This window comes from Marinobacter sp. (assembly GCF_040882185.1).
Classification (GTDB): Bacteria; Pseudomonadota; Gammaproteobacteria; order Pseudomonadales; family Oleiphilaceae; genus Marinobacter.
This window is the reverse complement of sequence record NZ_JBBEBW010000005.1, coordinates 56623-114293: the sequence shown is the minus strand read 5'-3', so window position 1 is coordinate 114293 and position 57671 is coordinate 56623. Positions and strand designations below refer to the sequence as shown.

Below are 57671 nucleotides of genomic sequence, written 5' to 3'. Positions count from 1 at the left end.
TGGTAAACGTTCGGCAGACTGATCCAGAGCGATAACGTCTGCCAATTCCGGGCAGTGTTCGAGAATGGCGCAGGTTTTACCACCAGGCGCAGCGCAGGCGTCCAGAACCCGTTGGCCCGGAGCGAGATCGAGTAAAGTGGTGCAAAGCTGGGCGGCTTCATCCTGCACGCTAACGGCGCCGTCAGCAAAGCCGGGCAGTTTGTCAACACCACAGGGCGACGCCAGTTGGATCCCGTAGGGTGCATAGGGTGTCGCCTCGGCTTCAATGCCAGCGTCGGTAAGCCACTGCAGGTAATCGTCCCGGGTAATCTGACTGGCATTTACCCGAAGTGTCATCGGGGCCTGGGCATTGTTTGCCTCGAGAATAGCGGCCCAGGCCTCGGGCCAGTTGTGACGCAGTTTCTCAACCATCCATTCTGGATGGCTGTACTGAATGGTCGGTGTCACGGGCTCCGGCTCACCTTCCCTCTGGGCTGCGCGCAGCACCCCGTTCACCAGTCCGGTCAGGTGAGGTTTATCAAGAGCCCGGCAGGCTTCGACGGTTTCGTTCAGAATGGCATAGGTCGCCTGCTGACTGTGGCGCAGTTGGAACAGTGCCACCAGCATGAGGTGATGAACTACCCGGTCGGGTTTGCGAAGGGGTTTTTTCAGGCGTTGGTGGAGCTCTCCATCCAGCCGGTGAAACCAGCGGCAGGTGCCGTAGCAAAGGGCCTGGAGCTCTGGACGGTCAGTGGCAGGCAGACTGGCCAGTGCAGACGGCAGACATTGTGACAGCGATTGGCCATGCTCGACAGCGGCTATTACGTTGGCAGCTACGGCCCTTAAAGGAAGCGCGTCGACGACCATGGTCAATGGAGCCCCTGGCCGGGCAGCAACAAGGGTTTGCCCCCGTTGATAAGGTCAGCGGCGGACTGGGGTCGGCTACCGGCCAGCTGAAGGCGCTCTATCCGAAGCGTCCCGTCACCGCAGGCAATATCGATTCCGGTGGGTGCCCGGGCGAGCACGGTACCGGGTCTCTGACCGTCGGTGGCTGGCAACACCCTGGCCTGATGAATTCGGATTCGGTCCTGGTCCAGGTCGCTGTAACTGCCGGGGTACGGGTTGAAAGCCCTGATCTGGCGGTCAATCTCCAGGGCTGCCCAGGTCCAGTCTATGTGGCCATCGTGTTTGGTCAGCTTGTGGGCATAACAGGCCTGCTCATCATCCTGAGGCTCTGGTGTCAGTATGCCTGCTTCGAGTCGTTTCAGAGCCTCGACAATCGCCACGCCGCCCATCTCTGCCAAACGGTCATGAAGACTTCCGCCGGTATCGTTGGATTCGATGGAGGTGGTTGACTTGTAAAGCATATCGCCGGTATCGAGTCCCTCCGCCATCTGCATGATGGTTATACCGCTTTCGCTATCGCCCGCTGCAATTGCCCGCTGAATGGGCGCGGCCCCTCGCCATCTGGGCAGCAACGACGCGTGTATATTAAGGCAGCCACCGGGTGGAATATCCAGTACAGCGCGAGGCAGAATTAATCCGTACGCGGCGACCACGATTAATTCCGGATCCAGAGCCTTGAGTTCAGCCTGCGCCTCTTTCGCCTTCAAGCTTTCAGGTTGAAAAACCGGCAGCGACCACTCGATCGCAACTTGTTTGACAGGGCTGGGGATCAGTTTGCGGCCACGGCCTGAGGGCCGGTCTGGTTGGGAATACACCCCGACAATCTGATGACCGCTCGCGAGCAGCGCCCGGAGGGCCGTCGCGGCAAAGTCCGGTGTTCCGGCAAAAACTAGTCGCACGGGCTGAGTATCTCACTGGGAATGAAAAGACCGGGCAGCTGCCCGGTCCGGATATACGTGTGTACCGGAAACGCCAACGGGGAATCAGGCACGAATTTTGTGTTGCTTCTCCAGCTTTTTACGAATGCGGGTTCGTTTCAGTGGACTGAGATAATCCACAAACAGCTTGCCTTTCAGGTGGTCCATCTCATGCTGGATGCAAACCGCAAGCAGTCCCGTAACTTCCTGCTCAAAAGGTTCACCGTCACGTCCCAGGGCCTTGACCCTGACGTGATCAATGCGGGTGACGTCTTCATAGAAACCAGGCACCGAAAGACAGCCTTCCTGCATGTCCTGGTAGTCTCCGGCCAACACTTCCACTTCCGGATTAATCAACACCAGGGACTCGCTCCGGTCGTCCGAGAGGTCAATCACGATAATCTGTTGGTGGACATCGACCTGAGTCGCTGCCAAGCCTATGCCAGGGGCGTCGTACATGGTTTCAAACATGTCATCGATGAGCTTTCGAGTCTCATCGGTTAACTTTTCTACCGGCTTGGCCACGGTACGCAGCCTGGGATCCGGAAATTCAAGAATATCGAGTATCATGACGCTTCAGCTCTTCTGCTGGTTCCTGTGTGATCACTGAAATGGTGATCACTGAAATGCGACGGTGTACCGCGCATTTTTCTGTTCTGTGTCTATTATGGTCGGGACGACAGAACAAGATTCAAGTGAGTTAAGCTGCCTATAACCTCATTATCCCTTATCTTCGCCATTGAGTACAAACTGAGCAGTCATAGATAGAATTCACTGGAAGAACAAAAGATAACATCACAATTCGCCAGACTCTTCTATAGTAGTGTAATAATCGAGATTTGACGGCCCGGGTAAATACGCCTGACCGTCCGATACAGGCACGCGATCAAGGACTTAGACAATGAGGAAATTGCTGTACGCTCTGGCAGCCACCATGCTGCTGTCAACCTCTTGGGCCGCTTGGGCGCAGGATTCAGGCCCTGAACTCCGGTCTGATCATCCCGAGCGCTACACGGTCGTGAAGGGTGATACTTTGTGGGATATTTCATCCCGCTTCCTGAACAACCCCTGGTATTGGCCGGAAATCTGGCACGTCAACCCGCAGGTCAGCAACCCACACCTGATTTATCCCGGCGACAGACTGGCGCTGGTTTATATTGAGGGCAAGCCTCGGGTAACCAAGGTGGGCGCTTCTGATGGCGTGGTTAAACTGTCGCCCCAGGTGCGCTCCGAATCGATTGATACCCCGATTCCCGCTATCCCGCTGGACGCGATCAGCAGTTTTCTGACCGAAACCCGCATTATCAGCCCGGATGAACTTGAAGGCGCGCCTTATGTTCTGGAAGGTGAAGACGGACGGATTGTCACCGGCGCCGGCGACAAACTCTACGCACGGGGCGAACTGTCTGCCGACAAGGTCGGGGTATTCCGCCGGAGCAACAGCTACGTTGATCCGGTTACGGAAGAATTCCTGGGGCTTGAGGCTCGCTCCATTGCCGGTGGTGATATCGCCGCCCGAAACGGTGATGTGCTGACACTGCAGTTAAAGCGGTCAAGTGAAGAAGTAAGGATTGCCGACCGTCTGCTGGTGAGCGAAGACCGGGCTATCAATACCTCGTTCAATCCAAGTGCGCCGGATGAAGAAATCAGGGGTTTGATGATTTCAGTTGACGGCGGTGTCACCCAGATTGGCCAGTACGATGTGGTGGTCGTCAACAAAGGTACCCGTGAAGGCCTGGAAGTCGGCAACGTACTCGCGGTTTTCAAGAGCGGTAATCTGGTGCGTGATCCGGTCACCGACGAAACCATTGAATTGCCCTCCGAGCGGGCGGGTCTGCTGATGATTTTCCAGACTTATGAGAAACTCAGTTACGGGCTGGTGCTGAAGGCTACGCGTCCGCTGTCTGTCGGGGATCAGGTCAGGAATCCCTGAGTCTTGAAGATTATTAGCTGAATCAGGAGCGGAAGTCGGGTCACCGGCTTCCGTTTTTTTATGACATACTTGCTATAACCCGCCAGGATGGCGATCAGGATCAAGGACGGATCATGACTTCACCCCAGACTTCTGAGCTCTGCGTTTCCCCACTTTTTGACGCGCCGCAAGGCCGATGGCTTGCACTATCCTTGCTACCCGGCCTGGGTGCCAAGCGATGGCATGTGATCTGCGAACACCTTGATACCCCTGTTGAACTACTGGCGATGGAGCCAGCTACTCTCCGTTCTCTCGGGTTGCCATCAACGACCTGCGAGACAATTCTGGCCTGGCAGCAGCAGGATCTTCGCCATCAGCGCATTGCCAAGGCATCGGATATCTGGCAACGATGTCAGAGTGAGGGCATACAGTTGGTCACCCAGGGCTGCGAGGACTTTCCGGAAATGCTCCAGACCATCCATGATGCACCTTTCGTGCTGTACGTCAAAGGCGACAGTCGCCTCCTGAACTGCCGCCAGATAGGCATTGTCGGGAGTCGAAACGCAACCCGGAGCGGGTTGGATCATGCTCGTCAATTCGCTGCGGCGCTCAGCCAGCGTGGCTATCTGGTGACCAGTGGCATGGCGCTGGGCGTCGACGGAGAGGCCCACACCGGCGCTCTCGATGCTGGCTATGCCACGATTGCAGTGATCGGGACCGGGGTTGACGTGGTGTATCCGCGCCAGCATAGGGAGCTGGCTGCCAGAATTGTGGAAAATGGCGCGATCGTCTCGGACTTCCCGCCAGGAACGGCGCCAAAGGCGGCCCATTTTCCCCAACGTAACCGGCTGATCAGCGGTTTAAGCCAAGGCGTCCTGGTGGTGGAGGCGAGTCCCAGGAGCGGTTCGCTTATAACGGCGCGATTGGCCCTGGAGCAGGGACGGGAGGTTTTTGCCATTCCGAGTTCGATACACAATCCCCTTGCCCGAGGCTGCCACCACCTGATCCGGCAGGGGGCGAAACTGGTGGAGTCGGTGGCCGATATCGAGGAGGAGTTGACAGCGTGGTGGTCGGCCAACGAGACCATTGAAACCGTTCCGATTGAGCCGCGAGCATTAAAGCCGGGGGCCGCAAAACCAAGCTCCGCCTCCGGCAGGGACCTGCTGAGTGCACCGGCGTGTCCGGATCATCTGGGTGAGCGTGAAATCGCGGTTCTGAATGCTTTGGGTTATGATCCGGTTTCAACCGATGACCTGTGCGTAGCTACCGGCCTGCCAGCCAACGAACTGATGCAATCCCTGTTGATGCTCGAAATGGAGGGACTTGCAGATGCAGCACCCGGAGGCTTTCAAAGGGTTGTCTGATGTTCCGCTCTCCAATACCGTAACCGGATAATGATTGACAAACACCCGACTCTCTCTCAGTGGCACCTTCAGCAAACCCGCCTTATCCTCGCTGTCGGGGGCGTCATTGCCTATCCGACAGAAGCGGTGTGGGGGCTGGGCTGCGACCCCTGGAACAGCGGTGCTGTTAATCGGCTACTTGAGCTTAAAGACCGGCCAGCCCATAAAGGTCTGATATTGGTGGCCGCGTCTGTCGCACAAATTGAGTTTTTGTTGGCGCCGCTTGAGAACAGTCTCAGGGCGCGCGCTATAGAGTGCTGGCCCGGCCCGGTGACGTGTCTGTTGCCTGACCTGAATCGGCAGATACCGTCAAATGTGCGAGGCGACCATGACTCGGTGGCGGTTCGGGTAAGTGACCATTCTCTGGTGCAGCAGCTGTGTGAGACCGCCGGAAGGCCGCTCGTATCCACTTCCTGTAATCCGGCCGGGCGACAGCCCGCCCGTCACTCGTGGCAGGTGTACCGTTATTTCGGCGAGCAACTCGATAAGGTGATACCCGGTCGACTGGGAGGGCAGAAAAAGCCCAGTCAGATTCTGGATGTCGCAACGGGTCGCTGGCTTCGTTAGGAGAAACACCATGACATTACCCGAAACCGAGTTAGTCCGTGAATACTTACTGACCCTGCAGGACAGTATTTGCGAACGTCTAACTGCAGTTGACCAGAAAAACGCGTTCGAAGCAGAGTCCTGGACCCGACCAGAAGGGGGTGGCGGTATCAGTCGGGTGATCAGCGATGGTGCCGTGTTCGAAAAGGGTGGGGTTAACTTCTCCCATGTCATGGGGGCTACCATGCCACCCTCAGCTACCGCGCACAGACCTCAACTCGCAGGTGCACCCTGGCAGGCCATGGGCGTGTCGCTTGTCATGCACCCGAACAATCCCTACGTACCCACCTCCCATGCCAATGTCCGGTTTTTTATTGCGACGCCAGCCGACAGTGAGCCCGTCTGGTGGTTCGGCGGCGGTTACGATCTGACTCCCTATTACGGCTTTGATGAGGACTGCAGGCACTGGCATTCGGTTGCAAGCCAGACCTGTGAGCCTTTTGGCGACGAGGTCTACAGAAACTACAAGCGTTGGTGTGATGAATATTTTTATCTCCGTCACCGGGCCGAACCTCGGGGGATCGGCGGGTTGTTCTTTGATGATCACAACAGTGGCGACTTTGAGGCAGATTTCGCCCTGATGCGTGCGGTGGGTGACAGTTTTATCGAAGCCTATGAGCCCATCGTCCGGCGCCGAAAAGACATCCCCTTCGGCGACCGGGAGCGGGATTTTCAGCTCTACCGCCGGGGCCGGTATGTAGAATTCAACCTGGTCTACGACCGCGGTACATTGTTTGGGTTGCAGTCTGGCGGCCGCACGGAGTCTATCCTGATGTCATTACCGCCGCTGGTGCGCTGGGACTACAATCGCACCGCCGAGCCGGGCAGTGAGGAAGCAAGGTTAACCGAGCATTTTCTGACCGGACGGGACTGGCTGGAGACCGAAAATGAGCGATGATCTTTATGCCGTGGTGGGCAACCCTGTCAGCCACAGCAAATCTCCCCGCATCCACAGCCTGTTTGCAGCCCAGACTGGAGAACCGGTGGAATACACGGCGATCCAGGCACCATTGGATGGCTTTGCGGAGACCGTCACCGGGTTTTTTGAACGTGGCGGCCGTGGTCTTAATGTAACGGTGCCTTTCAAAGAGCAAGCCTGGGCTATGTCCGATAGACGTACCTGGCGCGCTGAAAAGGCAGGCGCCTCGAATACTTTGTTTATCGATAAAGATGGCCAGCTTAACGCCGATAACACAGACGGCGCAGGATTGGTGGCGGACCTGGTGAAAAATCATGGCGTGACGCTGGCGGGTAAGCGGATTCTGATTCTGGGTGCCGGTGGCGCAGTCCGGGGTGTTTTGGGCCCGCTGCTGGCGGAACAACCCGAGACCCTGGTGATTGCCAACAGAACCCCGGCCAAGGCCCGGGTTCTGGCGGGCCTGTTTGCCGATGACGCCGGTGATACGCAGTTGCGCGGCTGTGGTTTTGATGAACCCGCAGAGGTGTTTGATCTGATCATTAATGGCACCAGTGCCAGCTTGCAGGGGGAGTTGCCACCTCTGGCGCCGGCAGTTATCGGGCCGGCTACGCTGGTTTACGACATGATGTACAGCCCGGATACGACAACATTCAACCGCTGGGCTCTGAGTAATGGCGCCAAGGCTGCCATGGACGGGCTGGGTATGTTGATTGAACAGGCGGCAGAAGCGTTTGCAATATGGCGTGGTGTACGGCCCGATACCGCTCCGGTTATTGAAGCCCTGAGAGACAGGGTGGGCTGAGACCAACCCCCTGGTGCCGAGCGACAGCCCGGAGAACCGGGTCCGTGACCGCCGGGTTGAAATTGCCATCCGGGACCCGACGTGTCAGGACAGCATTCCAACCCGTGACCTACAAGTCGAAATTCTGCCTTCAGCCGCCGCTTATGCCAAAGGGTGAGGTTTCCATAGGGAATACGTATAAACAAACCGGCTTGAGGTCGGTATACTGTCGCCCCTCTGAATGACATGCGGAATGAGAGCAGAGCTATGAGTGGACCGGAAAAACCAAAAGTACTCGATGAAGAATGGAGTGATGAGCGGGTAAAAAGTTTCCTGTTCCTGAGCCCTTACGATGCTCGTGTTAACCCGGACTTTCATGTGCTGATTAAGGCCTATCAGGCGATGCGCGCTGAGGACTTTGAGCGTTTTGTCGGCTTTTTTGCGGAAGCCGGGCGGGACCTTAACGCCGTCAGTGAAGACGGTCAGACGATTCTGGATCACGTCTCTGAACATCGCCGCAGTGTCGATTATGTGAAAACACTCCAAGCGGCCGGAGCAGTGACTGCTGCCGAAGCCGGGAAGTAAAACTCCCCGGCCCGGCAGTGATCGTCGATTCAGTGAACCTCGACTTCGATGGCACGAGGCTGAGCGGGTTCCACTTTCTTCAGCGACAGTGACAAGATTCCCTCAACTATTATTGAGGTAGTCATCCTTGAGGCGAACATAATTTGCCGCCGTGTAAGTGAAAAAGCTGCGCTCCTGATCCGTCAGGGCCCGGGCTTTTTTGCAGGGGCTGCCTACGTACAGGTGGCCGGACTCCAAGGTTTTACCCGGGGGCACCAGGCAGCCCGCGGCCACGATAACTTCGTCCTCGACGATGGCGCCGTCCATAATAATACAACCCATACCAACCAATACGCGGCTTCCTATCGTACAACCGTGCAACAAGGCTTTATGGCCAACGGTGACGTCGTCACCCAGTGTTAACGGCCAACCGCCGGCATTGAAATCGCTGGCATGGGTGATGTGGAGAACAGAGCCGTCCTGAAGGCTGCAACGGTGACCAATCCGGATGCGATGCATGTCGCCACGAATCACTGTCATCGGCCATACCGAGCAATCGTCGCCCAGAGCGACGTCACCAATGACAACTGCGCTGGGGTCCACCCAGGTGCGGGCGCCAAATTTTGGCGTGTTACCCTTGTGAGTACGAATAGTCGTCATTACATATACTCTTATTGATTTATTCAGGGTTTAATTTCTAAATTACCTGACAATCCGAACACTGAGAAGGGCCTTTATGAACAATCCACTGCTGACTGACGAGCTTCTACCGCGCTTCGATCATATTCGGACTGAGCACATGGGTCCCGCTATTGATCAGATTCTGAGCGATAACCGGATGCAAATCCAGAATCTGGCGAGCCAGGCCGAGCCCACCTGGGAGACATTGGCACTGCCAATGCAAGGCCTGGAAGATCGACTGAACAACGCCTGGTCGGTGGTTTCACATCTGAACGGTGTGATGAACAGTGATGAATTGCGCAAAGTCTATAAAAACTGTCTGGAAAAACTGACCGAGTATGGCACCGAGTTGAGCCAGAATTCGGAACTCTGCGAGGCCTACAAGAAACTTGCCGCCAGAGACGATTTCAGCCAGCTTAGCGAAGCTCAGCAAAAAGCGATCAATAACACCCTGCGAAACTTCCACCTCGGCGGTGTGGATTTACCAGCTGACAAGAAAACCCGGTATGCAGAACTCAAGCGGGAATTGGCGGAGTTCTCCAACACCTTCAGTGACAATGTCCTGGATGCCACCCAGAACTGGTCCAAGTTAATTACCGATGCCAACGAGCTGGCCGGCGTGCCGGAGTCCGCGTTGGAAGGGGCCCAGCAAACGGCGAAAGCCCGGGATCTGGAGGGCTACCTGATCACCCTGGATTTCCCCAGCTTTTTTCCGGTCATGACCTATTGTGATAATCGTGAATTGCGTCGCGAAGTCTATGAAGCCTTTGTCACCCGCGCCTCCGACATGGGGCCGGACGCTGGCACCTGGGATAACACCCAGGTCATGGCTGAAATACTCAAACGTCGGCATGCCCTGGCTCAGTTACTGGGTTTTGAGAATTACGCCGAGCGCTCCTTGGTCACTAAGATGGCCCGCAGTGTCGACGAAGTGCTGGGCTTCCTGCACACGCTGGCGGAAAAATCCAAGCCGGTAGCTGAGCAGGACATTGCTGACCTGAAAGCCTTTGCCCTCGAAAGTCATGGCGTCGAGGACCTTGAAGCCTGGGATATTGGCTATTACAGCGAGAAGTTACGCCAACAGCGCTATGACGTTTCGCCAGAAGCCCTACGTCCCTGGTTCCCGGTCGACAAAGTTGTTCCTGGCTTGTTTGCGGTTGCCGAGAAGCTCTTCAATATTCAGATAGAGGCCAAGTCTGACGTGGCGACCTGGCATCCGGATGCCACCGCCTATTGTATCAGCCGGGACGGTGAGCCGGTCGCCTGGTTTTATTTCGACCTGTTCGCCCGTCAAGGTAAGCGTGGCGGCGCCTGGATGGCAGATTGCCGGGTACGCTGGCGCAACCTCAGGGGCCATCTACAATTGCCGGTCGCCTTCCTGACCTGCAATTTTACCACGCCGGTGGGTGACAAACCGTCGTTGCTGACTCACGACGAAGTCACCACGTTATTCCACGAATTTGGTCATGGTCTGCATCATATGCTGACCCAGGTGGACGTCGCCGATGTTTCGGGCATCAATGGCGTGGCCTGGGATGCGGTTGAACTGCCCAGTCAGTTCCTCGAAAACTGGTGCTGGAATCCGGAATCACTGGGCCTGATTGCACGACATTATGAAACTGGCGAGCCGCTGCCCGAGGATTTGCTGCAGAAAATGCTGGCCGCCAAGAACTTCCAGGCTGGCATGCAGATGGTGAGACAGCTTGAATTCTCGTTGTTCGATTTTCGCCTGCACGCAGAATTCTCCGACGCGTCACCTACCAATCCGCTGGAGATGCATCGTAAGGTTCGGGAAGGCATCGCGGTGGTGCAGTCGCCAGAATTTAACCGTTTCCCCAACAGTTTCTCCCATATCTTTGCCGGCGGTTACGCTGCAGGCTATTACAGCTATAAATGGGCGGAAGTGCTGGCGGCGGATGCTTTTTCACTGTTTGAAGAGCGTGGCATCTTTGATCCCGAGACTGGCAGGGCCTTTCTGGAAAACATTCTGGAGAAAGGGGGTTCCCAGGAGCCAATGGAGTTATTCAAGGCGTTCCGGGGCCGTGAACCCGAAGTCGATGCGCTGTTGCGTCAGACCGGCATTACCCCGGAACCGGCAGCAGCCTGAACCGGTTGATCGTGAGCACTAAGGCTTCGGTGCTCACGAACTATTTTGGAGATTCAGCTATGGCCAGTCCCAAGCGTTTTATTGCCGGCGCCATCTGTCCCCGTTGTGCGGAAATGGACAAGATCATGATGTTTACCACGGAAGAGGGCCAGTTCCGGGAGTGCGTGGCATGCGGGTTTAGCGACCAGCAGGCAGATCTGGAAGCGACTTCCGAGCTTCAGACCCGGGTCAACACGCGCAAGAACGTCGACGACCACACCGTCAAACAGGTGGTGTTTTTCAAGGCCGGAGCAAACGATGAGGATGACGGGAGCCAGACCGGGCACTAGCCGGGTATTGTGTCTGGACCCTGGGTTGCGGAGGATCGCATTACCGGTTTTGATCATCCAGCCAGGCAAATCGGGGCACCTGCTCACCGGCTACCTCGACGGTCTCGGTGAACATGGTGAGAGGGCGGACCCATAGGCTGAAATCGCCGTACAGACAGCGATAGACCACCATTTGTTGGTCCGTTTCACTATGTCGTGCGACCCCGATAACCTCGTAATGCTGACCTTTGTAGTGCTGATAGCGCCCAGGTTTGATAGCTGTAGTCATCTCACCATCCCTTCAGAAATTAGCAATCGCCTCGAAACAGAAAGCCTCAGTTTTTCAACTTGTAACGCCCTGGCCCGAGGAAAATAACCGCCAATGCGGTAAACAAAAAGAAACCCTGTAGCTCGAGTGCCCAGCCGCCACTTCGACCTAACGCCAACAACTCGTTGCCATGGGCCAGAGCAATGGCCACCAACATGTTGAACACGATCAACAATGCGCCAATACGGGTCTGGTAGCCAAGGATAACCATCAGTGGGCCAACCAGCTCACCAACAAAAACACCGTAGGCAAAAACAGGCGGGATGCCATAACCGGCAAGCATACTCTCAATACCACCGACGCCGTTGAACAGTTTGGCAACGCCGTGAAACAGCATCAGCCCGCCAAGGGTGAGGCGAATAATCAGTTTTCCCAGATCAGCATTTTCTAGCATGGGGTTTCCTTGCGGGTTTACCGATTAACAAAGCGATATTAAAGCCCGCGAACTGCTTTGTGTAAAGGAGCCAGCAGGGCAAGTAGTCGGTTCTGAGCCCCCGTGGTGATGCCATTCTGCTCCATGGCAAGGATCAGATTTTCGGTGAGGGCGTTGAACTGGGTCTCGGTGACCGCCATGGCGGAATGGGATTCGCGCATCTCCCGTCCGGTATACTCGCAGGGTCCGCCGCTCAGATCACAAATCTGGTCGGACAGTTGCTTGTGGAAATGGGCCACGTCGATGCCTTTGAACTGGAAGGCTATTCGCTCGTCCTCGACGATCAGGTAAAGCAGATCTTCGACAATGGACTCAATGCCTGTGCGCTCTCCCAGCGCCGAGTACAGGCTCGCGTCCGGCTCAGACGTTGGTGGATGCTGGCATGCTGTTAATCCGCCGATCAGCAGCAGCAAGGTAACACCGATGGTTTTCCTGAAACGCTCGTATTTCATCAAAAGCTCCCCTGCAATGAAAGGTAGGCACCCTGCTGGTCTTCCAGCCCGGCAATATCACCGAGATTTACCCAGGCTGCAGTAATAGCAAGACGGCGATCCGGTACCCAGGCTATGAACACATCCCACCAGTCGTCTTCCTTTGCAAAGCCCAGGTTATCCGGTTTTTGCCGGTACTCCGCGCCGACCAGCCAGTGTCGGTCGATGAATATTCCCAGGCTGGACTCGACTTGGGCTTCATAGCGATCGTTCCGGTCTCCGCCAAAACCGAGCAGCCCGCCCTGGTTGGCCCTGGTGCCGCGAACCGTAATGTTGGCCAGCAGGTTACGGTCGAATAAAGCCGCAAAAAACAGCTTGCTGCCTGACAGATACACGTCAGTTCCCGAGTCATCCCGCGCGCCTATTGCTTCGGGAATGGTAAATGTCCGATTGCGCTTGTGCTGGAGGCCGGCAGACCATTGCCCGTACCGACTGTAAAGCACATCCCCCCCAAGCCTGGCTTTCAGGCCGAAGATGTCCTGACTCAATTCATCCTCGCCCAGGGCTGCGCCCAGGGTATCCAGGTCCAGGGTCTGGCGTCCGGCACTGACCTCCAGCCGGTTCCGCCAATTCACAGTGGCCCCGGTAAAGCTGACCGTGAAATCGTCAACTTCTGCCCGTGACAGCGCCAGTGTGCCGCCCCACTCCTGGTCGCTGGCATAGCCACTGAGCATCGCCCAGGGCACCAGGCCGCCGCCCGCGCTGCCCTCGATAGTAGTGACCCCTCCGGTTGCCCAGATTCGACTTCCAGGGGAAGCGGTTGCCACGGGTGTACCCAGGAACGTCAGGATAAGAGTGGCACCTAGTATTCGGTTAAGCAGCGTCATTTCAGTAACTCCGGCGACAGATCGGATGCTGGCGCCAGGTCTGGAACGCGAGCCGTAAATTCTCCTGCCCATTGGGCAATGGCACCTGCAGCCATGGGCCGCCCCAGGAAAAAGCCCTGGGCCAGATCACAACCCCAGGTCTGTAACAGGTGCCAGCTCTCGGCATTTTCAATACCTTCGGCGACGACGCTTAACCCCAGACCATGGGCCAGCTCAATCGTTGATTTCACGATCAGCTGATCCTGGGGTTGGGTGTCCAGATTCAGCACAAAGGATTTGTCGATTTTGAGCTCATGCACCGGGAGCTGTCGCAGTTGGGTCAGGGACGAGTACCCCGTACCAAAGTCATCAACCGATAGCTTGACCCCCAGGGCCTTCAGTTTCTCCAGTGTCTGTATGGCGATGTCGGCGTCGTGCATGAGAACGCTTTCCGTAATCTCAAAGGTCAGTTGGTCCATACGGCCCCGCCAGTGACCGAACACGGACAGCACTTCTCCAGGCAGGTTCCGGTCACTCAGGTCAAGGGCTGACAGGTTAATGGCCACGCCAATGTCCAGGCCCGCCTGGTGCCATTGTTGAGCATCCTCGGCGATGCGTTTCAGGATGAAGTGCGTCAGCTCGTGAATCTGCCCGGAACGTTCCGCCAAACCGATAAACTCTTCCGGATTGATAAAGCCCAGGTCCGGATGCTTCCAGCGTGTCAATGCCTCAACTTGCGTGAATCTGACTGGGCCAAACCGTATTTTTGGCTGGTAGCTCATGAACAGTTCGCCGTTCTGGCGTGCGCCTGCCAGGTCACGAATCAGCCGCAGCTCGCGCAAGTGGAATTCGTCACCACCGGGCTCGTAGAAGGCGATCCGATTGTCTGTTTTGCGGGCGCGATCAAGGGTCAGCCCGAGTCGACGACGCACCTCGTCCAGCGTACCCGCATCTCCAGGTAAGCTCAGGACTGCAATATGAATCTGCAGGTTGATGGGGGTGTCCCTGATAACCACCGGGAGTTCGGCGTGGCTCCGGAGCCGGTTCAGCTGCTTCCGTAGCTGGGCGTCATCCTCGCCCTGAAGTAAAACCATAAATTCGTTGCCACCGGTGCGGCCAAACAGGCATTCGGGCGGAAGTTGCCCTCGCAATCGCAGGCCGGTAGCCAGGATGGCCTGGTCACCAATGCCAAAACCCAGGGTTTCATTCAGTGCTTTAAAGTCGGTGAGAGAAAAGCCGATCAGATAGCCGTGCTGGCGCTGCTGAAACCCTTGCAACAGAGACTGCTCGACGGCTTTACGATTCGGCAGGCCGGTCAGGTCATCGTGTAAGGCGTGGTGCTGAATGCGATGCTCGCGCTCGCGAATCCGGAACCGCATTTCTGTCAGGGCGTTGCCCAGGGTTTTGAGTTCGCCGGTGGTTTTCAGATCGGGAGGTTCCGCAGCCTGGTTATTGCCGATGGCCGCAGCGAAGCGGGCCAGTTGGAGAACGGGCTGCCCCAGCGTGCGGGCAGTGATCAGCACCAGAAGACCTGCAATTGCCAGTGCTGCACAGACCAGCAGGGCCATATCAAAGGCGAGTTGATAGTAGGTTTCAAGGGCGGTTGCACGGTCGCTCAGTAGCAGTGCTGTGATCGTGGCGTCTGGCGTTTCCGCGAGCGTCAGTGCTTTCACGAAGTATCGCCTGCTCTCCACCAGGTCAGTGTCCTGTATCGCGTCGAACTGGGCGAGAAAACCGGTCTCCATGGCTTCGCCGGGCAGGCTGCTGGCGAGGATCATTGCGCGGTTTCCCTCTCTGCGCTTGAACACCACATCGGTGCCGGTCAAACCACCGATGAAGTCAGCGAATTCACTGTCGAGGGGAAACCCCGCTGCTAGCCAGGCACGAAGCCCAGGGCCCTGAATAGGAACGATCAGTATCTGAAAGGCACGTTCCTGCCAACTGATGATCTCGGAGGCGAAGCCGCGCTCCCGGGCGGCGGACAGCACCATCCGAAAGGGCATCTGAGAGCCATTTTCGAGGCCTTGGAGGTTGGCGATCAAGTCACCGTCATTGTCAGCCAGCATCGCGAGATTGGTGCCGGCACGCAGGGTGTGATTTGCCAGTGCACTGGTGATGGTCGGGGTGTCACGGCTGGCAATGGCAGACTTGAAGCCGAAGTCTTCAACAATGACCCGGAGGTTTGAGATCAACAGCTCGTTTCGACGGTCAATCACTTCCTTGGCAATATCGCCAGCGACATCGAGTTGCCTGGTGGCCCGGGTCTTCTCTTCCTCAAACAGATACACCAACATGACGCCCGCAATGCTGACACTGGTGACCACCACCACCGTTAGCATGGCGAGCATCAGGCGACCGCGAAAGCCGGGTTTGGCGAAGGACAGGTTCATCAAAGTTCACGAAAGCGCTTTTGCAGGCTTTCCAGGCCATTCTGTGCGGGCGCTGCCTCGGGCATGACATCCAGTGTCAGGATTTGCTGGATGGGCAGCGGGCCCGGCAGTGTCATATGTAACGCTACGGTGTTGTCTTTCAGCCGTGGATGCCAGAACTTAAGGTGAAGTTCGCCATCAGGGCCAAGAGTCTGTACGTCAAACTGGCTGATGCCGCCTGCTCCGGAGCGTGCGATCCGGCCAGTGTCCGCAACGACTATGAATCCTTTCATCTGGTCATGAATGTTACACCCGAGTTCAACGATGCCCGCTGTCTCGAAAGCAATGGGTGCCTCGGGTTGGTCAGCGTACAGCTCTATATTGAAAGGTTTGGGAGCGGAAAATGAAAACACATGATGCTGGGTGTTGTCCTGATTGGGAAAATACACCGGTGAGCCTTTAGCGATGGTTAGAATATTGGGCTGGAAAGCCCGATGTTTCTGTACCATTTCGGCCGCTTTCGGAACCGGTTCACTGCCGTCATCAACCAGAACGATGACGCCCGGGAGCGGGTTGCCGGAGCGGTCGATAAACGTAAGGGTCGCTGAGGTAGCCAGCGCCGGAAGGGGTCCAAGTATGGCCGCTGAGGCCAAAAATCCAAGTGAGGTTCGCCTCAGAAAATTACGTATAAACATCAATCAACCCGTAAATCAAGACTGGCGTTACCAGAATATTAAGGAGCCAATCTTCTTATAATACTTCGCCTTCTCTAAAAGGCACCTTTAGTGAGGTAACGAAATGTCACGGCGGCAGGAGAGTTCAGTTTCTGGGGCCCAACATGAAATGAATGTGGTTCCTGATCAGCAGGTTTTCCCAGTAATCCCTCATCCAGTCCCACGCTGCGTGTTTTACCTGATGTACGAAGGGATCAAGATTCAGCTCGTAGTAGTCGGGGGATCCGGCGATCTGCAGCATGGTGATCGTAATCGACTGGTCCAGCTCGTTTGCAAAAGGCTCTCCGATCAACTGATGGGCCAGAAGGTTGGCCTGAGTGGTCTCGATGTCTACGAGCTGACTGCTCCGGATAGAGCGGTTGTTCTCATACATTTCTTCCATCAAGCGGTGACAGAGATAGGCTTTGATCAACAATCCGTCCAACCCGTCGTATTGTGCTAACAGCACGGATGGCTGAGTAAAGTATCGGGTAGCCGCTTTGATGAACGGGAAAAACAGGGCACTTTTTCCAGCTTGCCTGGCACACGCATCCACGCACTCGATCAGGCGGGGAGCCATTTCGATGTACTCAATGGCAAACTGGAACAGACAGGTTGCAGGTTGGTAGCCTTCCACGATGATGCTGTCAGGCAAGCAGGCTGCTCGGGTCCGCATATGCCGTAAGAACCGCCCGGAACGAGCCTCTTGCCGGCGAGCCTGGTTGATAATGTTCAATACGGCCGCTGGTGTCATGTCAGGAATTGCCAATGTGTGCACTGAATAGGGTCGCAAGGCGCCTCCCGCTATCCTAAGCAATCTATAGTCATAAGGCTGCAACGGTCTGGCTACCCCGCACTGCCTGCCATTTCTGATCAGTGTAGTTGAGATTTTGGGCGCTGCTTGAGCAACGCGAACTATATGAACCAGGTGTCATGCTTCCAGTGCTTGATGAAGAGCCAGCCCATGCTTGCTGCACGGCCAAGCATCAGAGCTATAAGGGCGAACCAGAGGCCATGATTGCCCCAGGGCGTGGTTAGCCACCATACCGGCAGAAATATGAGCAAAGCGGAGAACAGCATGGTGTTCTGCATTTCGCGGGTTCGGGTGGCACCGATAAATATGCCATCCAGCAGGAAGCCCCATACTGCGGCCATGGGTAACACCCAGAGCCAGGGCAAATAAAGCCTGGCGGCTGCGTTTACCTCCTCGATGCTGGTGAGCATCCCTATCAGCGTGTGGCCCGCCACCACGAATAGAATCGTGAACACGCAGGTGCCCCAGAGTGACCAGCGTAGAGCGGTGCGGCACACCGCGCGGAACTGGCTGCGGTTTTGCTGACCTATAGCCTCTCCTACCAAGGCTTCGGCGGCGTTGGCAAAGCCATCCAGACCGTTGGAAATGATGAGTAAAAAGGTGATCAATACGGCGTTGGCGGCCAGTATGACATCGCCTTGTTGCGCGCCTTTGGCGGTGAAAAACGCCAGCACCAATAACAAAGCGATGGTACGCACCATGATATAGCGATTAATGTTCAGGATACGCCAGTAATCTGACAGTTGACCGAACAGCGCCGGGCTGAGTTTCATGCCTTCGGGCATACGGTTCGCCACCAACCAGAATCCGAGGCCAGCAGCAGAATACTCGGCAATCACCGTCGCCACTGCCACCCCTTGGGCATTCCAGCCCAGAAAGGTGACAAACAACACGTCGAGAATAATATTCAGGCCGTTAGCAAGGATAAGCATCAACATAGGGCCGCGGGGGAATTGCGTGCCGATTAACCACCCCACCAACGTGTACTGACACAGGACTGCCGGAGCGCTCCAGATTCGGATGCTGGCGTAACCGCTGGCCAGGCGGGAAACCTCTTCACTGGGATTCATTAAATGCAATCCAATGGCAATCAGGGGCCGGTGAAACAGGATCAAAAGCAGTCCAATCACTATTGCGAGCAGGATTGAACGCACCAAAAGCGCTATCTGACCAAAAGAATCACCCCGACCAAAAGCCTGAGCTGCCAATCCGGTGGTCCCCATACGCATGAAACCGAAGGTCCAGTAGAGAATGCTGAACAGGTTCGCTCCCACCGCGACGGCACCGAGATATTCCGGGCTTTCGAGATGCCCCAGCACGGCGGTATCTACCAGCCCAAGCAGTGGGACAGTAAGGTTTGTCAGCATCAGGGGCCATGCCAGCGCCCATAGTCGACGATCGGTTTGAGGCAGAAGGCCAGTACTGTCAGGACGGCGAATTGTGGTAATTTCAAGCTCCTCTCAGGCTTATCCAAAAGTCTATATATTCTTTTTTGTTATAGATAATTGTTTTTAAAGACACTTAAATTTTAATCAATGTTTTGAGACTTTGCCCTGCCCGCGTCTATACTGCACGCCTACTAACGGTGAAAGACTTCAGTTTTTGATTTGGCGGCGTGTGGGAGAGCACCCTCCAAAACCCGAATTCGTGAAGCAATACTTCCTGCAGCAGAAGCAGATAGTATTACGCAGAACATACGGACAAGTGACCCGAATTTCAGCTGGCCATCTCTGGGCAGTCGGATAGCGGATCGTTGTCATCAAAGAACAATACTCTGTGGAGACACGTTATGCGTGTGCACGCAAAGCGGGCAGGCGCCCTTTTGGGCGCGAGTCTGGTATCCGGCCAAGCAATGGCGGACTGGACGTTAAATATGGCGCCGGGCGTAACCGGCACCAGCAATGAGATCTATGGTCTTCACATGACCATCCTGTGGATTTGTGTCGTGATCGGCATTGCCGTCTTCGGGGTTATGTTCTGGTCGATTTTTGCGCATCGTAAGTCAAAAGGCTACAAGCCTGCTCACTTTCATGAGAACACCGTTGTCGAGGTGCTCTGGACGATCATTCCTTTCGTGATCCTGGTTGTCATGGCGATTCCTGCCACCGCCACCCTTGTTGATATGTACGATTCGGCGGAAGCGGATATCGACATCAAGATTACGGGATATCAGTGGCGCTGGAAGTACGATTATATCGACGACGAATTCGGATTTTTCTCGAATACCACCACCCCGCAGGATCAAATATACAATCGTCTTGACAAGGGTGAAAATTACTTGCTTGAAGTCGACAATCCGATGGTGATTCCGGTTGGCAAGAAAGTCCGGTTTCTGGTAACAGCCAGCGATGTTATCCATTCCTGGTGGGTGCCGGCGTTTGGTGTCAAGAAAGATGCAATCCCGGGCTTTATAAACGAAACCTGGACGCGGGTTGATGAGCCGGGCATCTATCGTGGCCAGTGCACAGAACTTTGCGGCCGCCTGCACGGCTTCATGCCAGTGGTCGTCAAGGCTGTTCCCCAGGACGAGTACGACGAATGGAAGGCTGAGCAAATTGCGAGTGCCGAACGTGAACGTGAGCTGACCGAGAAGGATTGGACGCTTGAAGAGCTGATTGAACGTGGCGAAAGTGTTTACGCGTCAAATTGTGCGGCTTGTCACCAGGCTGATGGTAGTGGTGCGCCACCGGCGTTCCCGGCGCTCAAGGGCAGTGCAATTGCGATTGAAGATATGGAAGCGCATTTGGATGTTGTTGTTAATGGCGTATCTGGCACCTCTATGCAGGCCTTTGGGGAACAGCTCAGCGAAGTTGACCTGGCTGCCGTCATTACCTACGAGAGAAACGCCTGGGGTAACGATACGGGTGAGATGGCTACACCAAAAGATGTATTTGATTACAAGAATCAGGAGTAATCCGAGGGGAAGCCAGGGCTGAATGAGTCCTGGCCGAACGTCAGTTTCTCCAGACATAAATAAACATCGCCGGCAACTGAAATCAGGCGGCTACGGGGGTTTTTCATGAGTGCGGTCATCGATACCCACGCCCAGGATCATCATCACGGTCCCGCTAAGGGCTTTTCAAGATGGTTGTTAACGACCAACCATAAAGATATCGGGTCAATGTACCTGATCTTCAGTTTCGCCATGTTTTTGCTTGGCGGTTCGATGGCCATGGTTATCCGGGCAGAGCTTTTCCAGCCCGGCCTACAGATTGTGGAGCCTGAATTCTTTAACCAGATGACCACAATGCACGGCCTGATCATGGTGTTCGGTGCAGTCATGCCAGCGTTTGTGGGCCTGGCGAACTGGATGATTCCATTGATGATTGGTGCGCCCGACATGGCGTTGCCACGAATGAACAACTGGAGTTTCTGGCTGCTGCCCTGCGCTTTCCTGATCCTGGTCTCTACCCTGTTCATGGAAGGCGGCGCCCCTAACTTTGGCTGGACCTTCTATGCGCCACTGTCTACCACCTATGGACCGCCAAGCACGACGTTCTTCATTTTTGCTGTTCACATCATGGGTGTGTCTTCAATTATGGGTGCGATCAACGTAATCGCCACGATCCTAAACCTGCGTGCACCCGGCATGACGCTGATGAAAATGCCGTTGTTCGTCTGGACCTGGTTGATTACTGCCTTCCTGTTGATCGCTGTCATGCCGGTTCTGGCGGGTGTGGTGACCATGATGCTGATGGATATCAACTTCGGTACCAGCTTCTTCAATGCGGCAGGTGGTGGTGATCCAGTGCTGTTCCAGCACGTGTTCTGGTTCTTCGGGCATCCCGAGGTTTACATCATGATTCTGCCTGCATTCGGGGCGGTCTCGGAGATCATTCCGGCCTTCTCCCGCAAGCGACTCTTTGGTTATGCCTCCATGGTCTATGCGGTGGGCGCTATCGCACTGCTGTCGTTCGTTGTATGGGCTCACCACATGTTTACGGTCGGCATCCCCATCGCGGGCCAGCTGTTCTTCATGTATGCCACCATGCTGATTGCCGTACCAACCGGTGTGAAAGTGTTTAACTGGGTCGCTACCATGTTCCGGGGCTCGCTCAGCTTCGAAGCGCCGATGTTGTTCTCAGTCGCCTTTGTCATACTGTTCACCATTGGCGGCTTCTCCGGTCTCATGCTGGCCATTGCGCCAGCCGACTTCCAGTATCACGATACCTATTTCGTGGTTGCTCACTTCCACTATGTACTGGTACCGGGTGCGATCTTCGGTATCTTCGCCTCAGCTTACTACTGGCTGCCGAAGTGGACTGGCCATATGTATGACGAAACCCTGGCCCAGACCCATTTCTGGCTGTCGTTTGTAGGTATGAACCTGGCCTTCTTCCCTATGCACTTCCTGGGGCTGGCAGGCATGCCACGTCGAATTCCGGACTACGCGCTGCAGTTTGCAGACTTCAACATGGTTTCCAGCATTGGTGCATTCATGTTCGGCGCCTCCCAGTTGTTGTTCCTGTTCATCGTGGTCAAGTGCGCTCGAGGAGGCGAGAAAGCCTCAGCGAAGCCGTGGGATGGTTCTGAAGGTCTTGAGTGGACGGTTCCGTCACCGGCGCCCTATCACACCTTTTCAACGCCACCTGAGGTCAAATAGACCGGTGCCACAGCGCTATACAAACAATAACGGATAAGCCGTCGGAGACTGTCATGACGACACATCAGACTTATTATGTACCAGAGCAGAGCAAGTGGCCGATCATCGCCACAGTGGGACTTGGGGTCACGATGTACGGCGTGGCTTCAATCATGGTCAATGGTTCCCAGGGGGAGTCCACGACCGGTGCCTGGATCACCTTCGGCATTGGTGGTCTGATCATGACCTATATGCTCTTTGGCTGGTTCGGCAGCGTTATCAAGGAAAGCCGTGATGGCCTTTACAGTCCCCAAATGGACCGGTCTTTCCGTTGGGGTATGAGTTGGTTCATTTTTTCCGAAGTGATGTTTTTTGCTGCCTTTTTCGGCGCCTTGTTCTATGCGCGCACGTTTGCGATTCCCTGGTTGGGCGGAGAGGGTGATCGTGGCAGCAGCAACATGCTTTGGGAGGGCTTCCAGGCGACATGGCCGCTATTGAATAATCCGGACCCGGAGGCGTTCCCGGCTCCGAAGAGTATTATTAACCCCTGGCATCTGCCTTTGGTTAACACCATTCTTCTGGTGACTTCATCTTTCACTGTGACAGTTGCTCACCATGCCCTGAAGCAGGGTAACCGGAAAAAGCTAAAGGCCTGGTTGATTGCTACCATTGTATTGGCATTGGTATTCGTAGGGTTTCAGGCCGAAGAGTATGTTCAGGCCTACACCGAACTGGATTTGACTCTGAAGTCAGGTATTTACGGTAGTACATTCTTTATGCTGACCGGCTTCCACGGTGCTCACGTAATAATGGGCACCCTGATGCTGATCATCATGTTGGTCCGTATACAGAAAGGGCATTTTACTGCAGAAAAACACTTTGGTTTTGAAGCGGTTAGCTGGTATTGGCATTTCGTAGATGTGGTCTGGCTCGGGCTGTTTGTATTCGTCTACATTCTTTGAAGAAACTGCCTTATGGTGTGGGGTTCAGCGTAAGATCTCCATGCCATAGGGCGACCAGAATGAGTATCAGCAGTAGTAGGCTCAGCCCTACACGCACCGCGAGTGAGTTGACGACACGGTGGGATTTACCATCGTCCTTGATCAGAAATACCAAACCGCTGAACAGACTGACGATCACCGCCAGCATCAATACGACAATCAAAATTTTCAGCATCAGCTAGTCTCCGTCTCAGGTGCGGGGTAATCCGTATCCGAGGTCTCTATACTAGAGTATGGTCAGCGAGAAACCAAAGAGTGTTCGTAAGTGGCATTTTGACTGGCGCCTCGGTATTTTTTCCGGTGTGTTTCTGCCGGTGCTGATCGCTTTGGGCCTTTGGCAGCTTGAGCGAGCCTCTGAAAAGCAGGTGTTACTCGATCAGTGGCAACAGCAGTCTGAAACGCTCTCCTGGTCTGATCATCTGGATCAGGGGTTGGAAGATGGTCAGCCGGTCGAGTTGGTGGGCCGCTATTCCGGGCAGCTTCACTGGCTGTTGGATAACCGCACCCGGGAGGGTGTTCCGGGTTACGAAGTCTTGAGTGTATTCTACCCGGACCAGGGCGCCCCGGTGGTCATCAACCGCGGCTGGATACCCGGGGAGCGCGTGCGGGGCCGCATGCCTGACTTCAGTACTCCAGAGGGGCTGGTTTCCTTGCGGGGCCGGATAAGCCCCTATCCGGAACCCCCGGTATTGGCGGATTTCCCACCTGAAACTTCATGGCCGCGACGAGTTCAGGCGCTGTCCCCAGAAGACGCCAGGCGCATTGACCAAGCGATGGCGAAGCATCTGGTAAGATTGGACGGGCGTCAGCAGCCGGGCGGGTTTGCGGCCGACTGGACGCCGGATCTGATGGGCCCGCAGACCCACTACGGTTACGCCGTGCAGTGGTTTTCATTGGCTATTGCTCTGACGGTATTAACATTGATTGCCAGTTACCGAAAAACAGAATCAGGAACCCAGTACCCCCATGGTTGAACAGACTGAATCACCGAGATCCCCCGAGCAGGTCCGGCGTGGCCGACGAATGGCTCTTCTTCTATTTGCCGTGGGCTTCGGGCCTATGCTTCTTGCGACCATCATGTATTACACCGGCTGGATGAATCCGACCGAGATCAGTAATAACGGCGTTTTGGTCCAGCCACCGTTAGCGGTTGCAGAGCTGCAGCTTAATGGTGCCGACGGTGAGCCACTCTCAGATCGATTCGGCCCAGAAGTCGAAAATGCTGAATGGTTAATGCTCGTCACAGCGGGGTCCTGTGCGAAAGAATGTGAGGAGCTGTTGTACCTTGCGCGTCAGGTCAATATCGCCTTGGGTAAAAGTGCGGACCGCCTTAGTCGCGCGGCTTACCTTGAGCAGATACCGGCTGATCTCGCCGCCCGCTGGGAGAAGGAGTACGCCACTATGGAACAGCTCGAACATCAGCCGGGCTCATCGCCAATCTGGCCTGAGGGCGTTGTGCCAAGTCAGACTCCGGAGATACTGCTGGTCGACCCATTCGGTAATATCATGATGCGATACAACTCAGATCATTCCGGCAAGCAGATGCTGAAGGATCTCAAACAACTGATGAAGCTGTCACAGATTGGCTGAAGCCTCCATAACCGAGGGTGGTGTGTTGAACAAAAATACCTTCTATGAAATTGATCGGTTCCAGAAGATGGGGCAGGCAGCGCTCGCTGCAACGTTGTTTGCCGTGGTTGTTGTCATGCTCGGAGCCTGGACCCGGTTGGTCGATGCAGGTCTGGGATGTCCGGATTGGCCTGGCTGTTACGGCTTTCTCAGCGTGCCTCAGAGTGAGGCCAGTATTGCCATTGCGGAGGCTCGTTTTCCCCATGCGCCGGTCGATGTCTCCAAGGGCTGGCCAGAGATGATTCACCGCTACGCTGCTGGAATACTCGGGCTGATCGTATTCGGGCTTGCGGGGTACGGTATCCGTCACCGGAAATCGGGTGTTCCTGTTCGACTGCCGATTTTCTTGGCATTTTTCATTCTGCTGCAGGGCGCTTTCGGAATGTGGACGGTGACCCTCAAACTATGGCCGCAGGTGGTCGCTCTGCACTTATTGGGTGGGTTTACGACGTTAAGCCTGCTGGCGTTACTCACCCTGCGGCTGCGAGGCCGAAAACCGACCATCGAGCCAGCCAGGGCCACCGCCCTTGCCCGTCTCCGCCCGTGGCTTTACGGCGGATTGATGTTGGTCATTCTCCAGATTGCATTGGGTGCCTGGACGGCGGCAAATTATGCCGCTGTTGCCTGCACCGATATACCGACCTGTCAGGGCGAGTGGTGGCCAAAGATGGATTTCCAGCATGGCTTTGATATAACTCAGTCAGTCGGGCCCAACTATCTAGGTGGGCAGCTCACCGCCGAGGGTCGGGTGGCCATCCAGGTGACGCATAGAATAGGCGCGTTAGTGGTTCTGGGTTATTTTACGGGCCTGCTTTTGGCATTCTGGCGCCGTACAAAAAACACCTCCATACAGGCAGCCGTCGGGCTGGTTGCCGTGGTATTGTGTGCACAGATTCTGCTTGGCCTCGCTAACGTGGTGCTTCACATTCCGTTATCTGTTGCGGTCGCCCACAATGCTATGGGGGCAGCCCTATTGATCAGCGTAATCAATTTGTTGTGGCGACTGCAGGGTTATCGGCGCCGTCATGGCGCACAAAGCATGAATGCCAACACGAAACATCAGGAGGCTACTGCATGAGTGAGCACGCCAAAGCCCTAAACCTTGAGGGTAACGGCACCCAGAAAATTTCCTGGAAGGATTTTCTTGAGCTGACCAAGCCCCGGGTTGTTGCATTGATGATGCTGACAACCGTTATTGGCATGTTGCTGGCAGCACCCGGCGTACCCCACTGGTCGGTACTTGTGTTCGGTAACATCGGCATTGCGCTGCTGGCCGGCGCAGCCGCAGTGATCAATCACGTCGTCGACCAGAAAATTGATACCGTCATGGCCCGGACCCGCAAACGACCGGTCGCTACGGGTAAGATCAGCCCGTTTGACGCATTGGTATTTGCTACCTCCCTGGCACTGGCTGGTATGCTGATTCTGGTGTGGCAAGTCAACGCGCTTACGGCCTGGCTGACCCTGGCTTCGCTGGTCGGCTATGCCGGTGTCTACACGCTCTACCTGAAACGCGCTACGCCGCAGAATATTGTGATCGGCGGGCTTGCAGGCGCGATGCCTCCATTACTGGGTTGGACTGCCGTCACCGGCCAGGTAGAAGGTCATGGGCTGCTGTTGGTACTTATTATTTTTGCCTGGACACCGCCACACTTCTGGGCACTGGCGATTCATCGCAAGGAAGAATACGCCAAGGCTGGCATCCCCATGTTGCCGGTGACTCATGGCAACCGGTACACCGAAATCCACATCGTGCTTTACACCTTGATGATGCTCGCCGTCAGCTTGCTGCCGTTCGTGACGGGCATGTCTGGCCCGATCTATCTGGTGGGTGCTCTGGTGTTGGGCCTGCGCTTTCTGCAATACGCGGTGCGCTTGCTCAGAGGCGATGACCGGATGGTGGCCTTGGCGACGTTTAAGTACTCCATTACCTATCTAATGGCACTTTTTGTGTTTTTACTGGTCGATCACTTTATCTATTTTTAAGCACTGGTTGTGGAGCGATTATGAGCAGCACGATTCGTCGTACCGTTGGGGTATTGGTCCTGGCGGTCGCCCTGATTTTCGGTTTTGTTGTCTCACGCCAAGTTATGCAGCCCTCCAGCAGCGAGCCTCAGCCAGCGCCGGACCTCAGTACGATGAACACGTTTGTGTACGACCAGAGTCAGCCGGTGGCGTCCTTCGAACTGACCAACGAACTCGGTGAGCCGGTAACTGAGGCCGACTTGAAAGGCCGCTGGACGTTCGCTTTTATTGGCTACACTAACTGTCCGGATATTTGCCCGGCCACTATGGCAATGCTGCGGCAGGCTGACAAATTGATGTCATCTGATTTGCCCCAGCCCGATTACCTGCTGATCAGCGGGGACCCCGAGCAAGATTCTCCAGAAAAACTGCAACAGTACCTCGATTTTTTTGGTCCTGATTTCCACGGTGTCACCGGAGAAATAGATGTTCTCAAGGGCCTTGCCAAAAGCCTGAATGCCGTTTTCGTACATCGGAAAACGGAAGGCGTGAATTATGTTGACCATAGTGGGCATCTGGCGTTGATCAACCCCGCTGGCCAGATGACAGCGGTTTTGCAGCCACCCCATACGCCGGAAACCGTGGCTGAAGCCTTCGAAAAAATCTATGACTGGGCCAAGGCACAGCACCCCAGAGCAGGCTGACGCGCTCGTCTTTGACCCTGACGATACTTTGACGGGCATTGAGGCACACGTTGCATGTCCGCTATAACCAGGGAGCTAGCGGTGTTACCGATCGACGCCATGTTGCCCCAGCTACTGGAGGTGTTAGCTACCCGCAATACGGTCTTGCTTCAGGCTCCACCGGGCGCCGGTAAAACCACCCGCGTTCCGCCAGCTCTCCTGGGGGCGGACTGGGTACAGGGTAAAGCGATATTGATGCTGGAGCCTCGCCGACTGGCAGCGCGGTCAGCGGCCAGGTTCATGGCGGCGCAACTGCGCGAGCAACCTGGTCAGCGAATCGGTTATCGAACCCGACTCGATAGCAAAATCTCTCCCCAGACCCGTATCGAAGTGGTAACCGAAGGCATCCTGACCCGGTTGATTCAGGATGATCCCGCCCTTGAGCGCTATGCAGCGATCCTGTTCGATGAGTTCCATGAACGCTCTTTGCAGGCTGACCTCGGCCTGGCGCTGGTGCGTGAATCCCAGCAAGCGTTGCGGGATGATCTCAGGGTTGTGGTGATGTCGGCAACGCTCGATACTGCGCCGCTCGCCCGTTTATTGAACGATGCGCCGGTACTGAGTAGCGAGGGCCGTGCTTTTCCGGTGGCTGTGCACTATGCCCCGGTCATGGGCCGTACCACACTGCAAGACCAGGTTGAGGCCGTTATTCTGCACGCGCTGAGCACCGAACCCGGGTCTCTGTTGGTGTTTCTGCCTGGTGCTGGTGAGATCAGGCGCACCGAACAGGCATTGCAAGGCAAGCTACCGGCAGGCACGCATATCGCCCCGCTCTACGGTAATTTGACCAGCGCCCAGCAGGATATGGCCATTGCGCCCGCATCCAGGGGTGAGCGCAAGATCGTCCTCGCCACCGCAATCGCCGAAACCAGTCTGACGATCGAAGGCATTCGGGTTGTCATCGATAGCGGCCAGCAACGGGGTGCGGTGTTCGATGCCAATAGCGGGATGACACGACTGATTACCCGGCGCGTCTCCCGGGCGGCGGCGGAACAACGTAAGGGCCGGGCAGGACGCATTGAGGCGGGCGCTTGCTACAGACTGTGGAGCGAGACAGAGCAATTCGGCTTGCGGGAGTTCACACCGCCTGCAATACAGCAAGCAGATCTGACTCCGATGGTGCTCGAACTGGCCCAATGGGGCGCTCGTTCACCGGAGGTGCTGGCCTGGATCGATCCGCCGCCGTCCGCGCACTGGCAGCAAGCGCTGGACCTGCTGAAGTGGCTGGACCTGCTCGACGATGACGGCGCCATAACCGATCTCGGTAAAGCGGCCCGCAACCTCGGATGTCACCCACGCCTTGCTCACATGATGCTGCGGGGCCGTGCTCTGGGTTGGCCGGTGTTATCGGCTCAGTTGACCGCCCTGCTCGAAGAGCGCGATTTGCTGGGCCAACGGGCTGGCGCCGATGTGCACGAGCGGATTCGGGTACTTCGAGGCGAAGAGCGAATACAGGGTCTTGATGCGGGGCGGCTTGCTGCTGTTCGGAAGGCAGCTCAGCGCTGGCTAAAACCTGGCGATATTGATTGCTTTGCTACCCCAAGTGCTGAAACCGTCGGACGTTTGTTGGCGCTCGCTTACCCGGATCGCATTGCGCGCCAGCGACCCGGGCACTCCGGTCGTTACTTGCTGAGTAATGGTCGCGGCGCGACTCTCCGTGCCGAGGACCCATTGGTGCGATACCAATGGTTGGCCTGTGCCGACCTCGATGGACAGGCCCGAGAGGCGCACATTTATCTGGCAGCGCCGTTGGAACCCTCGTGGCTGGAGGAGGACTTCAGCCAGCGTATGGAAACGCTGGATGAGGTGAGCTGGGACGAACGCCGGGGCACCGTTGTTGCTCGCCGCCAGCAATACCTCGGCAAACTGGTTCTGGCAGAACAAGCCCTACCGAGACCCGCTCCGGCTTTGATCCAGAGGGCCCTGCTGGACGCTGTCCGTACCAGAGGTCTGGACAGCTTGCCCTGGTCTGTGAAGGCTCGTCAGTGGTGTGCCAGGGTGTTGTTACTACGCAAACAGTTTGGCGACAGCTGGCCGGATGTTGGCGAAGCTCAATTATTGGCCACGTTGGCAGACTGGTTAGGGCCCTTTATGCCTGGCCTGGTCCGCTGGTCGGATTTACAGCAGTTGGATCTGTCGCCAGCTTTGAGCAATTTACTCAGTTATGACCAGCAGCAGTTGCTGAACCAACTTGCGCCGGAAGCTCTTGTGATCCCCGCGGGACAAAGTGTGTCACTGGACTACACGGCGGAAAATGGACCTGTGCTCGCTGCCAAACTGCAAGCGCTGTTCGGCTGGCAAGATACCCCGCGTATTGGAGGGGGCCGGGTTCCGGTGGTGATTCACCTACTCTCTCCCGCTCGTCGATCTCTGGCCATTACCAGTGACCTCCGTAGCTTCTGGCAAAACACCTATCCGGAAGTCCGAAAAGACATGCGAGGCCGCTATCCGAAACATCCCTGGCCAGAAAATCCGTTGGATGCGGAGGCGCGAAGTGGCACCAAGAAGCAGGGTTTTTAATAACACTTGCTTAACACTGAAACCGGCATAGAATGCTCGGCCTCTTTGGTCAGCTATTAACCAACCATGCGCCTTGTTTCGTTCAATATTTTTCGCACCCTCGGCTTGCCAAACACTCAGATACTCAAACCGGAACACTTTCTGCAGCACAAAGAGCTGCTGCAACAGGCTGACTGGGTGTTGTTTCCAGAGTATTGGCAACTCAATGCCCTGGTCCACGGTCTCAAATGCCGCGTGTTCCCGAGCATTTCCAGCTACCGGATCGGGCATGACAAGATCGAGATGACCCGAGCTTTCCAGACCGTGGCAGCGGTTCACACACCCTGGACGCTGATCCTTGCGAATGGCCCCGAAGAACGGGAACAGGTATGGCAAACCATGGCTTTGCCCTTTGTTGCCAAGCACCCCAAAGCCAGTATGGGGGAAGGAGTCTGGCTGATTGAAAACGCCGGGGACTGGCGTCGCTATCACGAAAGTGCCGCTGTTCTATACGTGCAGGAATATCTGCCTATTGATCGCGATATTCGAGTGGTTGTGGTGGGAGAGCATGTGGTTTCGGCTTACTGGCGCCACCAGGCTCCGCAGGGTTTCTATAACAATGTTGCGCGCGGGGGCTGGGTAAGTGCCGAAAAAGTGCCCGAAAGTGCCAGTGCGCTGGCCCTGCAGGTCGCTCGGGACCTGGATGTTAACCACGCGGGTTTCGATATTGCAATGGTGGGCGATTATCCGTATCTGCTGGAGTTTAATCGGCTGTTCGGAAATCAGGGTGTCGGGGTAAAGCAAGTGCAGGAAAGCATGCTGCAATACCTGCGCACGCAGCTCGAACCCAGGGACCCGGATGAGCCGGTCAGCCCGAGGCCGCTGTGGTCCATAGCGGGTTAACAGGCCATGGGGTGTAAGTCGCTTTCTTTTAGCCCGAAAGCACGTAAACGTGCTGCCACCAACTGGATATGAAACGCCGGGGCTTGCTGGTTAACGAGGCAGCGAATGTGGGTAGATATGCTAATATCCTCTGGGAACGGAAAGCCCTAAATTTCGCGCCAATGGGTATCCGTCCAGTTCCGGATGCCTTTATTTTTGGTCCGTTTTCCCCACGGGAGGAACCCCCTACCAATGAGCGATCAGACATCCATCAAGCTCTCTGACTACTACGACACCGCGACCTTCAGCCGCATCAAGGCGCTGGCAGATACCAAGGAAACTCCGTTTGTGGTTATCGATACGGCGACTATCAACCGCCAGTATGATGAACTGACCGAGGGTTTTCCCTATGCCAGCGTTTATTACGCAGTGAAGGCCAACCCGGCACCGGAAGTGCTCACTTTGTTGCGGGACAAAGGCGCCAACTTTGATATCGCATCGATTTACGAGCTGGAAAAGGTGATGTCTCACGGGGTAACTCCGGAGCGTATCAGCTACGGTAACACCATCAAGAAAAGCCGGGATATCCGCACTTTTTACGAAAAAGGCGTACGGCTGTATGCCACCGATTCTGAAGCCGACCTGCGGAACATTGCCAAGGCCGCGCCGGGCTCAAAAATTTATGTGCGAATCCTGACCGAAGGCACGCTCACGGCGGACTGGCCGCTGTCACGCAAGTTCGGTTGCCAGACCGACATGGCCATGGATTTGTTGATCCTTGCCCGTGATTTGGGTCTGGTCCCTTATGGGGTCTCCTTCCATGTCGGTTCTCAGCAGCGGGAAATCGGTGCTTGGGATTCAGCGTTGGGCAAGGTCAAGATCATTTTTGAGAGGTTGAAGGAAGAAGATGGCATTGAGTTAAAAATGATCAATATGGGCGGCGGCTTCCCAGCCAATTATATCAACCGCACCAACGAACTGAAGACTTACGCGGAAGAGATCGAGCGGTTTATCCGTGAAGATTTTGGCGATGATTTCCCGGAAATTATCATTGAACCCGGTCGCTCCCTTATTTCCAATGCGGGTGTGCTGGTCAGCGAGGTGGTACTTATTTCCCGTAAGTCCCGGACTGCCCTCCACCGCTGGGTATTTACCGATGTGGGTAAGTTTTCTGGTCTGATTGAAACCCTTGATGAGTCCATCAAGTTTCCAATTTACACTGAGAAAACCGGGGAACATGAAGACGTGGTGATTGCTGGGCCAACCTGCGACAGTGCCGATATCATGTATGAGCATTACAAGTATGGCCTGCCCCTGAACCTGGCCATTGGTGACCGCATGTACTGGCTCTCGACGGGGGCCTACACCACCACTTACAGTGCGATAGAGTTTAACGGTTTCCCGCCGTTGAAGGACTACTACATCTGAGCTGACTGCCGGCGAAGGTCCAGCGACCACGCGACCGGCAGCACCAACACGCCATAGATCAATATTGTCACCAATGCGAGGCGGGTATCCCCGGTTGCGTCGGCAACCACACCACCTACCATCGGTACCGCAAAGGATAGCGAATAGCCCACCAGGAAATTGCCTGCTGACAGACGGCCAGTATCGGCGCTGGCGACGAGCAAGGGTGGCAATGCCACCAGCAGGATGAGCATGATGCCCGCCGTAAAGCTCATGCAAACCGCAAAGGCAATACTGAGCCAACCGCTACTGAGAATCATGCCAGCCAGGGAAGTCAGGCTAACAATTGCCATCGTCAGGATCAGGTTTTTCCTCCCTACCCAGACTCGGGCCATCTTCAGCATTACCAGTGAGGCCGCCACCTGGGCCAGATTGAACCAGAACAGCGCGTCTGCCAGATTGGCGAGTTCGCTGCGTTGTTCAAGCAGGTTGGCCATGTAGGCATTGACGCCGAAAAACAGCGAACCGGAGCAACCCAGCAACAACCCCAGGCGTAACGTCAGCGGATTCTGCCATTCCGGCAGCCATGCGGGTCTGGCAGTGGGCCGGTTACGATCCCGAATCGGAAGATAGAGCAGCGCGGCCACAATCAGTGCCGGTAATGACCAGGCTATCAATGTGAGCCGCCAGCTATTATCAAACGCGGGCATAACCAGCGGCAGGGTTACGCCCGCGCCAATAAATTCCCCCATCAGCATGCCGTTCATGTAGATCGCCGACCCCATGGCCAGGTGCCGGGCTTCCAGCCAGCGTGGCAACAGCGCAGGCAAGGCGGGCTGCATCATGGCGATACCTAGTCCCATCACAGCGCTGGCCGCCATCAATACAAATGTGTCGGGTGCCAGGCCACGGCTGGCGGACCCCAGGGCAACGATGACCAGCGACAAGGCCAGTGTGTTGCGGGGGCCAACGCGGGAAATGGCCAGGGAGCCGGGCATGGAGCCAATCGCCAGCATCAGCACCGGTAATGTCGTCAGGGCACCCGTGAGAGCCTGAGTCAGCATCAATTCATCGGCAATGAATGGTGCGAGGGCCGGTGCAACCAGGAGGGGTATGCGAAGGTAAAGCCCGGCCAGCCACAATAACGCTGCTGCAAGCCAGAGATTGCTTGCAGCAGGCTGGCCGGGTCTCTGGTCAATCAAAGCGACGCAGACAGAGCCGTCGGTTTATTCATCGTCTACCAGGCTGTAGGCGCCGTCAGCGTCGTGGGTTTCCTGCCCGGTGACCGGCGGATTGAAAGCGCAAATCAGGCGCATGTCTTCGGTGCCACCGTGCAGCTGGTGTTTGTCATGCTTATCCAGCGCATAGAGAGTGCCGTCAGTAATCTGGTGAGTTTCGCCGGTTTCCAGATCAGTGATTGATCCATTACCGGAGACACAATAGACCGCCTCAAGATGATTCTTGTACCAGAATTCGTGTTCGGAACCTGCCGGGATAATGGTTTCGTGGAATGAGAAACCCATGCCTTCTTTTTTTAGCAGCAACCGGCGACTGACCCAAGGTGATTCCACCCCTTTGACTTCACGCTCGGTTCCGATGACGTCCTGGACTCTAACAATTTTCATGGTGATCCCCTTCATGAGTTGATTTCACAGTCTAGCAGTATAAACCCTTCTGTCATGCCGGGTTCAACCGCCATTCGTCGTACGCATCCAATGCAGACCCTATTGCAAGCGCCAGTTCCTGACGGGAATTGTCGTCCAGCTCTTTGTTTTTACGACATTTATCGAAGCATTTCTGGATGGTATGGCGACTGCCTCGGTTCAGGTGTTGGAGCCAGTGGCTTTCGGTCGGTACCAGGTCCAGAGGCTCTCTGCCGGCGTGATTGCGGTGGCTTATGTGCCACCAGTGATCAATGGCGCGGCCCAGAATGATGTAGCCGAACTGGCTGTCCTGTACCGGTCCGAAAGAAGCGGTTTGAAGGCCTTCCCGTAGGGGGCCCAGCTTCAGCGCGGACAGGGTGAGGCGATCACCGTAGAAGTAACTGCCAGCCGCACCGATTATGCCGCCGACCAGTGCGCCAGCACCCAAAGACGTGCCGAGGGTCACAGCATCGATACCGACCCCACCGAGAGCGCCAGCGCCAAAACCTGCAGTGGTGAGATAAGCCCGGCTGACACCCCAGACCCGGCGGCTTTTCTCACTGAACAGATCATGGTTGCTGTGCCAGGTTAATTCCGCTTCCTGACGCTTGATCTGGTTGTGCTGGTAAAGTCGTTCAATGGTCAGCCGCAGGGTTTGCTCCCGTTGGCGCTGGTGTTTGTACCAGCGCTCACGCAAATTGGCAGCGAGTTCGCCATCGGGTTGAACCGGTAAACCGCCAGCGGTAAACGTTCGTTGCTCCCGCCAGACCATCATGTCTTCCAGTGCTCGGGCGATCAGGCCTGCGGTTTGTTCACGACGTCGCAGGCGCTGGTCGCGAAGATGGCGAACGGCGCGCTCCAGGGGTTGCTCCCAGAGCGGTTCTAACTGGCCGAATGCTTTGAGCAGGCTCAGGTGTTGGTCAAAGGGTGCTCGCACCGCATCAAACCGGCGCACCACCTGGAAAAACTGACCCAGCGCCGCCTGCCAGGTGTCACTGTAATCATCCGGGCCGATGCTGTTGATCAACGCCAGGCTGGGCTGGCCGGTCCAGCGTAAAATGGTCATCTCAGCTTCGTTTTCTGCGCTGTAGGGCACTGAGCCGTCGACCACATAGATAATCCCCGCGCCGTCGATAACGGGCGTGAGCAGTTCGCATTCGTCGTTAAAGCGAGGTTCATTCCGGTACTGGGTTACAAAAGCGGCCACCGTTTCTGCCCGGTCGGAGGCTGCCAGACTATGGGCCTCTAGCCACTCCAGCACTTTCCTGGGCCGCTGAAAGCCCGGGGTGTCCACCAGGGTGTAGAGCGCTTCCCCATCGACAGTCAGAGGATAGGTCTGGCTTTGCCGGGTGGTGCCAGGTTCCAGAGCAATGGCGATGGCGTCATTCTGGGATAACGTCGCCACTACGCTGGATTTACCCTTATTCGGGTGGCCAACGACCGCAAAAACAGGGCCTGCTGTCATGTCACTTCTCCAGGAGTGAGACTGACGCTGAGTCGGTTATTGGCCAACCGTTCGATAAAACGCAGCCACTGGGCGACCTGATGTTCTGGCGGCTCGGCACCGGCCGCTGCTCCGATTGGTACTAACGCTATCCGCGCCGTTCTGGGCCAGTGTTGAAAAGCTTCGGACAGAAAATCCGCCAGCTCCCCGGTGGGTGGTTCCCAGGCGCGGGTCAGTATCAATACCGTTTCCGGCCCGCCAGTGCCTAATGACAAACGAGCCTGCTCAACGCTGGTGTGATCCTCCGCCAGCGCGGCAGCACCACCCGCAGCCAGCACCACGGGGCGGGCGCCGCTCAGCAGGGAGCAGGCCAAATTTTCGTCCCCGGCGCCAGCCCAGCGAATCGCCACCCTTGCATCGGGCAGCGGTTGTGTCTGAATCGACGTGTCCATCCTGGGCTGATCGGCGGCGTCAGAATGCGCGTTTCCAGTCTCAAGCGCGGGGGTCTCCATACGGTAAAGCAGCGTTGTGAGTCCCGGGTGGCGGGCCAGCAGGCGCCTTGCCCTCAGCTCCAGGTGTGTTATTGCCACTATCAGCAAAACGAGCCTTAGCAGGATGATGTAGAACAGCCACACCATCGCCACAAAGGGCCACCAGTCGCCCCAACGGGCTGGCGCTGTCGATCCCCCGGTATTTTCAATCTGGTAGAAGGGGGCAATCCGGTAGAAGCGGGAATCTGCAACCAGTTCCGGTGAAGGGACCGCTGCGGACCAGAGGCCCTGCCATGGTAATGCGAGGGTATGAACCAGGCGATGAAAGGTCTCCGGGGCCGTGCTTAACGTTGTACTCCAGCCAAACGCCAGATCCTGCACCACAACCAGGCCGAGTAACGTCAGTAAACCGCTCACGCCGAACGCGAGGCCGCCAGCGTGAGCGGCCCGGGCTGACAGCTGCGGTTGCAGTCGGCGGAGTATTGCTCCTGACGGCTCCGCCCGGCCGAACCGACGGGCGAGCACATCCGGCAGCTGGCCCCAGGGACGCCAGCCGAGCAAGGATTGCAGGCTGGTCAGGACAGCCAGGATGATCTGGAGTAGTACAAACCCGAGGATGACGGTGATATTGATCTGCCCACTGCCGTCATAGAACAGCAGCCCCAGCATGGTCAACACGCCCAGTAACGTGCCGACGGCGATAAAGGCAAACGTCACCCGACGCCAGACTCGCAAACGCATGTCTGGCCCACCCACGGCTTGCTTGCCGCTAAAACCACCGAGGTGCGCTAGCCAGGTGGCTGGCCCCGGGGGGCGTCCATCGGCCTGGCAGGACAATGCAAACTTGCGATCGCGACGATGCAGAAACGCGGCAGCCTGACTGTGATCCTTTTGTACCTGATCATCAAAATCCAGTAGCAGCGTCAGCGTTGCCTTGGGCATGAAGTGTCCTGTAAGTGGGTTCAGCCGGTGAGTGTAACCTGATCAGTCCTGGCCCTGCCAAGCCAATAATGCCAACAGATGCTAGGATAAGGCCTTCGTCCCGAATCAATCCAGACGCGCCTATGACCCACCACCTGATGAACCTGCGACATGTGCCCGATGATGAGGCGGATGAGATCCGCGCGCTATTCGAGGCTCATGAAGTGCAATACTACGAGACGCCCCCGAGTCGCTGGGGCATCAGTATGGGCGGCTTCTGGGTCCATGACGCTGATGAAGCGATGCGTGCCAAAACGTTGCTTGCAGAGTACCAGCGTGAACGCTTCGAGAACCAGCGGCTGACATTTGAGCAGGATCAGCAGGCGGGCCGGGTTCCCGGCCTGTGGCAACGTTTCCGGCAGCGTCCTGCGACCGTACTGGCTGTCTGTTTTGCGATTGTGGTGATTCTTTTGCTGACGGTGGCGCCGTTCGTCAGTCTTTGACTTTTTTCGATGAAGCTCCCAAATGACGGACGAGGAAGACAGTCGCCTCATCGACTGCATCTCCGCTGGTGAGAAAGCTGGTGATATGGCCCCGGAAACGCAGGATATAGAGTTCGTTTTCGACCCCATTGGCCTCCAGTAATGCTCTGAAATCGGTTGCCTGTTCAGTCGGCACCAGCGTGTCCATACCGCCGTGGAACAGGAAGAACGGCGGTGTTTGCTCCGTCACATGGGTGACGGGGGAGGCAGCCCGATAAACATCGGGCATGTCCGCCCGGGTGCCACCGAGAAACTGACGAAGCAGTTTTCCGGAACCGAAGGTTCTCAGGTCACTGGGCAGACCGCCTGCGACTATGGCTTCCAGCCTGGTTTCTGGTCCGCCATGGGGCTCATTGAGTTCGCCTCCCTCACCGGCCAATGTAGCCAGCAGGCTGACCAGATGGGCGCCGGAGGAAAAGCCGAACCCGCCAACGCGATCTGGGTCTATTTTGAGCTCAGCAGCATGGCCACGTAACCAGTGCATGGCGATCTGCAGGTCATGGAGTTGGGCCGGAAACTGAAACTCCGGGGCGAACCGGTAATCGATGTTCATCACGGCAATGCCGTGTGCCGTGAGGTGTTCAGCAATCCAGTTCATATCCTGCCGGGAGCGTCGCTCCCAGCCGCCGCCGTGCACCATGAGTACCGCCGGTCTGGTTTGTTCTCCATCGGGCAGATACAGGTCTGCTTTCAGTGTCTGGGGCCAGTCAGCAGGGGAAAACACGATATCTTTACGGACACTGTAATCCGTGTGTTCGAGGTCGATGGCCTGTTCTGGCGCATTGATGTGGTTGGCGCAGCCCGCCAGCAGCAGGCCCAGCCATACTGTCGAAATCAGTTGGCGCTTCTTATTTAGCAGTCCTGGCACGGCGGGGCTCCATTCAGTGATTAATCACGTAGCGAAGTACGATGATCGCGCCGGGGTGGATGCGGAAATTGTCAGAGATGATGATTGCGGTATGGCAATGAGATGTCAGCAGGCGCGTTTAAGCCGCGAAAAGGTTGCCGGAGCGACACCTATGAAGGCGGCGAGCTGAAAATCGGGCACCCGTCTGATCAGTTCCGGGTACTCGCGCACCAAAATCGCATAACGTTCAGTGGCCGAGAGTGTCTGCTTTTGAAATTCCCGCATGGTGGAGAGCTCGGCCAGTTCTTCAATCAGCGCCAACGCAAACCCAGCCCAGCGGTCTCCGCTACATGCTTGAATGCTGGCACGAAAAGCGCGGAAGTTAGCCACCCACAGCGTGCAGTGAGTAACGGATGTCAGGCAAAGGGTGTTCCTTACCGTGCGGGTGCGGCCAAACACCGGCCAGATTATGTCGCCTTCGGTAAAAAAGTGATGGATGGCTACTTTGCCAGCCACGGTTTCACGAAAAAGCCTGAGTACTCCGTGTTGGGTCAGATACACATTTAGCCATGGGCGCTGATGTTTTTCGAGTATGGTTTCAGGCCCGAGGGTGGTTTTTTGGAACAGACCCGCGACGGCGCTCAAAAACCGGTAGTCCGGATCGTCTTTGCTGTCGGGCAACCGGAGGCCAAATACCCGGCTCAGGCTGTTGAGCAACCCGTGGAATTCGCTAGCGGGTAGCGGCACTGACAGATCACTGTCAGATTGCCCCAGTAGACAAGGCGCTGAGGCCAAAGCCTGACGGGTCTTGGATTTTGGTTCAGCCATGGAGTCAGCACTCATGGGGATCCTGGGTTCTTTGCTTTGGAAAGGATTATTTCACGAGCCAGCCGCTGTGCAAAATGACCTGGATCATTTTGTCATAATGACATTACCAACCATTACGCCATTACTGCCAGGCACTGCTTACACGTAGCGATTTGTGCGACACTACCGTTATTCGTCAAACGCCGGAGTGGGAGCACCCGTTCTCAGGCAATACTCCGCATGACTTCAAGGGTTCTCATGGAACAGGAATGGTTATTGGCTTTCTTCTCTACACCCGAATTCGGCCTTCTTTCAGTTGGCTTGTTGCTGGTTGTTTTGGTCGTGGCTGTCATTGCGCTGCAAATGAGCCGGCGCCAGACGCTCCTCCAGCATGAGCTGAAGCAGCGCGTTGCAACGCTCTGGCAAGAGATGGATGAGCTGCGTGTGCAGCAGTTCAATGAATCCGAAATCCCGTCCGGCAACTCTGGCAGCCCATTGCCAGCAGAGCAGTTTCTGCTCGAAAAAGCGGCGTTGGAGAAGGTCTGGCCGTTGGTCTGGGGGCTGCACGACAAACTTGGCAGCTTTTTGCGTGCGGTCGAAAGCAATGAGCCGACCGGCGACACCCGGGTAAGTGCGCGTAACGCAGCCCTTGAAGCCCGGAAAACGGTCAATGGACTACGCCCCTTCCTGAATGCGGAAGTCGATGACCTGCTGACCCGGTTGATTGATACTGAAATCAAGGCGCACCTGGCGGCCTGTCAGTACATGGATATGCAACAAGGTGGTCTTTCTGTGGCTGGCGATGATGAGAGTTCCCGACACGCATCGCGGCAGAAATTCCGTCTGCTTCACGAAGGCGATGCCAAGGATTTACTGAATCATCTGGTCGAGGTTATGCGTCGTCGTATGGTGCGGTCGTAATCAGACCGCTTTTGATGGATTGTACGGCATTCCGGACACTGTCCGGTGCACAAGACAGATAAATCTGTTTCCCCCAAATCCTGCCAAAACAAGTGTTTCCTGCTGTATTGAACCCTGCGCCGTTATGGTTGTCCGGATTTCCGGATAAGCAGGGTATCGATGCCTGGGCGCTTTCCCGTAACACATTGTTTTACATGGAAGAGAAAGGTTGGCACAGGAAGCGCATAAGTATTCCTTCGGGCACCAGCCAGCTTCGCTTGATCTGTGCGTTGTAGTCGGCCAAGCCATCATTACCAACAAAAACAATGACTGAAGGAAGGAAGCCATGATGAAGATCCGAGCTCCGCTCGCGATTCTGGCAGGGACATGCGTTGTCCTTGGCCTGACCGCCTGCAACGACAGCAACAACAATGCCGATAAATCTCCTCTCAACGAGCGCCCCGATTTTGTCAGTGGTGACGTTCAGGTTACTGCTTACAATGGTATCAATAATGATCTCCTGACTGCGGGCCTGGGTGCCAGCGGTTTGGCGTCAGCCAGTGCTCCTGCTTTCGACGACGCCCTTAATCCCACCGTCGAAGAACTCCGTACCCTGGCGATTTACAGTAACTACCGAGCCCTGGTGGACACCTCGGATGGCGGTGGCTACGGTGACCTGTTTGGCCCCCAAGTGGATGCTCCTGATGCTGAAGGCAAAATATCGGGAGCTGAATACCTCGCCTTCATGACGGTGCCCGGAGCGGTGCCGGTGACTGTTATGGTGCAGGTTCCGGAAACTTTTGATCCTCAGAACGCCTGTATGGTGACGGCACCTTCCTCCGGCTCCCGTGGTATCTACGGTGCCATTGGTACGGCTGGAGAGTGGGGTCTGAAAAAAGGCTGTGCGGTGGTCTACACCGATAAAGGTTCCGGCACCGGTTCTCACAATCTGGCAGCCAATACCGCGCAAACCCTGACCGGCCAGCTGACGGCTGACGAGTCTGTGGCCAGTCAGTTCCGTGCCGATCTTGATGCGACAGAGCGCGAGAATTTCTACACCCAGTTCCATGACCGGTTTGCCTTCAAGCACGCCCATTCCAAGGCCAACCCGGAAGCCGACTGGGGGTTGCATGTGCTGCAATCCATTGAATTCGGGTTCTACATCCTGAATGAGCAATTTGGTGAAGAAAGTGACGATGGCCGCCGGGTAACGGTTACCCCTGAGAACACGCTGGTGATCGCTTCCAGTGTTTCCAACGGCGGGGGCGCGTCGGTACGGGCGGCGGAACAGGACACCAAAGGTCTGATTGATGGGGTGGCGGTATCCGAGCCCAACGTCAATCCGGTGGTGGATACCGGCTTTACGATTCGTCAGGGCAGCGGGCCGGTAATCACGAAGCATAGCCGCAGTCTGCTGGATTACACCACAGCGCTGGCGGTGTATCAGGGGTGTGCTAACCGGGCGCCAGAAATTCGCGATGTCGCCCCGTTGAACGCACTGAACGTCGTGACGACGAATGAGAATATTTGCACCTCACTGTCCGATAAAGGCTTGATCACAGGTGTGGATGTGGATGAGCGCGCGCAAGCGGCCCAGCGCATTCTGAATGAAGATTTCGGCATCCAGCCGGAGCAGAATCTGCTCGCGCCGAGCCATTTCGGCCTGGCAGTAGCCCAGAGCATATCCATGACTTACGCCAACGCCTACGGGCGGTTCGGGGTGGAAGATCGGCTTTGTGGGCTCAGCATGGCCGCAACGAACCCCAGCACGGGTGAGGTTGCAGTCCTGAGTGATGCGCAAGAAGCTGCGCTGTTCGGCGTCAGCAACGGTATACCTCCGACCGGCGGAGTTAATCTGGTTTTTGACGACGCAGGTCAGGGAGTACCGACCAACCTGCCAGTCAGCAGTTCGCCGAGTACCGGAATGGTGGATTACGGGCTCGACGCTCTGTTGTGTCTGCGGGCACTGGCGGATGGTCGGGACCCTGAAACCTTAGACCCTTTGACCGGCGAGGCTGCGGACAACGCCGCTCGTATTGCCGAGGGTATTGAAGCCATTCGCGCCACCGGCGATCTACAAGGCAAACCCGCGATCTTTGTGACCGGTCGCTCGGATGCCATCCTGCCCATCAACCATACATCCAGACCCTACTATGGCCTGAATCAGCGAGTCGAAGGCGCGAACAGCGAACTGCACTACTATGAAGTGCTTAACGCCCAGCACCTGGACTTATTGAATGGATTCCCAGGGTTCAATGAACTCTATATCCCGCTACACCGCTACTACTTCCAGGCGCTCGATCTGATGTACGATCACCTCAAAACTGGCGCTGAACTGCCCCCGAGTCAGGTGGTCAGAACGGTGCCCAGGGGTGCTGGCGCGCCAGCGCTGACGGAGACCAATGTGCCACCGGTTGCGGCGAATCCCGACAGTGGAGACCTGATTGTCTTCGAGAGTAACCAGTTGCGGATTCCCGACTAACGCTGTTTGACACCCAAACCTGCGTGATCATCTATACTGGCGTGACCAGATAGCCGGATCGCGCAGTCATACCCTATCAGATGGGAGACCATCACTGAGCGTGACCCATGAAACACGTGATACCAAACGGTAAACCGTTCATGACCCAACTTTTCACCCACAGGGACAAATCGGGTCTTACCCGGGACCTGATTGAAGCCCTGTTCCCCATGTTTGAGCAGGCCAGCGCCGGTGCCATTACGGTGGACAGGCAAGCTCGCATTACCTGGATCAATCACAGCTATGCTGCCCTGCTGGGCGTCAAAAATCCGGAATCTGTGGTTGGCAAGCCGGTTCAGCTCGTCATACCTCACACCCGGATGCCGGAAGTGGTGCAGTCTGGCAACCCGCTGTTGCTGGATATCATGGAACATGAAACCCAACAGCTGGTGGTAACCCGGCTACCTTATTTTGATGATGACGGTACTGTTATCGGAGCCGTTGCGTTCGTGTTATACGATGACCTCCAGCCTCTCACACCATTGGTCAGCAAGTATCGACGGCTGCACCAGGATTTGGTGGCAGCCCGTAAGGCCCTGGCGCGCCAGGTTCGCGGTACCCGCTACAGTCTTGGGGATTTCGTTGGCGCCAGTCCTGCCGCTCTGGAAGTCAAGCGCCGGGCGCGTCTGGCAGCCGGTCGTGATATGCCGGTGTTGCTGCTGGGGGAAACCGGCACCGGCAAGGAAGTGTTGGCGCAAGCGATTCATACGGTATCCGGCCGTGCCGACCGCCCCTTCGTGGGAGTGAATGTAGCGGCCGTGCCGGAGAATCTGCTGGAGGCTGAATTCTTCGGCGTAGCCCCGGGCGCCTATACCGGCGCGGATCGACGAGCCCGGGAAGGCAAATTTCAGCTGGCCAACGGAGGCACGCTGTTTCTTGATGAAGTCGGAGACATGCCACTCACCCTGCAAGCCAAATTACTCCGGGCTTTGCAGGAAGGCGAGATAGAACCGCTGGGGTCCAATAAGGTCCAGAAGGTAGACGTCAGGCTGATTGCGGCTACCAGTCGCAATCTCGAAGCCATGATAGCCGAGGGCAATTTCCGCTCTGATCTGTATTACCGGCTCAATGTGCTGGAAATTCCCATCCCTCCTTTGCGAGACCGGTTGCCGGACCTCGGTATTCTCTGTGAAGCGATTCTCGAAGACGTCTGTCAGGGGCTGGACTTGCGGGGAGAAATTACCGATACCGCGGTCTCGGCGCTGAGTAGTTATGATTGGCCTGGCAACGTGCGAGAGCTGCGTAACGTGCTGGAACGTGCCCTCACCATGGGGGAAGACTCTGGAATACTGGATGCCGATGCTATTTTCAAGGTGCTGCCCCGCAGCGGTAACCGGCCGACTTCTTCGTTGGTGCCGCAGCCGGTGCGGCCCCTGGCCAAAACCCTGGCCGACGCAGAGGCGCAGGCGATCGAGGAAGCACTGGTGGCAAGCCGGGGCAACCGGACCCGGGCAGCGAAGCTGTTGGGTATCTCCCGCTCTGTTCTCTATGAGAAGTTGGCGAAAATGTCCTAACTTCAGGACATTTGTCCGGTTATCAGTACAATCCCCTACGACTGATGGCTATATACGTCCGGATGTTCGGACTATTCATTGGACTCCGTGTCTTTGGAAAATCTCATCCAATTGATAAATATGCGAAAATTACGGTTGGCACAGTGTCTGCTATATCCAAGATGCAGGACGTCAGAACAACGCAGAAAACAAGGCTGGCGCTTTCACTGGACCCAAAGTTAATCTTGTCTGTCTCGTTTCCTGCGATATCTGACTACACTCTGATAAGGCCGGTCGGGAAAACTCCTGTGCGGCCGAATACAACAACAATGCTAGGAGACTTGCCAATGAAATTCTTCAAGGCCCTTACCGGTATCGCCGGTGCGATCGCCCTGACTACCGGATCGGCGTTCGCGGATGACCTGCGCTGGAAAATGCCGGTCGCCTTCGCCACCAATCTGCCCGGCCTGGGTTCCCCCGGCGCCTGGGTTGCCGAAAACCTCACCACCGCTTCCGATGGCAGCATCCAGGTTCGTGTCTATGAGCCCGGCAAGCTGGTTCCGCCTTTCGATATCCTGCAGTCGGTTTCCGATGGCAAGGTTGAAGCAGGTTACACCTGGATCGGATACGATCAGGGCAAGGTACCTGCGATTCCCCTGTTTGCGGCTGTTCCCTTTGGCATGAAGCCCTGGGCTTACACGGCCTGGTATTACTATGGTGGCGGCCATGAAATGCTGCAGGAAGTCTATGCCAACAAGGGCTTCGATGTGCACGCCCAGTTGTGCGGGATCATCGGGCCTGAAACAGCGGGCTGGTATTCGAAACCAATCGAAACACTGGAAGACTATAAAGGCCTGAAGATTCGCTTCGCGGGTCTGGGCGGCAAGGTTCTGGAAGAACTGGGAGCCTCCGTTACCATGATGCCAGGTGGTGAGCTTTACCAGGCGCTGGAGAAAGGCACCATTGACGCGACTGAATTCTCGATGCCTGCTATCGACCAACTCCTCGGCTTTGATCAGGTGGTCAAGTACAACCTGTTCCCCGGCTGGCACCAGCAGTTTACCGCCCAGTACATGCTGATCAACAAGGACGAGTGGAACAAAACCACGGACGCACAGAAAGCGCTGGTTGATGCTTCCTGTACCGCTGCAACCACTCTCGGCCTGGCCGAAGGTGAGTACAAGAACGGTGCCGTTCTGGCGGGCTTCCAGGAAAAGGGCGTCCAGGCTGATCAGATTCCCCGTGAGGTCCTGAAGGAGCTGAAAGCGGTCACTGATAAGGTGATGGAGCAAGAATCTGCAAAAGATGCTGACTTCAAGCGCGTCTATGAAAGCCAGAGCGAGTTCATGGAATCCTACAAAGTGTGGGATTCACGGGCCTATGTTCCGTCGGACCTGTAAGGCCAGGGGCCGACCCCGAGTCACCGGATAAATACCCGGTGGTCTCTAACCAAGTCAGGATGGCCCTTCGGGGCCATCCTTGTTTCGCAATCGGCATTCTGAGCGAGGAACTGCTGTATGACGGTGTCTGGTAAAGGCTCACCGCAGAGTGGGCGGGCATCGGTGTCCGACACCGACAATATTCTCCATCATCACACGGAGTTACCCACAACCTGGATCAGCCAGGGTGTGGACCGTGTGATTTCCGCGATCGGCAAGAGTGCATCCTGGCTCTGGGTTGTGATAACCGGGGTTATCATCTATGCCGTCGTTGGCCGCTATGCCTTTGACGTCGGCTCTGTGACGTTGGAAGAGGTTCAGTGGCACCTGGCTGGCGCGGGATGGTTGTTGGGGTTGGCCTACACCCTGGTGGTTGATGGCCACGTGAGAGTGGATGTCATCCATGAGCGCCTGTCGCTCCGGGGCCAGGGCTGGGTTGAACTGTTTGGTCTTGTGTTCCTGTTGCTACCGTTTCTCGGGCTGGCAGTCTGGGAAATGTTCCCCTACGCCTACAGCTCTTGGTTGCAGGGTGAAACCAGTCAGGCACCGGCCGGTCTTCCATACCGGTGGGCTCTGAAGTTCGTTCTGGCAGTGTCCTTTGTCCTGCTCGCTCTGGCCGCACTATCCCGCTTGCTGAAAGTAACCGCACTGCTTTTTGGCTTTCCGAAGCCCATCCGGATCGAGACCGGAAATAACAAGAAAGAGGATGCATCCTGATGGAGCTTGAAACGCTTTTTGTAATCGGCATGTTCCTGACATTCGGGGCGCTGCTGATGACCGGCTATCCGGTCGCCTGGGTGCTCGGTGGTACCGCTGTAATCTGGACCCTCGTTGGTGTAGTTGCCGTCGAAAACTTCGGCGCTAACCTGTGGTTCGACTACCAGTCTTCCATGGGGCTCGTCCCAGAGCGAATATGGGACATCGTTAACAGCGAAACCCTCGTTGCTCTGCCTATGTTCATCTTCATGGGCATCATGCTCGATCAGTCCGGCGTCGCCGAAAAACTGATGAACAGTATGGTGAAACTCTTCGGCGCGGTCCGTGGTGGATATGCGGTAACCGTGGTTGTTATTGGCGTATTGCTGGCAGCCACTACCGGTATTATCGGGGCGTCCGTGGTACTGCTGGGCATGCTCTCCCTGCCGGTGATGATGGAGAACAAGTACGACAAGGGCTTTGCGGTGGGTACGGCCTGTGCCACCGGTACCCTGGGGATCCTGATCCCGCCGTCGATCATGCTGGTGCTGATGGCAGACCGGCTGGCGGTGCCAGAGGCATCCGTGGGCGATCTGTTCATGGGCGCGTTCCTTCCCGGGCTGCTTCTGGGTGCCATGTACGTCGCCTATGTGATGATACGTCCCCTGATGCAGCCGCACATCGCGCCGGTGCCCGAGGGCACGGTGAAAGTAACCTGGAGCATTGTCTGGGAAGTGGCCAAGGCAGTGGTGCCTACGGCTGCGCTGATTCTTGGCGTGTTGGGTTCTATTTTTGCCGGTATCGCCACACCCACGGAAGCGTCCGGTGTGGGTGCCCTTGGCGCCTTGCTGCTGGCCCTGATGTCGGGGCGTCTGAGTGTGAAAGTGCTAAATTCCTCGGTGCAGCAGACAACGCGCACGGCGGCGTTTATTTTTGCCATTTTCCTGGGTGCAACCGCGTTTTCCGTCGTGCTACGGGGGCTTGGTGGCGACCAGGTCATTGAAGATGCATTGCTGGGGCTGCCCTTCGGGCCTTACGGCGTGGTATTGACCATTCTGTTCGCGGTATTCCTGCTGGGCTTCTTCCTGGATTGGGTTGAAATCACCCTTATTATTTTGCCGCTGGTGGCACCAGTGGTTCAAACGCTTGGCTTTGATCTGGTGTGGTTTACCATCCTCTTTGCCATGTGCCTGCAGACGTCGTTCCTGACGCCGCCAGTGGGGTTTGCACTGTTTTACATCAAGGGTGTGGCGCCGCCGGAAATCGACGTGATGGACATCTACAAGGGCGTCATACCCTTCATCATTATTCAACTGGTGGCTCTGGTAATCGTGTTCCTGGTGCCCGAAATTGCGACCTGGCTGCCCAGCGTGGCTTACGACTAAGGAGAAAATAAAATGCGTCTAGAAAACCGGATTGCCCTGATCACCGGGGCGGGGCGCGGAATCGGCCGAGCCATTGCCGAACAGTATGGTCGTGAGGGCGCCCGGGTTGCCGTGGCCGACCTCACCCTTGAGAGTGCCCAGGAAGCCGTTGAGGCTATCCAGCAGGCTGGCGGCACCGCTATGGCCCTGGCCATGGATGTCACTAACGAGAAAGCTGTTGAGGAGGGGGTGAAGGCCATTGTGGACGAATGGGGTCGTCTGGACATCGCGATAGCGAACGCAGGTATCCAGCATATTGATCCGGTCCACAACCTGGCCTACGCCGATTGGTGCAAGGTGCTCGATGTGCACCTCAACGGCGCTTTTCTGGTCACTCGTGCTGCGCTCAACGAGATGTACAAGACTGGTAGCGGCTGCATGCTGTATATGGGGTCGGTTCACTCGATGACCGCATCGCCGCTGAAATCGCCCTACGTCACCGCCAAGCATGGCTTGCTTGGTCTGTGCCGGGCGGTCGCGAAAGAAGGTGCGGAACACGGAGTCAGTAGCAACATCATTTGTCCCGGGTTTGTCCGAACCCCACTGGTGGAAAAGCAGATACCAGAACAGGCAAAAGAGCTCGGGATCTCGGAGGAAGAAGTGATTCGCGACGTGATGCTTAAGCATACGGTGGATGGCAAATTTACTACACTGGAAGATGTCGCCGAGGTGGCCGTGCACCTGGCCGCATTTCCTTCGGCGGCCCTGACCGGGCAGTCAATCGTGGTGAGCCACGGCTGGCACATGCAATAGGAGCAATTGATGGAAAACGCAGAGCAGGCCCCGGTGGTCTGGAATCCGACAGACGATATTCTTCGCAACAGCCAAATGGGGCAGTATCAGCGTTGGCTCGAAGCACAGGGTAAAGGCCCGTTTGCCGACTTTCACGCGCTCCATAAGTGGTCGATCACCGAACTCGAGTCATTCTGGCAAAGTATCTGGGACTACTGCGGGTTGCGTTGTGATACTCCCGCGGAGCGGGTGCTGGGCGAGCGTTCCATGCCGGGGGCCGAATGGTTCCCGGGAATGCGGCTGAATTTTGCTGGCAACCTGTTGCGTCTGGCAGAGGGCAATGGTGCAAACGTTGAAGCCATCGTCGCTCACTGTGAGACCCGGCCAGTGTTACGCCGCAGCTACGGTGAGTTAAAATCCGACGTGGGTGCCCTGGAAGCTTTTTTACGTGGCAACGGTATCAAACAAGGTGATCGGGTTGCGGGTGTGGTCACCAATGGTTATGAAGCCATGGTGGGCATGCTGGCGGCCACCAGCCTGGGTGCGATCTGGAGTTCGGCATCACCGGATTTTGGTATCGGCGCCATTCTTGACCGGTTCGGCCAGATCCAGCCAACCGCGTTAATTGTGGTCAATGGGTATGGTTATGGCGGCAAGGTTTTCGCCCGTCAGGCGGATTTTGAACAACTGGTGGCGGGCCTTGATAGTCTTCGTTGCGTGGTAAGCGTGCAGCAACTTCCGGATGAGCCTGCCCTGGCCGGCCCGCTGGTAACCCCCTGGGAGGCTGCGTTGGCGGAAGGCGCTGGCCAGGCGCCATCGTTTACCCCGCTGCCGCCGGACCAACCGGTGTACATCCTGTATTCCTCCGGCACTACGGGCAAACCCAAGTGCATCGTTCACGGCGCAGTGGGTTTGCTGGTCAACCATGCCAAAGAGATGATGCTCCACGGCGACGTGGGCCCCGGTGACCGGTTTCTCTATTTCACCACTTGTGGTTGGATGATGTGGAACTGGCAGGCCTCTGCCCTGCTGACCGGAGCTACCGTGGTCACTGTTGACGGTTCGCCGGGTTATCCGAGCCTCAACAGTTTGTGGGAGCGGGTTGCTGAGGAGAAAGTGACGCATTTTGGTACCAGCGCACGGTTTCTTGCAGGCTGCCGAAAAGCCGAACTGACCCCGGCGACCAGTCTCGATCTTGAGTCCCTTAGAGTGCTGTTCTCCACCGGTTCGCCCCTGTTGCCGGAAGATTATGACTGGGTTTATTCAGCCGGGGCACCGAACGTGCTGCTGGGTTCGATCGCCGGAGGTACGGATATCTGTGGCTGTTTTGTCGGCTGCACGCCGACGTTGCCGGTGCGTCGGGGAGAAATTCAGTGTCCGTTACTGGGTGTAGATGCGGTGGCCTTTGATGAAGAAGGCAAAGCCCTCGACGGTGGTCGTGGAGAGCTGGTCTGTCGGCAACCGCTGCCTTCCATGCCGGTCAGTTTCTGGGACGATCCTGACGGTGCACGTTTCCAGAGTGCGTATTTTGAGACCTTTCCCGGCGTCTGGGCCCACGGCGACTTTATTCGGTTTACTGAACATGGCGGCGCAGTGATCTATGGCCGGTCTGATGCCACCCTCAATCCTGGTGGTGTGCGTATTGGCACCGCGGAAATATACCGTCAGGTCGAGACCGAGGCCGCGATAAAAGACAGCCTGGTGGTCGGGCGGCAGATTGAGGGTGATGTTGAGGTCGTGTTATTGGTGGTGCCCGCCAGCGGGGACTCGCTCAGTGACGACGTCATCAAGAACCTGAAGGTCCGTATTCGGGAGGGTGCCAGCCCCCGCCATGTGCCGCGACACGTGTTGGTGGTCAAGGATATTCCCTATACCCGAAGTGGAAAAAAAGTCGAGCTGGCGGTTGCCAGACTGTTGAATGGCGCCGCCCGCAGTGACAACCGCGACGCCCTGGCTAACCCGGAAGCACTGGACGCTATTCAGGGTACGCTGCAGGCCGCCGGGTTGCTGGCAGCAAAGGAAGCCTGAGTCAGCCACGGCAGGCAGAGACGCGTAACATTCTCCGGACGACTAACCGCGCCCGGGGAATGCTGCGGTTCTTTCCATCATCTTTTGAAACTGGCATTTACAGGAAAAGAGTTAATATTTTTGTAGTGGGATTCGTAAAATTCCTGAGACTTTAGACTAATATCCTAATCAAGATGGGCCAAAAACTGGTATCTTTACTCTCTTCTCATAAGTTCGTAATCAGTCCGTGCTTAACTCTGATGTTCACAAGACGCCAGAGAATGTGCTGACCGTCCTGAACTCACACCTTGCCAGAGGACGAAAATGCCTACTTCTAATTCCAAGACCAAAATCATCTACACGCTGACGGACGAGGCGCCCGCACTTGCGACACGTTCCCTTCTGCCGATTCTGGAAACTTACGCCAAGCCCGCGGGCATAGAGTTCGGAACCAGTGACATCTCCCTGGCAGCCCGTATTCTGGCGACGTTCCCCGAGCACCTGGAAGAAGACCAGAAAGTGCCGGATGCCCTGGCCGAGCTGGGGGACTACACCAAGAGCCCGGAAGCCAACATCATCAAGCTGCCCAACATCAGCGCGTCCATTCCCCAGTTGCAGGCAGCGATCAAGGAGCTCCGGTCTCAGGGCTATAAGGTTCCGCAATACAAAGAGAACGCTCAGAGCGACGAAGAAAGAGACGCGAAGGCCCGTTATGCCAAGGTGCTCGGTAGTGCCGTTAACCCTGTACTGCGGGAAGGCAACTCTGACCGGCGCGCGCCCGCTGCCGTCAAAGCCTTTGCCCGTAAATACCCACATACCATGGGTGAGTGGAGCCCGGCGTCGCGCACTCATGTTGCCCACATGCGCGGTGGCGATTTTTACTCCAATGAACAGTCGTTGACCCTCGACAAGGCGACCAACGCGCGGATTGTGTTTGAGAATGCCAAAGGTGAGCAGACCATTCTGAAAGCCGAACTCCCGCTACTGGAAGGGGAAGTGCTCGATGGCATGTTCATGAGCTGTAAGGCGCTGCGCAAGTTCTTTGAAGATGCGCTGGATGACTGTCAGAACAGCGGTGTGATGTTTTCATTACACGTCAAAGCAACCATGATGAAAATCTCCCACCCGATTGTGTTCGGTCACGCGGTGAAGATTTTCTACAAGGAATTGTTCGACAAATATGGCGACCTGTTCGATGAGTTGGGCGTAAATGCCAACAACGGCTTGTCTAGCGTGCTTGAAAAGATCAAGACGTTGCCGGAGTCCAAGCAGGAAGAAATCCAGGAGGAGTTGCACGCCTGCTACGAGCACCGTCCTGAGCTAGCGATGGTGGATTCCGTCAAGGGCATCACCAACCTGCACGTACCGAGCGACGTCATCGTAGACGCATCCATGCCTGCCATGATCCGTAACTCCGGTAAAATGTGGGCCCGGGATGGCAAGCTGAAAGACACCAAGGCGGTGATGCCGGAGAGCACCTACGCCACGATCTATCAGGAAGTGATCAACTTCTGCAAGACCCACGGCGCTTTCGATCCGACCACCATGGGTACAGTGCCGAACGTAGGCCTGATGGCGCAGAAAGCGGAAGAGTATGGCTCCCACGACAAGACCTTCGAGATTCCTGAAGACGGCACAGTCCGGATTATTGACGAAGACGGCAACACTCTGACGGAACACAAGGTTGAAAAAGGCGACATCTGGCGTGCCTGCCAAACCAAGGACCTGCCGATCCGTGACTGGGTCAAGCTCGCAGTCAATCGCGCCCGCTCCTCTGGAACGCCAGCGCTGTTCTGGCTGGATGACGAGCGTCCCCATGATGCCGAACTGATCAAGAAAGTTGAGATGTATCTTCAGGATCACGACACCTCGGATGTCAACATGCTGATCAAGTCTCCGGTACGGGCTATCCGCTGGACCATGGAGCGTTTGATCCGTGGCCTCGACACTATCTCTGTCACGGGTAACGTGCTGCGGGATTACCTGACCGATCTGTTCCCGATCTTGGAACTGGGCACCAGCGCCAAGATGCTTTCCATCGTGCCTTTGTTGAAAGGCGGTGGTTTATATGAAACAGGCGCTGGCGGTTCTGCACCCAAGCACGTACAGCAACTGCTGCAAGAGAACCATCTGCGTTGGGATTCGCTGGGTGAATTCCTCGCCATTGCGGTGTCCCTTGAAGAGCTGGGCGAAAAACAGAGCAACCTGCGCGCCCGTCTGTTGGGCCAGACTCTGGACAAGGCCACCGAGCGGCTGTTGGAAAATAACCAGTCTCCCTCGCGCGTGACCGGCGAGCTTGATAACCGCGGCAGTCATTTTCATCTCGCCCGTTATTGGGCTGAGGCACTGGCAAACCAGGACGAAGATAAGGATTTGAAAACTTTCTTCAGCAAGCTTTCGGAGCAACTTGAGTCCAACAAGGACAGGATTCTGGAAGAGATGAGCGTGATCCAGGGTCAGCCAGCGGATATTGGCGGGTACTACCATCCTTCAACGGAAAAGGTCTGCAAGATTATGCAGCCGAGCGAGACTTTCAACAAAATTCTCGCGGAAGCCCGTGATCAGGTGAAGTAACCTGACCTGAGTAGAAAGCCCGGCTGGCCCCTGGCCCGCCGGGCTTTTTTTGGTTATGGCTTTGGGTCTGTCAGAGGGTGTTCGTATAACAGTCTGCCTGCATCCGGGTTGTTAAATCAGAGCTGCTGGAGGTGAGCGAACTGGCCGTTGGTCAGGCGGGCGAGATCATCGGGAGTAAGCTCAAGTTCAAGACCCCGGCGCCCCGCGCTGACAAACACGGTCTCAAACTGCCGGGCTGAACTGTCGATAACGGTTCGCAGCGGCCGCTTTTGCCCCAGTGGGCTGACACCTCCAAGCACATAACCCGAAGAACGTTGAACGCTGTTTTTATCCGCCATGGCGGCTTTCTTGCCGCCAATAGCGTGGGCCGCCAGCTTCATACTCAACGTTGAAGACACGGGCAGCACAGCCACCAGCATTTCCCCGACGTCGACTGTCACAACCAGTGTCTTGAACACCCGCCCAGGCTCCAATCCGAGCTTTTCCGCGGCCTCCAGACCAAAGGACTCGGCGGCGGAATCATGCTCGTATTTGTGAATTTTGTGGCTGACCCCGGCGTTTGTCGCAGCGTTAATGGCGGGTGTCATCACATGGTCTCCCTGCATGATGGAGTGGTTCGGAAATTATAGAACAACGTCGCCAAATCAGGAATTACAGAGTGTATAAAGGATTGAAACCTCGACCTATCCACTACATCTGGCTAAGGTTAGGACAGACGTAATCGAACTTCGCTCAAGGTTTGCTCACTGACGATACGTGCCCCATTGGATCAAGGCTCAAGAGACAGTTGTAGATGCTTAATGTAAACGGTCGACGTACCAGCCCATTCTGGCGATCCCTCTGGGTAGTGTTGAGCTATTTGATAGCTGGCCTGATGTGGATCATGGTTTCCGATGTGGCTGTCGAGCGTTGGGTAGACAATGCCGATGAGCTCGGTGATGTGCAGACCTATAAGGGCGGGGCCTTCATTTTCGTAACCGCGCTAGTGCTGTTTTTTTCGCTGCGACGCCAGTTCAGGCATGATCGTACCCAATTATCCCTGCAGAACCATCAACGAGAAGAAATTCAGCTGCTCAGCCAGTTTCAACAAAACGTGATTGATAACGCTAGCATCTGGATTAACGTTTTGGATCCCCAGTCCCGGGTGCTTCTCTGGAACAAGGCTGCTGAGAAGATCAGTGGGTACTCGGAGCAGGAGTTGCAGGGCAAGGGTGATATCTGGGAATGGCTGTACCCTGATGAGTCATACCGGTCGACGATCCAGGATATCGTCGTGGAAATATTGGCGGGGGTGCGGGAGGTGGATGATTTTGAGACGAGCATCCGGACCCGCAGTGGTGAAGAGCGCCTGATGCGCTGGAACTCCCGCTGTTTCCATAACGAAGCCGGCGTGTTGGTGGGCGCTATCGCGATTGGTCTCGACGTCACAGACAGTCGAAGGGCGCAGGAGAGTCTGAAGGATCGGGAGCGGCAGCTCACCACGCTCATGGATAATCTACCCGGCATGGCTTATCGCTGCCTGTACGATGAATTCTGGACCATGAAGTTTGTCTCCAGCGGATGCCGGGAACTGACTGGCTACGAGCCGGACGCGTTAATAGACAACCGCGACATCGCATTTGCGGGTCTGATGTATTACGAGGATAACCAGAGAACTGTGCAATTGGTGGAAGAAGCGATCGGTTCGGCTGAGGCGTTTTCACTCGAATACCAGCTGGTCCGGAAAGACGGCCAGGTGATTTGGGTCTGGGAGCGCGGTCGGGCCGTGGAGGATGGTGACGACCTGATGCTTGAAGGTATCATTCTGGATGTCACGGACCGTAAAATTCTCGAACAGGAGCTGTCCGAGCTTGCCGCTCATGACACCCTTACAGGTTTGTTTAACCGGCGGGAGATGAATCGTCTGTTGTCGGAGGAAGTCAGCCGGGCAGCGCGTTATAACCGGCGCCTTGCGTTGCTGTGGATCGACATTGACCATTTCAAACAGGTAAACGACCAGTATGGCCATCCAGCGGGTGATGCGGTTCTCACTGCCGTGTGCAAGCGACTGTCGCAAGGGATTCGTAGTGTCGATGCGTTTGGGCGTTACGGTGGCGAAGAGTTTATGATTTTGCTGCCGGAGATGGATGGCGCGGAAGCCTGGGAGGCGGCTGAGCGGCTGCGCCAGCTGGTGGCGGAGTATCCGGTTGCGCTGGAAGGAGTGGCCGATGTCAGGCTAACCGTTAGCATCGGCATCGCGGTTTTCCCACACCATGGCCAGACCGCAGATGCGCTCAATGATATGGCGGATAAAGCCATGTACCGGGCCAAGGAAAACGGTCGCAATCAGGTTTGTGTGGCGCAAGCCACTGAAGGCGAAAACACTGAAACCGAGAGAACAATAATTTGATCATCCAATACTATGACGCCAAGGTGTAACCTGATGAACCGACTTGCCCGCCGCGCTCTGAATACCTGTGCCGTGCCCCAGGATCTGGACTCCATTACATGTTGGGACCAGGCGGGCGAACATCCGGCCGTTGTTGGCGTCAGTGAAGAGTCTGTTAACGCCATCTGGAGAAGTGTGGAGCGGCTATACCAGACTGGTACACACCCGGGAATGCAGCTTTCAGTCCGCCACCGGGGTGAGCAGATCCTGCATCGGTCGATCGGCCACGCTGCCGGTAACGGTCCGCGGGATAACCCGGACGCGGTCAAAGTGCCGATGACGACCGAAACCCCGGTCTGTTATTTCTCCGCCTCCAAAGCGGTAACCGCCCTGCTGATCCACATTCTGGTAGAACAGGGTCGAGTCAATCTGCTGGACCCGGTATCCTATTATTGTCCGGAGTTTGCCCAGGGTGGCAAGCGCACGATTACCATTCACCAGATACTGTCCCACCGTGGCGGAATTCCGGCTATTCCCCGGGGCACGCCCATTGATGTGCTTTGGCAAAAAGAAGAAATCTGGCGCCTGCTTTGCGAAGCGGAACCGGTGGAGGTAGACGGTACGCGGGTGGCCTATCACGCCATTACCGGCGGTTACGTGTTGCAGCGGGTACTTGAGAAGGTGACCGGAGAGTCGATTGAAGCCTTTCTCGATACTCATATCCGCCAGCCCATGGGAATGAAATGGTTCACCTACGGGATTTCGCCAGCCCAGGTCCATGAATTGGCCCTTACCTATGCTACGGGCCCTACTCCGCGCTTCCCGGTTTCCTGGATTGTAAACCGGGCGCTGGGGGGCGACATACGAACCGTTGAGCAAGTAGTCAACGACCCCCGGTTTCAGGAGGCTGTTATACCTGCGGGGAACCTGTGCGGCACTGCCGAGGAGATGGGTCGGTTCTTCCAGATGATGCTTAACGGCGGGGTCTGGGAGGGCAAGCGGATTTGTGACCCGATGACCATCCGGCGTGCCATTCAGCAATACGGCTCCCTTCAGATAGACCGCACCATGATGATTCCCATGCGATTTAGCGCGGGCCTGATGCTGGGCGGTAACCCGGTCGGGCTCTGGGGTCAGAAAAGTCGGCACGCGTTTGGCCACGTGGGGCTGATCAATAAATTCTGTTGGGCGGATTCGGCCCGTGATATTTCGGTGAGCCTGTTGAATACAGGCTTACCGATATTTGCCCATCAGATACCCGCGCTGGCCCGGTTTGTTTATACTGTCTGTCGCGAGTTTCCGCTCAGGCCGGAAAATCAGAGACCCCTGGTGGCGGCGTGATCAGACCGTACGGAGCTGCTCTTCAAGAATGCCGAGTACTGAGGAAAGGATGTCTCTGAAATCGGTCAGGGTTTGCGTACGCTGGATGACTTCCTCCCGGAAGTCGTCCAGACGTTCGAGTTTGGGGACCACTCTCCGGATACCTTCGGTGATGACTTCGTAAGGGTAATGGTGATCCATCACACTCAGCTTGTTTAGCTCTGCCACTTCCTGGCTGAAAATGCTGATGATGTCGTAGAGCATGTCCTTGTGGGCAATGGTCCCGGCCTCCCAATACGCATCGTCCAGCAACTCCAGTAAAGAAAGATACTCTCTTAGCGTGTCCGCGACGGAGGTCTGGTGCATACGTTTCCCCTTCGATTATGTGATCTTTCAGGGAACTATAGCAGGGCCTGGAGCGTCGGGTAGCCAGGGCCTCAATCGTGATAGTATGAATATCTGTTCATGTTTATTGCGTTTTGTCTGACGGTCATGCAGAATTCTCCGCTTCGAATTGGCTAACAGGGCAGTACCAGTTCAAAAAGGACAACTCAATGGATGAGACCAGTATGGATACGCGCCTCGACACTTGGCCTTCTGGCTATACCCCTGTAAATCTTGACCAGCACGACAGTGTTCGTTCCCACGTTTATCATCGTCTCAGTGTTGAAGTTGCCCGACTTGAACGCCGCATCGAGTCACTTCGTCTGACCAAAGCACCTCATGCCGCCATTATCATTGCCACTTACGAGCGCATGATCGAACGCAAAAAAGGCTTTATGAACAAGTGGGGCATGGAAGACCGCAGGGCTCTGTGAACATTCAGGGCCCCAGGCCTCCTTGCCGGACTTAAACACCGCATCATGCGACTTGGCGGGCAATCCAGGAGTTGTAGCGGTTGGCCAACGCTTTTACATAGCGAGCCTCCGCGCCATCGGGATTGCCCAATACGCCCTTCAGAATCCAGCCACGTTCATAGACACCCAGTACCCGCTGTTCATCATCGAGGTTAACCCGCTGGTTCAGCTTCTTGCAGATCGCATCCAGCAAAGGCAGTTTCTCCGGACGGCGGACGGGACCGGTTCGTTGAGGTCCGGGCTGGTTTGCTGCTCGTGCGGTGGCTTGTCTTCTCATGATCATCTCCTCGTCGTTTTGCGACTGCAAAAACCAAAAAACCCCGGAACCTGATGCGCCGGGGTTAATCGCGAGAAGCGTACCCGGTCGCTCATAGGCTCCCGGGCATTGACCGAAAGCCGTTAGTTATCGATAGCCATTACCGGCATACGCTGACCAATCTGGCCGGGCGCTTTTCGGTAAATTGTCTGGTAACTCAAATGTCTGAACGGGTTTATCGTCATCTATAAAATCTCGGGTCTCATTTAACTTAAAAAATAGTGTATCGCCTGATCGGGTGTTTGAAAATAGCGGAACCTTTGCTTACACCACACCTATTCAGTGTCCTCTTAATAACAATTTTTGCAAATCTCGGCAAACCCCTACAGACGCGGCGTTCGCGGGCGAAGATAATTCGTCCTGTCACGTGTTTTACGTTGTGCAAACTACAGTAACCTGCTCCTCCGCTGGTTGCTGTGTGGATATCTCCTTTTTGTAAGCGCACCCCGATTGGTCTGCGCTTTTTTTTTGCTTGAATTTTCTGTCTTGAATGTAGGCGGGGGTATGTTTCGGAAACTTCGTAGCGGCTAGCTCGTACAGCCAGACTGGCTGGGTTTGGCGATAATGCGCAAACTAATCAATAG

General features: G+C 56.1%; 54 protein-coding genes (1 of these 54 running past the window's edge). 32 read left to right on the top strand and 22 right to left on the bottom strand.

Annotation, left to right across the window (positions count from 1 at the left end; genetic code table 11):
- The 3 genes from rsmB to def all read right to left on the bottom strand — a co-directional run.
- Positions 1 to 846, bottom strand: the 5' portion of a protein-coding gene (gene rsmB, locus WEB64_RS05030) for a 16S rRNA (cytosine(967)-C(5))-methyltransferase RsmB (RefSeq protein WP_368057737.1). It extends 456 nt beyond the left edge of the window; the window shows 846 of its 1302 coding nt (coding positions 1-846); the start codon lies at positions 844 to 846; the stop codon falls past the left edge of the window.
- 2 nt (positions 847 to 848) lie between these two features.
- Positions 849 to 1784, bottom strand: coding sequence for a methionyl-tRNA formyltransferase (gene fmt / locus WEB64_RS05025; RefSeq protein WP_368057665.1), 936 nt, complete (start codon positions 1782 to 1784; stop codon positions 849 to 851).
- Between the two features lie 84 nt (positions 1785 to 1868).
- Positions 1869 to 2372, bottom strand: coding sequence for a peptide deformylase (gene def, locus WEB64_RS05020; protein ID WP_368057663.1), 504 nt, complete (start codon positions 2370 to 2372; stop codon positions 1869 to 1871).
- A 331-nt stretch (positions 2373 to 2703) separates the two neighbouring features.
- On the opposite strand from def, the gene WEB64_RS05015 reads away from it, so the two are divergent.
- The 6 genes from WEB64_RS05015 (at position 2704) to WEB64_RS04990 (ending at position 8008) form a co-directional block, all read left to right on the top strand.
- Positions 2704 to 3735, top strand: a complete 1032-nt coding sequence (locus tag WEB64_RS05015; RefSeq protein ID WP_368057661.1) for a LysM peptidoglycan-binding domain-containing protein — start codon at positions 2704 to 2706, stop codon at positions 3733 to 3735.
- 113 nt (positions 3736 to 3848) lie between these two features.
- Positions 3849 to 5078 carry a DNA-processing protein DprA gene (gene dprA, locus WEB64_RS05010; protein ID WP_368057659.1) on the top strand — a complete coding sequence of 410 codons (1230 nt, stop codon included), beginning with the start codon at positions 3849 to 3851 and terminating at the stop codon, positions 5076 to 5078.
- Between the two features lie 30 nt (positions 5079 to 5108).
- Positions 5109 to 5684, top strand: coding sequence for an L-threonylcarbamoyladenylate synthase (locus tag WEB64_RS05005; RefSeq protein ID WP_368057657.1), 576 nt, complete (start codon positions 5109 to 5111; stop codon positions 5682 to 5684).
- A 10-nt stretch (positions 5685 to 5694) separates the two neighbouring features.
- Positions 5695 to 6621: an oxygen-dependent coproporphyrinogen oxidase gene (hemF, locus tag WEB64_RS05000; RefSeq protein ID WP_368057655.1), complete on the top strand. Its 927-nt coding sequence runs from the start codon at positions 5695 to 5697 to the stop codon at positions 6619 to 6621.
- A complete protein-coding gene (aroE, locus tag WEB64_RS04995; protein ID WP_368057653.1) occupies positions 6611 to 7444 on the top strand; it encodes a shikimate dehydrogenase in 834 nt (277 codons plus the stop codon). The genes hemF and aroE overlap by 11 nt, the downstream gene beginning before the upstream one ends.
- A 246-nt stretch (positions 7445 to 7690) precedes the next feature.
- On the top strand, positions 7691 to 8008 hold the full coding sequence (locus tag WEB64_RS04990) for a PA4642 family protein (protein ID WP_368057651.1): 318 nt from the start codon (positions 7691 to 7693) through the stop codon (positions 8006 to 8008).
- 102 nt (positions 8009 to 8110) lie between these two features.
- On the opposite strand, the gene WEB64_RS04985 is transcribed toward WEB64_RS04990, so the two are convergent.
- A complete protein-coding gene (locus WEB64_RS04985; RefSeq protein WP_368057649.1) occupies positions 8111 to 8647 on the bottom strand; it encodes a gamma carbonic anhydrase family protein in 537 nt (178 codons plus the stop codon).
- 76 nt (positions 8648 to 8723) lie between these two features.
- Between WEB64_RS04985 and prlC the strand changes: the two genes are divergently transcribed.
- The gene (gene prlC / locus WEB64_RS04980) at positions 8724 to 10775 is read left to right on the top strand and encodes an oligopeptidase A (protein WP_368057647.1); all 2052 of its coding nucleotides are present in this window, start codon (positions 8724 to 8726) and stop codon (positions 10773 to 10775) included.
- Positions 10776 to 10834: 59 nt separating this feature from the next.
- Positions 10835 to 11104, top strand: a complete 270-nt coding sequence (locus WEB64_RS04975) for a YheV family putative zinc ribbon protein (protein ID WP_368057645.1) — start codon at positions 10835 to 10837, stop codon at positions 11102 to 11104.
- Between the two features lie 40 nt (positions 11105 to 11144).
- Here WEB64_RS04975 and WEB64_RS04970 read toward each other — a convergent pair whose 3' ends face one another.
- The 8 genes from WEB64_RS04970 to WEB64_RS04935 all read right to left on the bottom strand — a co-directional run bounded on the left by WEB64_RS04970 (position 11145) and on the right by WEB64_RS04935 (position 18404).
- Entirely contained in the window at positions 11145 to 11372 is a 228-nt protein-coding gene (locus WEB64_RS04970) for a DUF1653 domain-containing protein (RefSeq protein WP_368057643.1), read from the bottom strand.
- 46 nt (positions 11373 to 11418) lie between these two features.
- Complete coding sequence (locus WEB64_RS04965) at positions 11419 to 11805, bottom strand: DoxX family protein (protein ID WP_368057641.1); 387 nt, start codon at positions 11803 to 11805, stop codon at positions 11419 to 11421.
- A 38-nt stretch (positions 11806 to 11843) separates the two neighbouring features.
- Positions 11844 to 12296 (bottom strand): group 1 truncated hemoglobin, encoded by a 453-nt coding sequence (locus tag WEB64_RS04960; RefSeq protein WP_368057639.1) that lies wholly within the window; start codon positions 12294 to 12296, stop codon positions 11844 to 11846.
- Positions 12296 to 13162, bottom strand: coding sequence for a DUF3034 family protein (locus WEB64_RS04955; RefSeq protein ID WP_368057637.1), 867 nt, complete (start codon positions 13160 to 13162; stop codon positions 12296 to 12298). The genes WEB64_RS04960 and WEB64_RS04955 overlap by 1 nt, the downstream gene beginning before the upstream one ends.
- Positions 13159 to 15531, bottom strand: a complete 2373-nt coding sequence (locus WEB64_RS04950) for a putative bifunctional diguanylate cyclase/phosphodiesterase (protein WP_368057635.1) — start codon at positions 15529 to 15531, stop codon at positions 13159 to 13161. Before WEB64_RS04950 ends, WEB64_RS04955 begins: the two co-directional genes overlap by 4 nt.
- Positions 15531 to 16205 (bottom strand): methylamine utilization protein, encoded by a 675-nt coding sequence (locus tag WEB64_RS04945; protein WP_368057633.1) that lies wholly within the window; start codon positions 16203 to 16205, stop codon positions 15531 to 15533. The genes WEB64_RS04950 and WEB64_RS04945 overlap by 1 nt, the downstream gene beginning before the upstream one ends.
- Positions 16206 to 16329: 124 nt before the next feature.
- Positions 16330 to 16977 carry a hypothetical protein gene (locus tag WEB64_RS04940; RefSeq protein ID WP_368057735.1) on the bottom strand — a complete coding sequence of 216 codons (648 nt, stop codon included), beginning with the start codon at positions 16975 to 16977 and terminating at the stop codon, positions 16330 to 16332.
- Positions 16978 to 17138: 161 nt separating this feature from the next.
- Positions 17139 to 18404, bottom strand: a complete 1266-nt coding sequence (locus WEB64_RS04935) for an MATE family efflux transporter (RefSeq protein ID WP_368057631.1) — start codon at positions 18402 to 18404, stop codon at positions 17139 to 17141.
- A gap of 422 nt (positions 18405 to 18826) precedes the next feature.
- On the opposite strand from WEB64_RS04935, the gene coxB reads away from it, so the two are divergent.
- The 3 genes from coxB (at position 18827) to WEB64_RS04920 (ending at position 22581) form a co-directional block, all read left to right on the top strand.
- Entirely contained in the window at positions 18827 to 19951 is a 1125-nt protein-coding gene (coxB, locus tag WEB64_RS04930; RefSeq protein ID WP_368057629.1) for a cytochrome c oxidase subunit II, read from the top strand.
- Between the two features lie 105 nt (positions 19952 to 20056).
- Positions 20057 to 21640 carry a cytochrome c oxidase subunit I gene (ctaD, locus tag WEB64_RS04925; RefSeq protein ID WP_368057627.1) on the top strand — a complete coding sequence of 528 codons (1584 nt, stop codon included), beginning with the start codon at positions 20057 to 20059 and terminating at the stop codon, positions 21638 to 21640.
- 53 nt (positions 21641 to 21693) lie between these two features.
- Entirely contained in the window at positions 21694 to 22581 is an 888-nt protein-coding gene (locus tag WEB64_RS04920; protein ID WP_368057625.1) for a cytochrome c oxidase subunit 3, read from the top strand.
- A gap of 10 nt (positions 22582 to 22591) precedes the next feature.
- Here the strand turns inward: WEB64_RS04920 and WEB64_RS04915 are convergent, their stop codons facing one another.
- On the bottom strand, positions 22592 to 22795 hold the full coding sequence (locus WEB64_RS04915; protein ID WP_368057623.1) for a twin transmembrane helix small protein: 204 nt from the start codon (positions 22793 to 22795) through the stop codon (positions 22592 to 22594).
- A gap of 58 nt (positions 22796 to 22853) precedes the next feature.
- Here WEB64_RS04915 and WEB64_RS04910 point away from each other — a divergent pair, with 58 nt between their 5' ends.
- From WEB64_RS04910 to WEB64_RS04875, 8 genes are all read left to right on the top strand, one after another.
- Positions 22854 to 23594: an SURF1 family protein gene (locus tag WEB64_RS04910; protein WP_368057621.1), complete on the top strand. Its 741-nt coding sequence runs from the start codon at positions 22854 to 22856 to the stop codon at positions 23592 to 23594.
- Entirely contained in the window at positions 23587 to 24210 is a 624-nt protein-coding gene (locus WEB64_RS04905; protein ID WP_368065522.1) for a hypothetical protein, read from the top strand. Before WEB64_RS04910 ends, WEB64_RS04905 begins: the two co-directional genes overlap by 8 nt.
- 67 nt (positions 24211 to 24277) lie before the next feature.
- Positions 24278 to 25327, top strand: a complete 1050-nt coding sequence (locus tag WEB64_RS04900) for a heme A synthase (RefSeq protein ID WP_368057733.1) — start codon at positions 24278 to 24280, stop codon at positions 25325 to 25327.
- A complete protein-coding gene (cyoE, locus tag WEB64_RS04895; RefSeq protein ID WP_368057617.1) occupies positions 25324 to 26235 on the top strand; it encodes a heme o synthase in 912 nt (303 codons plus the stop codon). Before WEB64_RS04900 ends, cyoE begins: the two co-directional genes overlap by 4 nt.
- A gap of 20 nt (positions 26236 to 26255) precedes the next feature.
- The gene (locus tag WEB64_RS04890; protein WP_368057615.1) at positions 26256 to 26918 is read left to right on the top strand and encodes an SCO family protein; all 663 of its coding nucleotides are present in this window, start codon (positions 26256 to 26258) and stop codon (positions 26916 to 26918) included.
- A gap of 81 nt (positions 26919 to 26999) precedes the next feature.
- Positions 27000 to 29477 (top strand): ATP-dependent helicase HrpB, encoded by a 2478-nt coding sequence (gene hrpB / locus WEB64_RS04885; RefSeq protein ID WP_368057731.1) that lies wholly within the window; start codon positions 27000 to 27002, stop codon positions 29475 to 29477.
- A 66-nt stretch (positions 29478 to 29543) separates the two neighbouring features.
- The gene (locus WEB64_RS04880) at positions 29544 to 30359 is read left to right on the top strand and encodes a RimK family alpha-L-glutamate ligase (protein WP_368057613.1); all 816 of its coding nucleotides are present in this window, start codon (positions 29544 to 29546) and stop codon (positions 30357 to 30359) included.
- 231 nt (positions 30360 to 30590) lie between these two features.
- Complete coding sequence (locus tag WEB64_RS04875; protein WP_368057611.1) at positions 30591 to 31766, top strand: type III PLP-dependent enzyme; 1176 nt, start codon at positions 30591 to 30593, stop codon at positions 31764 to 31766.
- Here the strand turns inward: WEB64_RS04875 and WEB64_RS04870 are convergent.
- Genes WEB64_RS04870 through WEB64_RS04855 form a run of 4 tightly spaced genes read right to left on the bottom strand, consistent with a single transcriptional unit; the run spans position 31757 to position 36265 of the window.
- Complete coding sequence (locus tag WEB64_RS04870) at positions 31757 to 32947, bottom strand: CynX/NimT family MFS transporter (protein ID WP_368057609.1); 1191 nt, start codon at positions 32945 to 32947, stop codon at positions 31757 to 31759. The genes WEB64_RS04875 and WEB64_RS04870 overlap by 10 nt on opposite strands.
- Positions 32948 to 32971: 24 nt before the next feature.
- Complete coding sequence (locus tag WEB64_RS04865) at positions 32972 to 33370, bottom strand: ectoine synthase (RefSeq protein WP_368057607.1); 399 nt, start codon at positions 33368 to 33370, stop codon at positions 32972 to 32974.
- 52 nt (positions 33371 to 33422) lie between these two features.
- Complete coding sequence (locus WEB64_RS04860; protein ID WP_368057605.1) at positions 33423 to 34853, bottom strand: GTPase/DUF3482 domain-containing protein; 1431 nt, start codon at positions 34851 to 34853, stop codon at positions 33423 to 33425.
- Positions 34850 to 36265, bottom strand: coding sequence for a DUF2868 domain-containing protein (locus tag WEB64_RS04855; protein ID WP_368057603.1), 1416 nt, complete (start codon positions 36263 to 36265; stop codon positions 34850 to 34852). The genes WEB64_RS04860 and WEB64_RS04855 overlap by 4 nt, the downstream gene beginning before the upstream one ends.
- A gap of 122 nt (positions 36266 to 36387) precedes the next feature.
- On the opposite strand from WEB64_RS04855, the gene WEB64_RS04850 reads away from it, so the two are divergent.
- The gene (locus WEB64_RS04850) at positions 36388 to 36747 is read left to right on the top strand and encodes a DUF6164 family protein (RefSeq protein WP_368057601.1); all 360 of its coding nucleotides are present in this window, start codon (positions 36388 to 36390) and stop codon (positions 36745 to 36747) included.
- On the opposite strand, the gene WEB64_RS04845 is transcribed toward WEB64_RS04850, so the two are convergent.
- Both WEB64_RS04845 and WEB64_RS04840 read right to left on the bottom strand, forming a co-directional pair.
- Positions 36737 to 37654 (bottom strand): alpha/beta hydrolase fold domain-containing protein, encoded by a 918-nt coding sequence (locus tag WEB64_RS04845; RefSeq protein ID WP_368057599.1) that lies wholly within the window; start codon positions 37652 to 37654, stop codon positions 36737 to 36739. The two genes, WEB64_RS04850 and WEB64_RS04845, sit on opposite strands and share 11 nt — an antisense overlap.
- A gap of 105 nt (positions 37655 to 37759) precedes the next feature.
- Positions 37760 to 38461, bottom strand: coding sequence for a Crp/Fnr family transcriptional regulator (locus tag WEB64_RS04840; RefSeq protein WP_368065521.1), 702 nt, complete (start codon positions 38459 to 38461; stop codon positions 37760 to 37762).
- A 219-nt stretch (positions 38462 to 38680) separates the two neighbouring features.
- On the opposite strand from WEB64_RS04840, the gene WEB64_RS04835 reads away from it, so the two are divergent.
- From WEB64_RS04835 to WEB64_RS04795, 9 genes are all read left to right on the top strand, one after another.
- A complete protein-coding gene (locus tag WEB64_RS04835; RefSeq protein ID WP_368057595.1) occupies positions 38681 to 39361 on the top strand; it encodes a hypothetical protein in 681 nt (226 codons plus the stop codon).
- Between the two features lie 325 nt (positions 39362 to 39686).
- Positions 39687 to 41822, top strand: coding sequence for a 3-hydroxybutyrate oligomer hydrolase family protein (locus tag WEB64_RS04830; protein WP_368057593.1), 2136 nt, complete (start codon positions 39687 to 39689; stop codon positions 41820 to 41822).
- 140 nt (positions 41823 to 41962) lie between these two features.
- Complete coding sequence (locus WEB64_RS04825; RefSeq protein ID WP_368057591.1) at positions 41963 to 43375, top strand: sigma-54 interaction domain-containing protein; 1413 nt, start codon at positions 41963 to 41965, stop codon at positions 43373 to 43375.
- 326 nt (positions 43376 to 43701) lie between these two features.
- On the top strand, positions 43702 to 44754 hold the full coding sequence (locus tag WEB64_RS04820) for a TRAP transporter substrate-binding protein (RefSeq protein ID WP_368057589.1): 1053 nt from the start codon (positions 43702 to 43704) through the stop codon (positions 44752 to 44754).
- A gap of 117 nt (positions 44755 to 44871) precedes the next feature.
- A complete protein-coding gene (locus WEB64_RS04815) occupies positions 44872 to 45510 on the top strand; it encodes a TRAP transporter small permease subunit (RefSeq protein WP_368057587.1) in 639 nt (212 codons plus the stop codon).
- On the top strand, positions 45510 to 46874 hold the full coding sequence (locus WEB64_RS04810; protein ID WP_368057585.1) for a TRAP transporter large permease subunit: 1365 nt from the start codon (positions 45510 to 45512) through the stop codon (positions 46872 to 46874). The genes WEB64_RS04815 and WEB64_RS04810 overlap by 1 nt, the downstream gene beginning before the upstream one ends.
- A gap of 12 nt (positions 46875 to 46886) precedes the next feature.
- On the top strand, positions 46887 to 47666 hold the full coding sequence (locus WEB64_RS04805) for a 3-hydroxybutyrate dehydrogenase (protein WP_368057583.1): 780 nt from the start codon (positions 46887 to 46889) through the stop codon (positions 47664 to 47666).
- Between the two features lie 9 nt (positions 47667 to 47675).
- Positions 47676 to 49673 (top strand): acetoacetate--CoA ligase, encoded by a 1998-nt coding sequence (locus WEB64_RS04800; protein ID WP_368057581.1) that lies wholly within the window; start codon positions 47676 to 47678, stop codon positions 49671 to 49673.
- Positions 49674 to 49976: 303 nt separating this feature from the next.
- Complete coding sequence (locus tag WEB64_RS04795) at positions 49977 to 52226, top strand: NADP-dependent isocitrate dehydrogenase (RefSeq protein ID WP_368057579.1); 2250 nt, start codon at positions 49977 to 49979, stop codon at positions 52224 to 52226.
- A 116-nt stretch (positions 52227 to 52342) separates the two neighbouring features.
- Here the strand turns inward: WEB64_RS04795 and ybaK are convergent, their stop codons facing one another.
- The gene (gene ybaK / locus WEB64_RS04790; RefSeq protein ID WP_368057577.1) at positions 52343 to 52813 is read right to left on the bottom strand and encodes a Cys-tRNA(Pro) deacylase; all 471 of its coding nucleotides are present in this window, start codon (positions 52811 to 52813) and stop codon (positions 52343 to 52345) included.
- A 206-nt stretch (positions 52814 to 53019) separates the two neighbouring features.
- Here ybaK and WEB64_RS04785 point away from each other — a divergent pair, with 206 nt between their 5' ends.
- Both WEB64_RS04785 and WEB64_RS04780 read left to right on the top strand, forming a co-directional pair.
- On the top strand, positions 53020 to 54615 hold the full coding sequence (locus WEB64_RS04785; protein ID WP_368057575.1) for a diguanylate cyclase: 1596 nt from the start codon (positions 53020 to 53022) through the stop codon (positions 54613 to 54615).
- A 33-nt stretch (positions 54616 to 54648) separates the two neighbouring features.
- Complete coding sequence (locus tag WEB64_RS04780; RefSeq protein WP_368057573.1) at positions 54649 to 55935, top strand: serine hydrolase domain-containing protein; 1287 nt, start codon at positions 54649 to 54651, stop codon at positions 55933 to 55935.
- Here WEB64_RS04780 and WEB64_RS04775 read toward each other — a convergent pair whose 3' ends face one another.
- Complete coding sequence (locus tag WEB64_RS04775) at positions 55936 to 56280, bottom strand: hypothetical protein (protein ID WP_368057571.1); 345 nt, start codon at positions 56278 to 56280, stop codon at positions 55936 to 55938.
- Between the two features lie 188 nt (positions 56281 to 56468).
- On the opposite strand from WEB64_RS04775, the gene WEB64_RS04770 reads away from it, so the two are divergent.
- Complete coding sequence (locus WEB64_RS04770; RefSeq protein ID WP_368057569.1) at positions 56469 to 56732, top strand: hypothetical protein; 264 nt, start codon at positions 56469 to 56471, stop codon at positions 56730 to 56732.
- A 43-nt stretch (positions 56733 to 56775) separates the two neighbouring features.
- Here the strand turns inward: WEB64_RS04770 and WEB64_RS04765 are convergent, their stop codons facing one another.
- Positions 56776 to 57048, bottom strand: a complete 273-nt coding sequence (locus WEB64_RS04765) for a hypothetical protein (protein WP_368057567.1) — start codon at positions 57046 to 57048, stop codon at positions 56776 to 56778.
- Positions 57049 to 57671 lie beyond the last annotated feature (623 nt).

Coding starts and splice junctions, on each gene's coding strand:
- WEB64_RS04965 (WP_368057641.1), bottom strand. CDS start 11,805: ATGCTAGAAAATGCTGATCTGGGAAAACTGATTATTCGCCTCACCCTT.
- WEB64_RS04905 (WP_368065522.1), top strand. CDS start 23,587: ATGGTTGAACAGACTGAATCACCGAGATCCCCCGAGCAGGTCCGGCGT.
- WEB64_RS04990 (WP_368057651.1), top strand. CDS start 7,691: ATGAGTGGACCGGAAAAACCAAAAGTACTCGATGAAGAATGGAGTGAT.
- WEB64_RS04820 (WP_368057589.1), top strand. CDS start 43,702: ATGAAATTCTTCAAGGCCCTTACCGGTATCGCCGGTGCGATCGCCCTG.
- WEB64_RS05015 (WP_368057661.1), top strand. CDS start 2,704: ATGAGGAAATTGCTGTACGCTCTGGCAGCCACCATGCTGCTGTCAACC.
- WEB64_RS04920 (WP_368057625.1), top strand. CDS start 21,694: ATGACGACACATCAGACTTATTATGTACCAGAGCAGAGCAAGTGGCCG.
- aroE (WP_368057653.1), top strand. CDS start 6,611: ATGAGCGATGATCTTTATGCCGTGGTGGGCAACCCTGTCAGCCACAGC.
- WEB64_RS04765 (WP_368057567.1), bottom strand. CDS start 57,048: ATGAGAAGACAAGCCACCGCACGAGCAGCAAACCAGCCCGGACCTCAA.
- WEB64_RS04940 (WP_368057735.1), bottom strand. CDS start 16,977: ATGACACCAGCGGCCGTATTGAACATTATCAACCAGGCTCGCCGGCAA.
- WEB64_RS04815 (WP_368057587.1), top strand. CDS start 44,872: ATGACGGTGTCTGGTAAAGGCTCACCGCAGAGTGGGCGGGCATCGGTG.
- WEB64_RS04950 (WP_368057635.1), bottom strand. CDS start 15,531: ATGAACCTGTCCTTCGCCAAACCCGGCTTTCGCGGTCGCCTGATGCTC.
- WEB64_RS05005 (WP_368057657.1), top strand. CDS start 5,109: ATGATTGACAAACACCCGACTCTCTCTCAGTGGCACCTTCAGCAAACC.
- WEB64_RS04970 (WP_368057643.1), bottom strand. CDS start 11,372: ATGACTACAGCTATCAAACCTGGGCGCTATCAGCACTACAAAGGTCAG.
- WEB64_RS04915 (WP_368057623.1), bottom strand. CDS start 22,795: ATGCTGAAAATTTTGATTGTCGTATTGATGCTGGCGGTGATCGTCAGT.
- WEB64_RS04850 (WP_368057601.1), top strand. CDS start 36,388: ATGACCCACCACCTGATGAACCTGCGACATGTGCCCGATGATGAGGCG.
- hemF (WP_368057655.1), top strand. CDS start 5,695: ATGACATTACCCGAAACCGAGTTAGTCCGTGAATACTTACTGACCCTG.
- WEB64_RS04840 (WP_368065521.1), bottom strand. CDS start 38,461: ATGGCTGAACCAAAATCCAAGACCCGTCAGGCTTTGGCCTCAGCGCCT.
- WEB64_RS04800 (WP_368057581.1), top strand. CDS start 47,676: ATGGAAAACGCAGAGCAGGCCCCGGTGGTCTGGAATCCGACAGACGAT.
- WEB64_RS04805 (WP_368057583.1), top strand. CDS start 46,887: ATGCGTCTAGAAAACCGGATTGCCCTGATCACCGGGGCGGGGCGCGGA.
- WEB64_RS04825 (WP_368057591.1), top strand. CDS start 41,963: ATGACCCAACTTTTCACCCACAGGGACAAATCGGGTCTTACCCGGGAC.
- WEB64_RS04775 (WP_368057571.1), bottom strand. CDS start 56,280: ATGCACCAGACCTCCGTCGCGGACACGCTAAGAGAGTATCTTTCTTTA.
- def (WP_368057663.1), bottom strand. CDS start 2,372: ATGATACTCGATATTCTTGAATTTCCGGATCCCAGGCTGCGTACCGTG.
- WEB64_RS04955 (WP_368057637.1), bottom strand. CDS start 13,162: ATGACGCTGCTTAACCGAATACTAGGTGCCACTCTTATCCTGACGTTC.
- WEB64_RS04960 (WP_368057639.1), bottom strand. CDS start 12,296: ATGAAATACGAGCGTTTCAGGAAAACCATCGGTGTTACCTTGCTGCTG.
- WEB64_RS04865 (WP_368057607.1), bottom strand. CDS start 33,370: ATGAAAATTGTTAGAGTCCAGGACGTCATCGGAACCGAGCGTGAAGTC.
- WEB64_RS04910 (WP_368057621.1), top strand. CDS start 22,854: ATGGTCAGCGAGAAACCAAAGAGTGTTCGTAAGTGGCATTTTGACTGG.
- cyoE (WP_368057617.1), top strand. CDS start 25,324: ATGAGTGAGCACGCCAAAGCCCTAAACCTTGAGGGTAACGGCACCCAG.
- WEB64_RS04810 (WP_368057585.1), top strand. CDS start 45,510: ATGGAGCTTGAAACGCTTTTTGTAATCGGCATGTTCCTGACATTCGGG.
- WEB64_RS04855 (WP_368057603.1), bottom strand. CDS start 36,265: ATGCCCAAGGCAACGCTGACGCTGCTACTGGATTTTGATGATCAGGTA.
- WEB64_RS04860 (WP_368057605.1), bottom strand. CDS start 34,853: ATGACAGCAGGCCCTGTTTTTGCGGTCGTTGGCCACCCGAATAAGGGT.
- dprA (WP_368057659.1), top strand. CDS start 3,849: ATGACTTCACCCCAGACTTCTGAGCTCTGCGTTTCCCCACTTTTTGAC.
- WEB64_RS04835 (WP_368057595.1), top strand. CDS start 38,681: ATGACTTCAAGGGTTCTCATGGAACAGGAATGGTTATTGGCTTTCTTC.
- WEB64_RS04985 (WP_368057649.1), bottom strand. CDS start 8,647: ATGACGACTATTCGTACTCACAAGGGTAACACGCCAAAATTTGGCGCC.
- WEB64_RS04880 (WP_368057613.1), top strand. CDS start 29,544: ATGCGCCTTGTTTCGTTCAATATTTTTCGCACCCTCGGCTTGCCAAAC.
- WEB64_RS04795 (WP_368057579.1), top strand. CDS start 49,977: ATGCCTACTTCTAATTCCAAGACCAAAATCATCTACACGCTGACGGAC.
- WEB64_RS04830 (WP_368057593.1), top strand. CDS start 39,687: ATGATGAAGATCCGAGCTCCGCTCGCGATTCTGGCAGGGACATGCGTT.
- WEB64_RS04890 (WP_368057615.1), top strand. CDS start 26,256: ATGAGCAGCACGATTCGTCGTACCGTTGGGGTATTGGTCCTGGCGGTC.
- WEB64_RS04900 (WP_368057733.1), top strand. CDS start 24,278: ATGGGGCAGGCAGCGCTCGCTGCAACGTTGTTTGCCGTGGTTGTTGTC.
- WEB64_RS04875 (WP_368057611.1), top strand. CDS start 30,591: ATGAGCGATCAGACATCCATCAAGCTCTCTGACTACTACGACACCGCG.
- WEB64_RS04785 (WP_368057575.1), top strand. CDS start 53,020: ATGCTTAATGTAAACGGTCGACGTACCAGCCCATTCTGGCGATCCCTC.
- ybaK (WP_368057577.1), bottom strand. CDS start 52,813: ATGACACCCGCCATTAACGCTGCGACAAACGCCGGGGTCAGCCACAAA.
- prlC (WP_368057647.1), top strand. CDS start 8,724: ATGAACAATCCACTGCTGACTGACGAGCTTCTACCGCGCTTCGATCAT.
- WEB64_RS04770 (WP_368057569.1), top strand. CDS start 56,469: ATGGATGAGACCAGTATGGATACGCGCCTCGACACTTGGCCTTCTGGC.
- WEB64_RS04975 (WP_368057645.1), top strand. CDS start 10,835: ATGGCCAGTCCCAAGCGTTTTATTGCCGGCGCCATCTGTCCCCGTTGT.
- WEB64_RS04935 (WP_368057631.1), bottom strand. CDS start 18,404: ATGCTGACAAACCTTACTGTCCCACTGCTTGGGCTGGTAGATACCGCC.
- WEB64_RS04945 (WP_368057633.1), bottom strand. CDS start 16,205: ATGTTTATACGTAATTTTCTGAGGCGAACCTCACTTGGATTTTTGGCC.
- ctaD (WP_368057627.1), top strand. CDS start 20,057: ATGAGTGCGGTCATCGATACCCACGCCCAGGATCATCATCACGGTCCC.
- coxB (WP_368057629.1), top strand. CDS start 18,827: ATGCGTGTGCACGCAAAGCGGGCAGGCGCCCTTTTGGGCGCGAGTCTG.
- WEB64_RS04780 (WP_368057573.1), top strand. CDS start 54,649: ATGAACCGACTTGCCCGCCGCGCTCTGAATACCTGTGCCGTGCCCCAG.